The organism is Enterobacter sp. LM3, assembly GCF_046622475.1.
GTDB classification, from domain to species: domain Bacteria; phylum Pseudomonadota; class Gammaproteobacteria; order Enterobacterales; family Enterobacteriaceae; genus Enterobacter; species Enterobacter cloacae_P.
In genome coordinates this window covers 1-57671 of the sequence record NZ_JBJURN010000017.1, presented here as the reverse complement: position 1 = coordinate 57671, position 57671 = coordinate 1, and the positions used below count along the sequence as shown (strand labels likewise).

The following is a 57671-nucleotide window of genomic DNA, read 5'->3' as shown; positions in this document are numbered from 1 at the left end:
ATCAAACCGTCATGGTCGCCGGCGGAGCGGAAGAACTTTGCCCTTCTGAAGCGGCGGTTTTCGATACCCTGTTTGCCACCAGCCAGCGCAACGATACGCCTAAAACCACGCCGTCACCATTTGATACTCAGCGCGATGGCCTGGTGATTGGCGAAGGCGCAAGTACCCTCGTTCTGGAAGAGCTGGAGCACGCCAAAGCGCGCGGTGCCACTATTTATGGCGAGATTGTGGGCTTCGCCACTAACTGCGATGCGGCCCATATCACCCAGCCACAGCGCGAAACAATGCAGATTTGCATGGAGCAATCACTGGCGATGGCCGGTTTAAGCGCGCTGGACATGGGGTACATTTCTGCCCACGGTACCGCGACCGATCGCGGTGACATCGCCGAGAGTCTGGCCACCGCCGCGATTTACGGCGACAACGTACCTATCTCATCGCTGAAGAGCTATTTTGGCCACACGCTGGGGGCCTGTGGGGCAATGGAAGCCTGGCTAAGCCTGCAGATGATGCGTGAAGGCTGGTTTATCCCGACACTCAATTTAAGACAACCAGATGAGCAATGTGGCGCTTTAGATTATATTATGGGGGAAGCCCGTCAGATTGATTGCGAGTATCTGCAAAGCAATAACTTCGCATTCGGCGGAATCAATACCTCGATAATCATCAAACGCTGGGCGTAACTATGTACCAGTTTGTACTGGGAAAAATCTCCACCCTTTGCGCGGACCCGCTGGCGTCAACGCTCGCAGACATGGCACCTCAGGGTGCGCGAAATGCCTCCTGGCTGGCGGGCAGGACGCTGCTCGCCAGAACATTATCCCCTTCCCCACTACCCGAAATCGTCTACGGTGAGCAGGGGAAACCGGCCTTCGTGGACGCACACCCGCTCTGGTTTAATTTGAGCCATAGTGGTGACGATATTGCGTTGCTGCTGAGCGATGAAGGTGAAGTGGGCTGCGATATTGAAGTGATACGCCCGCGTGAAAACTGGCAGGCGCTGGCGAATGCCGTCTTCAGTGTGGCGGAACATGCAGAACTGGAGCGCGAGGATCCGGAGGCTAAGCTCTCTGCTTTCTGGGGGATCTGGACGCGTAAAGAGGCGATTGTGAAACAGCGAGGTGGCAGTGCCTGGCAGATTGTCAGTATCGACAGCACCTCTCAGGCACATTCGGTCAGTCAGTTACAGTTTGGTTCGTTGAGCCTTGCCGTCTGCACGGCGACCCCTTATACCCTTACTGCCGGGTCTATTTTTCACCACGGCATGTCTGAGGCATAAAAATCACCAGCACACCCAGAATAATAAATCCGACGCCCATCAGACCTTGCCAGGAGAATTGTTCCTCCCTGCCGGGCAGTAAGATTGCCGCTCCCCACACCAGAATATAGCTGAGGCTCAGCAGGGCATACGCTTTGCTGAGCGCCATGCGATGCAGGGCCAGATACCAGCAGCCCATCGACGCCACATAACCCATCAGCCCCAGCATCAGCGCGCCCGTACCAGATGAGAAATGCCAGAGGGCAGAGATAAACGCGAAAATATCACTGACAGGCGGCAGCGCCAGCATGGCATGACGCAGTAAAAGCTGCGCCGCACTGACTAACACCACGCTGCATAAGGCCCAGAACGCACCTTTCACAGGCTTCCTCCCAGTAAAACAATCCCGACAATAATGAACCCGACGCCCAGCCAGTGATTCATAGCCACCTTTTCATGCCAGAATACCTTCGCCGCCAGCGTTACCCAGACAAAATTAAGGCTCAGCATGGGGTAGGCAATCCCGACAGGAAGACGCTGCAACACCACCAACCAGACCAGCATACCCGTGCCCAGCGCCAGCAGAGCCAGCCCAATCCACAGCATGATATGCAGGCCACGCCGTCCGGCTTTCGCCGGACGGGTTGCTTGTTTCTGGCAAAGTTGTCCTGCGCAGCTTAACAGGCTTGCCAGTATCAGCCAGAACCAGGTCATCACTGTGGCAGATACTGCAGGTAGGCCAGACGGCCCTGAATGTACAGACTGTCCGGTTTTGGCAGGTTAACCCGCTTGAGGTCGTCATTTTTCGACATCAGGATCACCAGCGAGATTTTCCCCTTCTGGCGATGCTCCGCCAGCCATTGTGCGAAATCCTCACGACCCACAAAACGATCTTTCACATCCGGGAAGTCCAGGCCGTATCGCAGTTCGCCACTCTGACCAAACAGAATGATGTCATTACGCTTCAGCTCCCACGCCAGTCCGGAAGCCACCCCGACGTTGTTGGCCAGGACGAAGGTGCTGTCCTGAAGCGGGTCACGCACGGTATCCACCAGCGACTGCGGCTGCTTTGAATCGACCACCAGGTTAGGGATGGCAAAGCCAATCAGCAATGCAATACCGGCAGGACACAGCGCCGCCAGCCACCAGCGCTGTTGGCTCTGTCTGAGGGTAAACCAGCCCACGACAGCCCAGATGAGGAAAGCCACCACCGCACAGAAGACCTTATACAGCTCGACAGACGTCCAGACCGGGTGCTTCGACAATCCCCACGGAGAAACCACCAGCGCCGCCAGCACGCCGATGACGCCAAACGCGAGGTTGATGCCACCGTTAATGCGTAACGCTTTGGCCCCTTTTTCCGCCGCGATGCAGGCATAGCGCGCCATCAGGATCGCCAGCGGGGCAAAGCACGGCAGGATATAGGTTGGCAGTTTGCCTTTGGCAATGCTGAAGAACAGCAGCGGCATCACCACCCATCCGAGCAGATAAAGCCCACCGCCTGCATTCAGCTGTCTTTCACTCCAGCCCAGACGCAGTGCGCCAGGCAGCAGTGCCAGCCACGGCAGGCTTCCTGCAATCAGGAATGGCAGGTAATACCAGAATGGCGCTTTGTGCTGCGCATCACTCTGGGCAAAACGCTGAATATGCTCAACCCAGAAGAAGTAACGCCAGAAATCAGGCTCACGATGGGCAATCGCCAGCCCCCAGGGGAGGACGATTAGCACGCAGCTCAGGATCGCCAGCCCACCAAAAATCAGCACCTCTTTCCAGCGCTTCTGGGCAATCACCCACGGCAACACGCCAATCACCGGTACCGCCAGCGCCAGGAAGCCTTTGGTCATGACCCCCATGCCGCAGGCAAGTCCCAGCAGCACGTAGCCGCCCGCTTTTCCGGTAACCGTTTTTGCCTGCGAAGCCAGCCAGAAGCTGCACATCGCCGCCACCAGCCACAAGGTAATGATGGGATCCAGCACCGCATACGTGCCGATGCCATACACCAGGAACAGGGTTAAGAAGATAAGACCGGAGAAAAGCGCAACGCGCTTATCCCGCCAGAGATACCAGGCCATCCAGATCACCAGCAATACCGTTAACCCGGTCGAGAATATGACGCCCGCGCGCACGGCAAAGTTAGTGTGACCAAACAGCAGTTGCCCGATACTGTTAATCCAGTAGCCGGCAATAGGCTTTTCAAAATAACGCAGACCCAGAAAATGCGGTACAACCCAGTCTCCTGATGCCAACATTTCGCGGCTGATTTCCGCATAACGTGTTTCATCAGGTTGCCATAACAGGCGGATATCGACCGGAATGAGGTAGTAAACGATAAACAGTGCGAGAAGCGCTAAGCCATAACGGGCTGCTTTCATGGTACCGGACTCACGGTTTGTTGATAGCCAAGCCAGCCTTCCCGGCCAGCCATTTCATTACGCACAATTTTGCCACCAGGCAACGTGCTGAGATCGTCTGGCAGCATTTCGCTCAACGGGCAGAACTGAATGCCCTCCTGAGCGGCCATCGTCAACAGTGCATCGAAATCATGCTGATACGCGATCCCTTCCACTTCAGCGTGGATCGTATAGACCGGCGTACCGTTGTCGCGATGAATGCAGTCCAGAATATAGCGGTTAAACCCCTCGGCGCTCACCTCGCGCCCAACCACTTCATCCCAGGTGGGAAGCGTGACCGGGATTTGCACAGTACCCACCTTGTTTTCCCCTAACTGCGGTAAAAACGGGCCAGTACCGCGACAATCGCTATTGTAGCGAAACGCGAAGGGTTCTTTGGCTTTCACCACGCGCTGATCCGCACGCCATCCCGCGACGGCGGAACAACGCACAGGCTGGCAGATAATGGCTTCCAGCTCCATCACGCCGCGCTCGACTTCACGCGTCAGGCGCGAAATGTCCCAGACACCAGCCCAGGCTTGCCAGGCATGGTGATCCCAGGCATGTAAACCCACCTCATGACGCTGCGCTGCTTCGCGAATAATGTCTTCATTACCCGCGCCAATACGCCTGCCAGGCCATGCGGTTCCGGCCAGTAAAATATCCCAGCCGTACAGGGATGCTGCGCGCGAGCGCAGCATTTTGAACAGGAATGCCGGTTTAATCAGACGCCATAAATGGCGTCCCATGTTGTCAGGCCCTACGCTGAAGAAAATACTGGCCCGCACATCGTGTTTGCTCAGCAACTCCAGAAGTTTGGGTACGCCGTCACGCGTACCCCTGAAGGTGTCGACATCAATGCGTAAACCGACCTTCTTCATGATGTCTGTTCCGACAGCTCCACAGTGCGCAGGAAGAAGTCGAGCGTTTCATCAATGGTTTGTTCCATCTTAACGCCCGGTGCCCAGTTCAGGCAGCGCTTCGCATTGCGAATGCTTGGCTTACGGTGCTCAACATCCTGATAGCCTTTACCGTAGTAGCTGCTGCTTTCCACTTCACGGAAGCCCGCAAACGGTGGGAATTTATCGCGCAGTGGGTGGCGTTCAAAGCTTGCCAGCAGCATCTCAGCCAGTTCACGAATGCTCGCTTCGTTATCCGGGTTACCGATGTTGATGATTTCACCGTTGCAACGACCATCTTTGTTTTCGATGATGCGGAACAGCGCTTCAATACCGTCGCTGATATCGGTAAAGCAGCGTTTTTGTTTGCCGCCTTCGATAAGCTTGATCGGGGAACCTTCCACCAGGTTCAGGATCAGCTGGGTGATCGCACGGGAGCTGCCGATACGCGCTGCGTTCAGGTTATCCAGACGTGGACCCATCCAGTTAAACGGACGGAACAGAGTAAAGCGCAGGCCTTCTTTCTCGCCATATGCCCAAATCACGCGATCCAGCAGCTGTTTGGAGACGGAGTAAATCCAGCGCTGTTTGTTGATCGGCCCGACCACCAGGTTAGAGGTGTCTTCGTCGAAGTTTTTGTCGGTACACATGCCGTACACTTCAGAGGTGGACGGGAAGATGATGCGCTTATCGTATTTCACGCAGTCGCGGATAATCTTCAGGTTCTCTTCGAAGTCCAGCTCGAACACGCGCAGCGGGTTACGGGTATATTCAATTGGTGTGGCAATGGCAACCAGCGGCAGCACCACGTCACATTTTTTAATGTGATATTCAATCCATTCGGAATGGATGCTGATATCCCCTTCAACGAAGTGGAAGCGCGGGTTGTCCAGGAAGCGGCTGATGGCATCAGAGCCGATATCCAGGCCATAGATTTCGTAGTTATCGTCCTTCAGCAGACGCTCAGTCAGGTGGTTACCGATAAAGCCGTTCACACCGAGGATCAGCACGCGTGTGCGGCGTTTGATGGCAACAACCGGTGCGCTGGTGATCAGTGCCCCGGTGACCAGACCCAGAGACTGTGCCAGCTGTGTGCCCTGAACGTACAGACCGTTGTCGGTTTGTCCGGTAACGATCTCCAGCGCCTGTTCGCCACAGCTCACAACCAGTGGAGAAACAGAGACAACCGTACCCGGTTTTGCCGCTGGAATGTCGTCACGCACGCGGGATTTCCAGACGATAAACTTGCTAACCCCGGCAAAGCTGTATGCGCCTGGCCACGGATCGGTAACGGCACGCACCAGGTTGTGCAGCTGGCGAGCAGGTTTGTTCCAGTCCAGACGACCATCTTCTGGCTTACGGCGGCCAAAGCAGCTTGCTTTGCTCTCATCCTGGGCGGTTTCGCTGAAAGAGCCATTCTGAATGGCTGGCAGCGCATCGCGTAGCAAGGTTTGCGCCGTCGCGCAGAGTTTGTGATGAAGTTGCAGCGCCGTTTCATCGGCATCGATAGCCACTTTATGCTGCGCCACGATAGCGCCCGCATCGGCACGATGCACCATGCGGTGCAGGGTTACACCGGTTTCGGTTTCACCGTTAACCAGCACCCAGTTCAGTGGTGCGCGGCCACGGTAAGCTGGCAGCAGAGAGCCGTGGAGGTTAAACGCACCTTTGGCAGCCACGTTTAAGATGTCGTCGCAGATCAGATTGCGGTAGTAGAAAGAGAAGATCACATCAGGAGAAAGCTTCTGAATGCGGTCAACCCACAGCGGGTGGTTCACATCGTCCGGGGCGTAAACCGGAATGCCGCGCTCTGCAGCAATGCGTGCCACGGAACCGAAGAAATTGTTTTCTCCCGCAACGTCCGGATGGGTAAAGATTGCAGCAATATCATAGCCCGCTTCCAGCAGGGCCAGTGTGCCCGTGCACCCCATATCGTGATAGGCAAATACAACAGCTTTCATGGGTGAATTTCCTCTTGAGACGCTTTGTGTTCCTGACGGACAACACGTTGAATAAAGTAGCGCGGACGTGCGCGAACATCGTTATAGATACGGCCGATGTATTCACCGAGTAAGCCCATACCAACAAACTGGGCACCGATGAACATGAACAGAACGGCAAACAGCATAAAGACCCCTTCCGCCGCCCACTGTGGGCCAAAGATCAGTCGCAAGGCGACCAACAGAACGGAAATCGCAAACCCGGCCACTGCGATGATGCTGCCGAAAACGCTCAGCAGACGCAGCGGCGTCGTGGTCAGGCAGGTGATCAGGTCATACATCAGGTTGATGAGGCGCATAAAGCTGTACTTTGACTCCCCATGCTCACGCTCGGCATGCAGCACCGGGATTTCCGTCGCTTTACGGGCAAAGGTATTCGCCAGAATAGGGATAAACGTACTGCGTTCGTGGCAGTGCAGCATGGCATCCACAATGTGGCGACGATAGGCACGCAGCATGCAGCCGTAATCCCCCATCGCTTTACCGGTGGTGCGCTGGATCAGACGGTTGATAGTGCGTGAAGCCAGCTTGCGGAACAGGCTGTCCTGACGGTTTTGCCGCACCGTGCCCACCACGTCATAGCCTTCGTCGGCTTTGGCGACCAGGCGCGGGATCTCTTCCGGTGGGTTTTGCAGATCGGCATCCAGGGTGATGATCAGATCGCCCGTCACGTGGCTGAACCCGGCCATAATCGCCGAGTGCTGGCCGTAGTTACGGTTAAGCAGTACGGCCACAATGTGGCTACCTTCAACCTGTGCGGCTTCGGTCAGCATCAGCGCGGAATTGTCGCTACTGCCGTCATCCACCAGCAGAATTTCGTAAGCTTTGCCCATCGTGTCACAGGCGGCCGTCGTGCGGCGGATCAGTTCGGGCAGGCTCTCCTGCTCGTTATAAACCGGGATCACCACGGAAACTTTTTGTACCGGCGGTGTACTGAACATATCAATTTCCTGCGAGCTGATGGAGTGCGGTAATGACACGGGTGGTGTCGTCATGAGTCATATCCGGGAAAAGAGGGAGAGAACAAATACGCGCGCTATTCCATTCAGAGTTCGGGAGCGATACATCCGGAAAACGCTCGCGGTAGTATTTTTGCGTGTGGGCGGCGCGGAAATGCAGGCCAGTACCAATGCCTTTCTCTTTCAGCGCAGCCATCAGGTTATCGCGTGAGATCCCACACCGGGCTTCATCAACACGAATGATAAAAAGATGCCAGGCGTGTACATGTGGCCAGGCCGGGATACTCAGTGGCTGGAACGGCGTATCTGCAAGTTCCAGCAGGTAGCGTTCGGCAATTTCCTGACGACGTTTGTTGGCATTCTTCAGTTTGCCTAACTGCACCAGTGCCAGAGCAGCGTTAATGTCCGCCAGGTTGTATTTGAAGCCAGGGGAGATAACCTCTGCCTGCGGCGCACGACCGTGCGTCTGGCGGTCATAGGCATCCACACCCAGTCCGTGGAATTTCAGGCTGCGGATCCGCTGCGCCAGTTGCGCATCATCCGTCACCACTAACCCGCCTTCGGCGCAGGTCATATTTTTAATGGCGTGGAAAGAGAAAATCGCGGTGCCTTGCCAGCCCACATGGTGGTCTTTGTAGTACGTTCCCGCTGCATGCGCTGCATCTTCAATGACGGGAATACCATGACGTTCACCGATAGCACGGATGGCGTCGATATCACACGGAGCCCCTGCATAATGAACAGGTATAATCGCTTTGGTACGCGGTGTGATGGCAGCTTCGACGGCTTCCGGAGTGACCATCAGCGTATCTCTGTCTACATCGATCATCACTGGCGTTGCGCCCAGCAGAACGATCATATTCAGCGTCGACACCCAGGTCAGGGATGGCGTGATCACTTCATCGCCAGGGCCAATGCCCATCGCCATCAGCGTGACATGCATCCCCGCGGTTGCAGAGCTGACGGCAATCGCATGATGATTTCCCGTAAGTTGACAGAATGCCTCTTCAAGCTCCTGATTTTTCGGCCCAGTGGTGATCCAGCCTGACATCAAAACGTCCTGAAGCGCCGCAATTTCCTCAGCGCCCATCGACGGTCGCGAAAAAGGCAGAAAATCACTCATTATTCATTTCCTTGCTGTATTAAAAGCATCATCTTTTACTGCGCTGTCGTCATGGGCAGCTCAATGGGATCTTGCAAGATGGTTATTAAATAAATACCAAATAGAATTTAGTCGCCGCTTCATTTATGTCAACAAACCATCAACTAAGGCAAAGTAGCGTCCTTTTCTTAGGAAAGAATTAAGACATGCTTGAAGTGTAATGAGGTTAACATGAGAGGAAGGATAAAAAATCATTTAGCAACATCAGGATAGGTCAAATCGCTATGTTTTGATTTTTTTGTGAATATGCTCACGGCAAATACGCTTACATTTCAATCCGTTTACGTGAAAAACCAGAAAAGTAAATGAATGCTCAACCAATATAAAAATCCCGAAGGTTTTTGACTAAAAGAAGTCACTCCGGGAATTTTTATTAATGTGAATTATCGCGTTTCGTTAAGATTAGCAGAAAAATTATCAGGCCGTTCACCGGCTGAGCAGACGATAATGCTGTCATTGTTCGCACCGCAGTCGCGTACAAAAGTGATTGTCGTATATTCATCAATGAGTTCCGTCAGGCTGCACTGCCTGCCACCCGGCGAGCAGTAATATAACGCTCTTGCCAGTAGTTATCGGTCAGGGTTGAAACCGTTACCCCCTGGCTGCTCGACGCGTGAATAAACTGGCTGTCGCCAATATAGACGCCCACATGTTTACGGTTCGGGCCAGTCTGGAAGAACACCAGATCCCCGGCCTTCAGGCGGTATTGCGCCACCTGTACACCGCGGTGGATCTGTTCGCTCGTCGTGCGCGGCAAATCAAGATGTGCCGCATCGCTGAACAAATGCTGCATCAGCGCGGAGCAGTCCACACCGTGACGTGTAGTGCCCCCCCACTGGTAGTGAGTGCCTTTCCATTTCTGGTATTGATCAAGCAAACGCGAGCGAAGCGGGCCAGATCCCTGATGAACCAGCGCGGCCTTCGCTGGAGAGATCGCCAGGTCGCTGTTCATTGATAACATCGACACAGGCAGTTGAAAACTCAATGCAGAAAACGATGCAAAACTTAACGAAAGTACTGAAATAAGAAGTCTGAAAGTCATAACAAAAGAAACAGTGAGTGAATTTTTCCTTACCTGTGGAGGCCAATGTTCCCCCGAAATATCTTTCGATGTGGTTATAATATGGGCAGCTCATTTTTCACCCAATCTTTATCGAGACCAAAACTGGACTCATTCCGGGGTCGCAAGATTGATAAAAAAATGCACGTGATCGAAGGACTGTCGGGGTAAAACAGGTAAACTATTAAGCAGAATGTGTATTTCAGCTAAGACGTATTTATGACCAATATGATTGCCGACGAGGCAGTAGCGAAGTCCAACGTGCTCTCTGTCTTCGACTTTGATGGCACATTGACGCACCACGACAGCTTTATCCCTTTCCTGCGCTTTGCCTTTGGTAAACGTTACTTCGCGGGCCGACTGGTGCGCATGGCGTTACCGACGCTCCATTGTGTACGCCGCAAACTGACGCGCGATGAGCTGAAAGAAGTGCTGATTAAAACGTTCCTGACGGGCGTGGATGAACACTGGTTACGTCAGCAGGCTGAAGCGTTTTGCGAAAAATACTGGGATAAGCTGATGCGCCCTGCGGGCGTGCTGGCCGTTGCAGCGGAGGTTAATTCCGGTGCGGAAGTGACTATCTGTTCCGCTTCCCCGGCGCTGGTGCTCCAGCCGTGGGCCGATAAGCTTGGTATTAAGTTGATTGGGACACAGCTGGAAGTCAAAAACGGTAAGCTGACCGGGCGTATCACGGGTAACAACTGCCGCTGTGCTCAGAAGGTGGCCAGGCTGGAAAAGGTGTACGGCAATCTGAACGATTACCACCTGCGCGCCTGGGGGGATACCCGTGGCGACCACGAACTGCTGGCGGCCGCACAGGATCCACACTGGCGGCATTTCCACCCTCCGCGCAAGCGCAAGAATTCGCCGCTCAAGGGTTAATCCGGTGCGGTCTGCTGCCCTCTCCCACGGGGAGAGGGCAACTTACCTTAGGCCTCTTCCCTTCCCGGGAACATGACACTCGCAATAATTCCCAGTGCCAGCACGCCAAGTACCACAAACAGGCTTGCCGTGGCATCAATGCTGTAACCGTGATGCCAGAAGTGATCGGTCGCATTGAGTCCCAGCTTGAAGGCCACGAAGAACAACAGCGCCACCACCGCTTTCTCCAGATGCACCAGATACTGCTTCAGCGCTTCCAGCACGAAGTAGAGGGTTCGCAGGCCAAGAATGGCGAACATCATTGCACTATAGATAATGAGCGGTTCACGGCTGACGGCAATAATGGCCGGTACTGAGTCAAACGCAAACATCACGTCAGACAGTTCCACTACTGCCACACAGAGCAACAGCGGCGTTGCGTAGCGCTTCGCCTTCTTCATGCGCCCGACCATCACATCCTGGTTCTCTGGCTTTTCAAGCTCCGCATCAACCTCTTTCTGGGTCAGAATAAAGGCATGACTGCTGATTTTCGGCCAGACAGGATAGAAGCGCTTCACCAGCCGATAGGCCAGATGACCGGAGTAATCTTCAACTTCATCACTCTCTTCATTGCGTTTGAGCATCATCACGGCCGTCCAGCCAACGATCAGCGCGAAAACCACCTCAACGTAAGGGCCCAGGCTCAACAGACTGGTGCCAATGGCAACAAAGATACCGCGGAAGACAATCGCCCCCAGAACGCCCCAGTAGAGGACGCGGTGACGGTATTTATCCGGCACACCAAACCAGGCAAAAATCGCCATCATCACAAACAGGTTATCGACGGAGAGCACTTCCTCCAGCGCGTAACCGGTGAGGAACAGGCTTGCCATCTCTGCACCGTGGTGAACATACAGGAACCCGGCAAACGCCATTGCCATCGTGAACCAAAAAATGGACCACATCGCGGCGCTTTTCAGTGAGACAGGTTTGTCATGACGATGCATGAAGAGGTCGATAAACATCGCCCCAACGGCCATCACAACAAAGACAACAACGGTTTCAGTCGGGAAACCGAGATGAGCAGCTGACATACACAACCCTTTTGGAAGACAAAACACAACACCATGCAGACTGGCATACGCCAGTAATTGAAAAGGGCGGGCTGTTTATCAGCCTCTTCACCCTCAAATCCGCAGCCATATCGGCTGCGCAAGGAGATGTACTTTACCTTACTACCCGGGGGTAGCGCATCTGTCGTTTAGGTACTCATCCCACGTAAACGCTGAAGGACCCCGACCAGCACCGCCACAGACCATCCCACCATCAACGCTCCCACCAGCCCTTCCAGGCCACCAATAACCCGCCAGTGCAGGGGTAAGGTGACATCGCCATATCCTACCGTCGCATAGCTCACCAGAGAAAAATAGAAGCTGGTGTTCCAGTCGTTAAATGCCTCAACCACAAAGTAAAACGCGGCGAAAAGCCCGGCTTCAAGAAGATGGGCGAAGATCATTGAAATGACAATGCCGACATTGCGTAATACAACGCGTATGGCAGAACCCACCTCCAGGTTGATGAATTTTAAAACACAAAACATCCACAGCGAATGGATAACCACGGTAAGGGTAAGCAAAATAGTGATGCTGAGTAATATCATGGGGAGTGCTCTGACCGGAAAAGAGGATTGCCCCGCGAACGCATCGGGGCATCTGAAATTGTTTCGCTGAGTCGAAGCTTAGTGGAACCGGGGGATAAAGTTGGTGCAATAATTGCTCAAGGTTATTATTTTTCTGCCAGCGCCTGCGCACACGCCCAGGCACTTGCCCATGCCCACTGGAAGTTATACCCACCGAGCCAGCCGGTGACGTCCATCACTTCACCAATGAAATAGAGACCTGGCACGTTGCGGGCCTCCATCGTGCGCGAAGAAAGCTCATGCGTGTCGACCCCGCCGAGCGTCACTTCTGCTGTGCGATAGCCTTCAGTACCGTTTGGCTGGACGCGCCAGTGGATCAGCGTTTCGACCAGGCTCTGCTGTTCACGGCTATTGAGTTGTTTGAGCGAGACATCCGGGATCTGCCCCAAAACCTGCAAACACTCCACCAACCGTTTCGGTAACTGCATCGCCAGGGTGTTTTTCAGGCTTTGATTCGGGTGTACGGTACGTTGCTCGTTGAGGAATGCATCCAGATCGCAATCGGGTAACAGGTTAACCGCAACAAACTCACCCGGCTGCCAGTAGCTTGAGATTTGCAGCACCGCAGGGCCAGAGAGGCCACGATGAGTGAAGAGAAGATTTTCACGGAACACCGTACCGTCTTCCGCGGTAATCACCGACGGAACCGAGACGCCAGAAAGCGTCTGGAGCTGTTCCAGAAGCGGTTTATGCAGCGTGAACGGCACCAGACCCGCGCGTGTTGGCAGTACCTTCAGACCAAACTGCTCAGCAATTTTGTAACCAAATGGCGAGGCACCCAGCCCAGGCATGGAAAGACCGCCACTGGCAATCACCAGGTTATCGGCGCTGACGCTTTCACCGTTCAGGTGCAGCGTGTAACCCTGATCGTCGCGGGTCACGTCCAGCACTTCCGTACGCAGACGCATTACCACACCGCCCTTTTCACACTCGGCCACCAGCATGTCGACAATCTGCTGCGCGGAGTCGTCACAAAACAGCTGACCCAGCGTCTTTTCATGCCATGCGATGCCGTGCTTACCCACCAGGTCGATAAAATCCCACTGGGTATAACGCGCCAGCGCAGATTTGCAAAAATGACGGTTTTGGCTCAAATAGGCCGCGGGTTCGACATAAAGGTTAGTGAAGTTGCAACGCCCGCCGCCCGACATCAGGATCTTGCGGCCCGGTTTTTTACCATTATCCAGCAACAGCACACGACGGCCCGCTTGCCCGGCCATCGCCGCACAAAACATACCCGCCGCACCGGCACCTATTACAACGGCATCAAACCTTTCCACGTCAAAACCCTCTTTGTTAGTTGCCGCGGATTGTAAAGTTTCCTCTGTGGTCGCACCAGCGTAAATAACCCGGATTTCAGTCATTTTATTGAAAAATAAAATATATTTCTTTACCTTCGCCTGACAAAGCCGAAGGAATATCAAAAAAAAGCTAGATTTCACTTTGCCCGTTACCCGTTTGTCCTGGATAATGCGCCGCGTTCATGTCCTCAAAATGGCGTAACGTCCTATGCTACATTTGTTTGCTGGCCTGGATTTACATACCGGGCTTTTACTCTTGCTTGCTCTGATTTTTGTATTGTTTTACGAAGCGATCAACGGCTTCCACGACACTGCAAACGCAGTTGCAACAGTTATTTACACTCGCGCAATGCGATCGCAAGTCGCGGTCGTTATGGCGGCGGTATTTAACTTTTTTGGTGTCCTCCTGGGCGGACTGAGCGTTGCTTATGCCATCGTGCATATGCTGCCAACGGATCTGCTACTTAACGTTAGTTCTGGCCATGGCCTTGCTATGGTGTTCTCAATGCTGCTTGCTGCAATTATCTGGAACCTCGGTACCTGGTATTTCGGCCTGCCTGCATCCAGTTCTCACACCCTCATCGGCGCGATTATCGGTATCGGGTTAACCAATGCCCTGATGACCGGTACATCGGTTGTTGATGCGTTAAACATCCCGAAAGTGTTGGGGATCTTTGCCTCACTCATCGTTTCCCCTATCGTGGGTCTGGTGGTTGCAGGTGGATTGATTTTCATTCTGCGTCGTTACTGGAGCAATACTAAAAAACGCTCCCGTATTCACCTGACGCCGGCTGAGCGTGAAAAGAAAGATGGCAAGAAAAAGCCACCTTTCTGGACACGGATTGCTCTGATCCTTTCCGCTATCGGCGTGTCGTTCTCACACGGCGCGAACGACGGTCAGAAAGGCATTGGTCTGGTCATGCTGGTACTGATTGGTGTCGCTCCGGCGGGGTTCGTGGTCAACATGAATGCCTCCGGTTACGAAATCACCCGTACGCGTGATGCGGTGAACAACGTCGAAATTTACTTCCAGCAGCACCCTGAACTGCTGAAGAAAGCGACCGGCGTTGACCAGTTGATCCCGTCTCCTGACGCGGGCACAACGACCACACCGACGGAGTTCCACTGCCACCCGGCGAATGCAATTAACGCGCTGGAACGTGCGAAAGGCATACTGGGTGATATCGAAAGTTATGACAAACTTTCCGTTGAACAGCGCGGTCAACTGCGTCGTATTATGCTTTGCATCTCTGATGTAACGGATAAAGTCGCGAAGCTGCCGGAAGTCAATGCAGACGACCAGCGACTGCTGAAGAAACTGAAAAGCGATATGCTCAATACCATTGAGTACGCGCCAATCTGGATCATCATGGCTGTCGCACTGGCACTGGGTATCGGTACGATGATTGGCTGGCGTCGTGTGGCGACCACCATCGGCGAGAAGATTGGTAAGAAAGGCATGACCTATGCGCAGGGTATGTCCGCGCAGATGACGGCGGCGGTCTCTATCGGTCTGGCGAGCTACACCGGTATGCCTGTTTCCACGACCCACGTACTCTCCTCTTCGGTAGCGGGTACGATGATTGTCGACGGCGGCGGTCTGCAGCGCAAAACCGTGACCAATATCCTGATGGCCTGGGTGTTTACCCTTCCGGCCTCCATCCTGCTGTCTGGCGGGTTGTACTGGATTGCACTGAAGCTGATTTAATCGGCTGAAGGCGACAAAAAAGCGGGTCAGGAAACTGACCCGCTTTTTTTTTGTGCTCAGTGCCAAATCATCAATGCAATCATACTGACCACGACCAGGCCACACAGCGCACTGGTCAGAATGAACTGACGACGCAAGCGCTCACAACGACGGATAAACTCTTCATCGTGATGGTCGCGGTAGCGCTGGTAATAGATATACCCCACCAGACGCATCTGTTTGCTGGGCTGTCCATGCGAGGTGAAGAAACCTCCACCGTCCACATACTGATAAAGCAACGGATCGCAACCACGAAGTACCACTAACAGCGCACGTAACGATGAGAAGTAGCGCGCCATATTCACTATGCAAACCACGCACAGTGCCCAAAACAATGCGACGGTGCTAATCATACATCCTCCCCGGCGTCCGCCCACGAAGCAAGGCTTCTGAGCTACCGCACCCAATGCCCTGACAGACAGTTCAGTGAAAGAATGACTCAAAAGTCGATCCGGTTCGCGTTTTAATATCCGAACGGCTCATTAAATAGTGTAGGAGATCCGTTAATTTTTTTGCCACAAGGTTAATCGTTATCAACACCAAAGCTTGAAAATTTTGTTTAACTGAGCCGTAATTAAGCATCAGACGACGGCTTTCCCTTTTAGTCATCGATAACTTAAGGAAGGAGTAACACTATGGCTTACAAACACATTCTCATCGCGGTAGACCTCTCCCCGGAGAGCAAAGTGCTGGTTGATAAAGCAGTATCCATGGCACGCCCATACAACGCGAAAGTTTCTCTTATTCACGTTGATGTGAATTACTCCGACCTCTATACCGGTCTGATCGATGTCAATCTTGGCGATATGCAAAAACGCATCTCCGAAGAGACACACCACGCACTGAGCGAGTTGTCCACCAACGCAGGCTACCCCATCACCGAAACCTTAAGCGGCAGCGGTGACCTGGGCCAGGTACTGGTTGATGCGATTAAGAAGTACGATATGGATCTGGTGGTTTGCGGTCATCATCAGGACTTCTGGAGCAAACTGATGTCCTCAGCGCGTCAGCTGATCAACACCGTTCACGTAGATATGCTGATTGTTCCACTGCGTGACGAAGAAGACGAGTAAGTCAAACGTGCCCTCTCCCCAGGGAGAGGGCACGTTTGAAGACGTAGGCCGGGTAAGGCGAAGCCGCCACCCGGCTTTTTTTATTCCGGCGTACCGGAATAAATATCAAACCGGTGTCCTTTGGTCACCACCGCATTCGTCGTGGCGACGTCAGCCAGCGGTGGCGCATAGTCAGGGCGTTTCACGACGACCCGTTTTGTTGCTAACCGGCAGGCAGGCTCCAGCAAACCATCCGCGTCCAAATCCGGCCCCACCAGCGACTGAAACACACGCATCTCTTTCTTCACCAGCGCGCTTTTCTGCTTATGCGGGAACATCGGGTCAAGGTAGACCACCTGCGGGCGCGGGGTGATATCCGTCAGCGCCGTCAGGCTGGAGGCGTGGATCAACTGTAAACGCTCCTGTAGCCAGGAGCCGATTTCCGGGTCAGCGTAGCCACGCGTCAGCCCATCGTCGAGCAGCGCCGCGACCACCGGATTGCGCTCCAGCATCCGCACGCGGCAGCCCACCGACGCCAGCACAAACGCATCACGCCCCAGTCCCGCCGTCGCATCGACCACGTCCGGCAGATAGCTCCCCTTGATACCAACCGCTTTAGCGACCGCTTCGCCGCGGCCACCGCCGAACTTGCGGCGGTGCGCCATTGCCCCGCCAACAAAATCGACAAAAATCCCGCCAAGCTTCGGTTCATCGCGTTTACGTAATTCCAGATGCTCCGGTGTCATCACCAGCGCCATCAGGTTTTCTTCATCATGTTCCAGTCCCCAGCGGGTGGCCAGAACAGATAAGGCACCGTCTCCGGTGCCTGTTTCATCGACTAAGCAGATCTTCACGTAGCAATTAGCCTTTAATTCCGTAATGCTCCAGCATCGCGTCCAGTTGTGGCTCACGGCCGCGGAAGCGTTTGAACAGCACCATAGGCTCTTCGGAACCACCGCGAGTCAGGATGTTGTCGAGGAACGACTGACCGGTTTCGCGGTTGAAAATCCCCTCTTCTTCGAAGCGAGAGAAGGCATCCGCCGCCAGTACGTCGGCCCACAGGTAGCTGTAATAACCTGCCGCGTAGCCACCTGCGAAGATATGGCTGAACGCGTGCGGGAAACGGCCCCAGGTTGGTCCTGGAATAACGGCAACCTGCTTTTTAATCTCAGCCAGGGTTTCGAGGATTTTCGCCCCCTGCTCCGGGCTAAACTCGGCATGCAGACGGAAGTCGAACAGGCCGAACTCCAGTTGACGCAGGATGAACATCGCCGCCTGGTAGTTTTTCGCCTCCAGCATTTTCTCCAGCAGTTCTTTCGGCAGCGGTTCGCCCGTTTCAAAGTGACCGGAGATAAACGCCAGCGCGTCCGGCTCCCAGCACCAGTTTTCCATAAACTGGCTTGGCAGCTCGACCGCATCCCACGGCACACCGCTGATACCGGCTACGCCTGCGGTTTCGATACGGGTCAGCATATGGTGCAGACCGTGACCGAACTCGTGGAACAGGGTGATCACTTCATCGTGGGTGAACAGTGCCGGTTTGCCATTCACCGGGCGGTTGAAGTTACAGGTCAGGTAAGCAACCGGCTTTTGCAATGAACCGTCGGCTTTACGCATCTGGCCGACACAGTCATCCATCCACGCTCCGCCGCGCTTGTTCTCACGCGCATAAAGATCCAGATAGAAGCTGCCACGCAGCTCGTTTTTCTCGTCATATAACTCGAAGAAACGCACATCCGGATGCCAGACGTCGATATCAGTACGCTCTTTAGCCGTGATGCCGTAGATACGTTTCACGACTTCAAACAGGCCGTTAACGGCTTTGTTTTCCGGGAAGTACGGGCGCAGCTGCTCGTCGCTGATGCTGTAAAGGTGTTGTTTCTGTTTTTCGCTGTAGTACGCGATATCCCACGGCTGCAGCTCATCCACACCGCACTCCGCTTTCGCGAAGGCACGCAGCTGGGCCAGCTCTTTTTCACCCTGCGGACGGGCACGTTTGGCAAGGTCGGTTAAGAAATCGAGCACCTGTTGTGGGTTCTCGGCCATTTTGGTGGCGAGGGATTTGAAGGCATAGCTTTCAAAGCCCAGCAGTTGTGCCAGCTCGTGACGCAGCGCGAGGATTTCTGCCATCACCGGGCTGTTGTCCCATTTGCCCGCATTCGGCCCCTGATCTGACGCACGCGTGCTGTAGGCGCGGTACATCTCTTCGCGAAGCGCCTGGTTGTCGCAGTAGGTCATCACCGGCAGATAGCTTGGGATATCCAGGGTCAGCAGGAAACCTTCCTGCTCTTTGGCCTCGGCCTGGGCTTTCGCCGCCGCCAGCGCACTTTCCGGCATACCGGCCAGCTCAGCTTCGTCGGTAATCAGTTTCGTCCAGCCCATCGTGGCATCCAGCACGTTGTTGCTGTACTGGTTGCCCAGCTCAGACAGGCGCGCCGCGATTTCACCGTAGCGGACCTGCTTCTCTTTTGGCAGGCCAATCCCGGACAGCTCAAAATCACGCAGGGCATTATCAACTGATTTTTTCTGCGCAGTATTCAGCGATGCATAGTGATCGCCATCGCGCAGGTCGCGGTAAGCTTTGTATAACCCTTCGTGTTGACCGACCCAGGTGCTGTACTCAGAGAGCAGCGGCAGAGTTTGTTCGTAGGCTTCGCGCAGTTCCGGGCTATTTTTCACCGAATTCAGGTGGCTCACCGGGGAGAAAATACGCCCCAGCACATCATCCACTTCTGCCAGCGGCTGACACAGATTTTCCCAGGTGTACGGAGCCCCCTGCTCCACCACGCTTTCTACCGCCGCACGACAGCTGGCCAGCGATTGCGTCACGGCCGGGACAACATGTTCAGGAAGGATTTTAGAAAACGGCGGCAACGAAAAAGGCGTCAGTAATGGATTGGTCATAAACGCAGTCCTGTTGAATAAGATGAATGAAGCGCGCATCCGGCGCTGGGCATATTGATTCTAGAATGGGGTTAAGTGTAGTGAATTTCAATGCTAAGCGTGGCGGAAATGCGCCCGGTGGCGCTGCGCTTACCGGGCCTACGGGTAATCTGTGCCGTTCTGCTGTAAACTGTGGCAAATCGTCATTTCAGCGGAATATCATTACCCATGCTCAGTTATCGCCACAGCTTTCACGCAGGCAACCACGCCGACGTCCTCAAACACACCGTTCAGAGCCTGATCATTGAAGCGCTCAAAGAGAAAGATAAACCGTTTCTCTATCTGGACACCCACGCGGGCGCGGGTCGTTATCAGCTGAGCGGCGAGCATGCCGAGCGTACCGGTGAGTATCTCGAAGGGATCGCCCGTATCTGGCAACAGGATGACCTGCCAGCCGAGCTGGAACCGTATATCGGCGTAGTGGAACACTTCAACCGCAGCGGCCAGTTGCGCTACTACCCAGGTTCCCCACTGATTGCGCGCCAGCTGCTGCGCGAGCAGGACAGCCTGCAACTGACCGAACTGCACCCGAGTGATTTCCCACTGTTGCGTTCTGAGTTCCAGAAAGACAGCCGTGCCCGGGTGGACAAAGCCGACGGTTACCAGCAGCTGAAAGCCAAGCTGCCGCCGGTTTCCCGTCGCGGTCTGGTGCTGATCGACCCGCCGTACGAAATCAAAACTGACTATCAGGCCGTCGTGACTGGCATCAACGAAGGCTATAAACGCTTTGCCACCGGGACCTATGCTCTGTGGTATCCGGTCGTGCTGCGCGCGCAAATCAAACGCATGATCAAAGACCTGGAAGCAACCGGCATCCGCAAAATTCTGCAGATTGAGCTGGCCGTGCGCCCGGACAGCGACCAGCGCGGCATGACCGCCTCCGGCATGATTGTCATCAACCCACCGTGGAAGCTTGAAGCGCAGATGAACAGCGTACTGCCGTGGCTGCACAAAAAACTGGTACCAACGGGTATCGGTCATGCCACCGTCAGTTGGATCGTGCCAGAGTAATCACAGCCATCGGTGGAAACTATTGATTTCAGGTATACAATCGCGGCAATTCACGATTAAGGATAAAAGCTATGACTAAGCATTATGACTACATCGCAATCGGCGGCGGCAGCGGCGGCATCGCCTCCATCAACCGTGCGGCCATGTATGGCCAGAAATGTGCGCTGATTGAAGCCAAAGAGCTGGGCGGCACCTGCGTGAACGTGGGTTGTGTACCGAAAAAAGTGATGTGGCATGCCGCGCAAATCCGTGAAGCTATTCATATGTATGGCCCGGATTATGGCTTTGACACCACCATCAATAACTTCGACTGGGACAAGCTGATCGCCAGCCGTACCGCCTATATCGACCGTATTCACACCTCGTACGACAACGTGCTGGGCAAAAATAACGTGGATGTGATCCGTGGCTTTGCCCGTTTCGTTGACGCGAAGACTGTCGAAGTGAACGGTGAGACGATCACCGCCGATCACATCCTGATCGCTACCGGTGGCCGTCCGAGCCACCCGAATATTCCGGGCGTGGAATACGGTATCGACTCCGATGGTTTCTTCGAGCTGCCTGCCCTACCAAAACGCGTTGCCGTGGTTGGCGCGGGTTACATTGCCGTGGAGCTGGCCGGTGTGATTAACGGTCTGGGTGCAGAAGCGCACCTGTTCGTACGTAAACACGCCCCACTACGCAGTTTCGACCCGCTGATCGTCGACACGCTGGTCGAAGTGATGAATGCCGAAGGCCCAACCCTGCACACTCACGCCGTGCCAAAAGCGGTCTTGAAAAATGCAGACGGTAGCCTGACCCTGGAGCTGGAAGATGGCCGTAGCCAGACCGTCGATTGCCTGATCTGGGCGATTGGTCGCGAGCCTGCCAACGACAACTTCAACCTGGCCGTCACGGGCGTGAAAACCAATGACAAAGGCTATATCGTTGTCGATAAGTTCCAGAACACCAGCGTACCGGGCATTTACGCGGTAGGTGATAACACCGGTGCCGTTGAACTGACCCCGGTTGCCGTGGCAGCGGGCCGTCGTCTTTCTGAACGCCTGTTTAACAACAAGCCAAACGAGCATCTGGACTACAGCAATATCCCGACCGTGGTCTTCAGTCATCCGCCCATCGGCACTGTCGGCTTAACCGAACCGCAGGCGCGCGAACAGTATGGCGACGACCAGGTGAAAGTGTACAAATCAGCGTTCACCGCGATGTATACCGCCGTCACCTCTCACCGTCAGCCATGCCGCATGAAGCTGGTGTGCGTTGGGCCAGAAGAGAAGATTGTCGGCATCCACGGTATTGGCTTCGGCATGGACGAGATCCTGCAGGGCTTTGCCGTAGCACTGAAGATGGGCGCAACCAAGAAAGATTTCGACAACACCGTGGCGATCCACCCGACTGCGGCGGAAGAGTTTGTGACCATGCGTTAACCGCTTTTCGTTGTCTGGCGCTTCACTCAAAAAAAACTGGCCGTAACAGGCCAGTTTTTTTATAGGACTCGATAATTTAAATACAACACTTCATCATTCTGATGAATATAAAATTATCGCCACGCTTAAAAGGGATTGAGATGAAAGCGCTTATCGGTATCACCCTGCTTCTTTTCACTTTTTCAGCCTCATCATCCAATGACATCACCTTCTGGGATACCCCCCAGCACGGTGGAAACAGTTTTAACCGCCTGCCACCGACACAGGCGTATTATGAGGCGCTGCGCGGCTACGGCGCGACATGGGTTCGTCTGTCCTACGACAAATGGAAGCCAGCCGATCGTGATTTTCTCATGGGCAATGCAGACGGCTACCGCACGCTGCAAGCCGCCGATCTCGCCACCCTGAAAGCGTCCATCAGGCGGGCGCATGCCGCCGGGCTCAAGGTCGTCATTGCCCCGCTTTCCTTACCCGGTATGCGCTGGTCGCAAAATAATCATAACCAGTTCGATGACCGCATCTGGCAGGACAAAAAATACTGGCAGGAGGCGGCACTGTTCTGGCGCGATTTAGCGCTGGCGCTGAAGGACGAACCCGGCATTGTCGCCTGGAACCTGATCAATGAACCCGCACCGGAAAAGCAAGGCAAAATTAGCGAGCAAGCCTCCGCGGAGGCGCTGAAAACCTGGTATCAACAGCAGGCAAACACGGCACGCAACCTTCCTGAACTCTACAATCAGATTATTGCCGCCATCCGTCAGGTCGACGCGACCACGCCGATCATGGTCGACGGAGGCTGGTACGGCTCCGCGCGCGGCTTTTCTGGCTGGCCTGCAGCGCTTAATGACAAACGGGTTCTGTACAGCTTCCACATGTATGAGCCGTATGAATTTACCAGCGCCCCGAATGCGCGCCGCAAAGTGCCGTATGAGTACCCCGGCATGGTCACATTTGGTGGCAAACAGGTGAAATGGGATGCGGCAGCAATAGATCGCTGGATGAGCGCCCCCTTCGTCTGGGCTAAACAACACGGCGTTCCGGCAAACCGGGTTGTCGCCGGTGAGTTTGGCTGCATACGCACGTTGCAGGGCTGTAAGCAGTGGCTGAGCGATGTCCTGACCGTTCTCGACAAGCATAATGCGCACTGGGCTTTTTATTCCTTCAGGGAAGATGCCTGGGATGCGATGGACTATGAGCTAGGCAAAAAACCGGTTCCGTGGTCCTACTGGAAAGCCATCGACGATAACACCCCTGATACGCTTGAACGCCACTCCACTGAGGAGTTTGAACCTATCAGCAGGCGTCTAAAACAAAGCCTTTAGACGCGATGTTCACGATGCCGCTGTACCGGAAAGCATCGTGAACATACATCACTCGTTGCAAAACGAATGGTCTGAATTTTTTCTCCCGGATAGTGAGCCTCAATTCCCGTTTGTTTTTGCATATCAATGAACTATAAAAAATAACGTTCACCACGCCGCCACAGCGAAATGTGATCAAGCGCACGTTTCACTCCCCAGACACCGAAGCGAATGTCTACGCTTAACAGACACCCGGAACAACCTGTCTATACGAACACACAACCGGAGGTCTTTATCACTATGTTCAGCCAGAAACTCCACGCTGCCGAAAACATCGAATTCGGGGTTGCAGAAGAGCTGCGTTACGAAACCGATCCCTGCGAGTTGAAACTGGATGAAATGATTGAGGCGGAGCCGGAACCCGAAATGATTGAGGGGTTGCCCGCCTCGGATGCCCTGACCCCTGCCGATCGCTATCTTGAGCTGTTCGAACATGTGCAGTCCTCGCGGCTTTTTACGGATAGCAAAACCTTCCCCGACTGTGCACCGAAGAAGGATCCTCTGGATATCCTGATCCGCTACCGCAAGGTGAAACGCCACCGGGATTTTGACCTGCGCCAGTTCGTGGAGAACCACTTCTGGATGCCGGAATCACTCTCGACCGAATATGTCTCTGACCCAGGGCTGTCGCTCAGGGAGCATATTGATAGCCTGTGGCCGGTACTGACGCGTGAGCCGCAGGATCATATTCCCTGGTCATCCCTGCTACCGCTGCCACAGTCCTATATCGTCCCCGGCGGGCGCTTCAGCGAAACCTACTACTGGGACTCCTACTTCACCATGCTGGGGCTGGCGGAAAGTGGTCGGGACGATCTGCTGAAGTGTATGGCGGATAACTTCGCGTGGATGATTGAGCGCTACGGACACATCCCCAACGGTAACCGAACCTATTATCTCAGCCGTTCTCAGCCCCCGGTCTTTGCCCTGATGGTCGAGCTGTTCGAGGAGGACGGCGTGCGTGGCGCGAAACGCTATCTGGAACACCTGAAAATGGAGTACGCCTTCTGGATGGATGGCGCGGAGTCGCTGCTGCTGAACCAGGCCTATCGCCATGTGGTACGTATGCCAGACGGCTCAATGCTCAACCGCTACTGGGATGATCGTGACACACCGCGCGATGAATCCTGGATTGAGGACGTAGAGACGGCCCGCCATTCCGGTCGTCCACCGAATGAGGTCTACCGCGATCTGCGAGCTGGCGCGGCTTCCGGCTGGGATTACTCTTCCCGCTGGCTGCGCGATCCCGGTCGGCTTGCCAGCATCCGCACGACGCAGTTTATCCCCATTGATTTGAATGCATTCCTGTTCAAGCTGGAAAGCGCGATCGCCAATATTTCGGCGTCAAAAGGGGATAAAGAGACCGCTGAACAGTTCCGCCAGAAAGCAGCCGATCGACGTGCGGCGGTGAACCGCTATCTGTGGGATGAGGAGCATGGCTGCTACCGTGATTACGACTGGCGACGCGAAGAGATGGCGTTATTCTCTGCGGCCAGCATTGTGACACTGTATGTCGGTATGGCCACGCATGAGCAGGCAGAACGGCTATCTGATGCCGTTAAAGCGCGTCTGCTGACACCAGGCGGTATTATGGCAACCGAGTACGAAACCGGCGAACAGTGGGATAAACCCAATGGCTGGGCACCGCTGCAGTGGATGGCGATTCAGGGGTTCAAACAGTATGGCAACGACGCACTGGGTGATGAGATCGCCTGGAGCTGGCTCCAGACGGTGAACCTCTTCTATAAAACGCACCACAAGCTGATTGAGAAGTACCACATCGCCAGCAGTACACCACGTGAAGGCGGTGGGGGTGAGTATCCGCTACAGGATGGTTTCGGCTGGACCAATGGTGTGGTTCGACGGTTGATTGGGTTGTACGGGGAGCCTCGACCCTGACCCTCTCCCAGAGGGTCAGAACCGGGGAGAGGGGTATATTAGCGAATCACCTCATAAATGGCAGTCTGAATGGACTGCCATTTTTTCGTGGTGGCATCCGGTTGTGACTGCGCACGGCGCGTTGCCATATCGGCATCATGCTGCTGGCGCTTCACCACGGCAGGCACGGTACAAAACGCTTTCAGATACTCTTTACGTATTGCAGTCAGAGATTCACCATCAGACATGGCGTGGCCAAGCGTATTGATAAAGCGACGGCACGGCTTTTCCTCCACCATGTTTTGCCGATAGTGCAGCATCAGTTCAAGCACGTCGTCATGCTCTGCCGACATCGCCTCTTCTGTCCAGGACAGCTTCCAGTCCATCCCGCCCTGTAAAAATAGCTGCGTTATGCGGGTGTCGTTGCGGTTGATGGCTGAACGGAAATTATTCTCGTCCCAGGTCACCCCCATGCGCGTCAGCGTCTCACGCGAGGAAGGTGTTTCGCGCATCTCCTGAGGCTGAGAGGTTTCTGCCGCATTCACGAGCGCTGGCTGAGGTTTACTGCTGCTGGTCACCAGCCAGAATCCCCCCACGGCAATCGCGATGATCATCACCCCAACTGCTCCCCATAACATGCCGGAAATAAGCTGCTCACGTTGTTCAGGCGTTCGGGGCGCGCGCTGGGTTGGCTTTTCAATCGTGTCGCGGACTTCAAACAGATCGCCGCCGGTAACCCGGTCCATCTTCTGCGCCTTTTCCCAGAAAGCATGCAGCTCGCTGGCATCCACCGCCATTAATCCCGCCGGGTTAATGCGCGTCCTCCCCTCTTCAAAAGCACGCTGCACGGGGCGGGTGATCTGTGCATAGTAGTTATCCAGCAGCAGGATCTGCGCCGAACTTAACGCCTGCTGTACGGTAATACTGTTGCGGATTTGCCGGATATCATCAAGGAACGTTTGCAATGTCTTACGCGGTTCAACCAGTAATGTCAGCATTGACGGGTCGCTAAACAGTGAGGCGTAATACCGGCTAAACTCCTTTTTATCCACCAGCATCTGCGCCAGCTCACTGAACATCATGCCGCTCAGGACATCGTTGATTTCGCCAAGCTTAAGCCAGCGACGTACGCGGTCAGCGTTAAACAAAGTCTTGAGATGGTTATTCAGCCGCACCTGATCGGGCCATGCCTGCTGGATAAGCCCTTTGATCATCAGTTCAATCGCACGCACCTGCTTATGTGCCTGCTGTTGTTGGATCTCATTACCGGGAGCCAGTTCGGTGCTGTAGGTCAGGAGGGGTTGCTGCAAACGCAGGTGTTCCAGTGCGTTCACAAAGCGCATCGCCGCAATGAGCTGATTTTCACTGACATCCTGCCCGCTTTCATACTGAGGAACCCGCTGCTGCAACAGGCGTAACTGCAGGGTAAACTCCGACATCTCAGCATCATTCAGGTTAAGTTGCTTCGCAACGGCAGTCCATCCGCCCAGCCCCAGACGGGCACTGTCCAGCTGTTCCAGAAACCAGCGTGGATCTTTTCCTTCAGAAGCATGTACATTCAGAAGAAGCAGTATCTCTACAGACGCCTGGCGAATGACGGCCAGACAGTGTTCGAACTGTTCGCGAATATGATGTGATGCGCTGAGAGTCATTATTTTCCTTCAGAGACAACGAAGACATCCGGGCCCGGCACGCAGCAGCCGTTTTTCTTTTATTTATACGCAGTTAAACATACCTGACTTTCTGTTGAAATAAAGTGACAGCTCTATAATCATTGAAAATGTCTCAGGAGAATCTGAATGCCTGCCTTCACGACCACACGCCTCACCTGCTCACCGCTGCAGGAACAAGACTGGCCCTTTTTTCTGGCCTTACAGCAAGACCCGGACGTTATGCGCTTTGTCGCACAAGACCGCCCCCTGGCCGAAATCCGTGAAGCGTTCGATTCTCGTCTGATGCCGTGGACACCAGGCTGCGCGCACTGGCTCTGCCTGGTGGTACGTGATACGGCGAGCCAGACGCCGCTAGGTGTAACCGGCTATATTCACCGGGAACAGGACTGCGCTGAAGTCGGTTTCCTCTTCGCCCCGGTAGCACAGGGGAAAGGTTATGGTTTTGAATCGCTCCAGGCACTATGTGATTTCGCATTCACTCAAGGCAACATCCGACGGCTGACCGCCACCGTAACGGCAGGCAATATCGCCTCCAGACGGTTGCTGGAAAAAGCGGGTTTTCAACCTGAAGGCGAGCTGCGGGAAAACTATTACCTTGCCGGGCGCTGGCATAATGACTGGCTGTTTGGTTTGTTGAAGCACGAATACCGGATAAATATTCGCTGATCAACGGCCATTTGGCGGATATTTCTCAGACTTCGTTTCCTCTACAGTAACGTTATTAAGAGGAAATGAATATGACTGGTCATATGCTGAAGATATCTTCTGCTGCCATTGCATTAATTAAAAAACAACAAGGACTCTCCCAGGAAAAATATCGTGATGAACGGGGGGTATGGGTAATCGGATACGGCCATGTCATCCGCGAGGGGGAAATTTTTCGTGGGCTTATCACACCTGCCCAGGCTGAACACTTGTTGCACGACGATATTCAATTATGTGAGGCGCTGATCGGTGAAAATTTTCCGCACCCCCTCACCCAACAGCAATATGACTCACTGGTATCGACGATATTCAGCTTTGGCGGCATCTCCCGTCTGCCACCAGAGCTTCTTCAGGCCATCGCCCGGGTATAGTACATCGCGGCCTGCGTTCTGTTCTTAACATCCAGGCGGCGGAAAAGGGCTTCCAGGTGCGCTTTTACCGTTGCGGCACTGATGTTCAGAATGCGCCCGATCTCTTTATTCGACTCCCCAGCCGCCAGTAACTTCAGTACCTCACGCTGGCGATCGCTCAACAAGGAGAGTTCATGCTGATATGGCTGAGACACACTTAACCATTCGCAGGGGAAACAGACCATCCCCTTTGATACAGAGCCCAACACGGCGGAGAACATCTCCGGAACCGCGTTGCGGTGGACGATTGCCCTCACGTTACGCTGCATGAGCTGCTCTACCCATCTGACCTCTTTTTTCACCAGCATCATCACCACGCGCGTGGCCGGAAAGCGATACAGGAGCGCTTCCAGCAGAGCCATGCCGTCATCCTGAATAAAGCGTCCGTCAATCATGACGATAGCGGAAGGCGATGCGGATAGCTGCTCCCACAATTCTTCAGTCTGACTTGTGCCCGTAATATTTATTTCCGGAATACATTTTTGAAGGCTACCGATCGTTCCATGAATAAATATTGACTGCCTGTCAAACATGATTACTCGCATGGTTCTTTCCTCTGAGAATAGCGAGAAAATTCTACAGAGGTACTATTTAAGAAAAAACTCAAAGAATGGGTACGTTACAATTAACCGGGTGTTATTTAAATCTGGAAGGATTTCGACATACCTGATTTGAGTATATTCTGAAGAGGCTCCCTCCCCTTCAGACCCGATATCACAGGAACATGCCGCCTGACACTTCAATACGTTGTGCATTCATCCAGCCCAGTTTATCGCTGAGCAGCGCGGCAATGGCATCACCAATGTCGTCCGGCAACCCCACACGGCCCAGAGCCGTTTGTGAGGCCAGAAGCTGGTTGAGATCCGCATTGTCACGCACGCGTCCACCGCCAAAATCGGTTTCAATCGCCCCAGGGGCAATAATATTGACGGCGATCCCGCGCGCACCCAGCTCTTTTGCCTGATAGCGGGTCAGCACTTCCATCGCCCCTTTCATCGCCGCATAGGTACCAGAGCCTGGCTGAGTAAAGCGGGTCAGACCGCTGGAAACGTTCAGGATCCGTCCACCGTCGCGCAACAGCGGCAACAGACACTGCGTCAGGAAAAATGGTCCTTTGAAATGGATGTTCAGCGCGTCATCAAACTGGGCTTCCGTTGTTCCGGTATATGGCGCGTATAAACCCGTTCCTGCATTGTTCAATAAATAATCAAACGTATCACGCTGCCACAGGGCCTTCAGGGTGTCCTGTACCTGTTGGGCGAAAACATCGAAACATGAAATATCACCGACGTTAAGTTGCAATGCCGCAGCTTTAACACCTTTTCCCTGAATTTCATGCACAACATCCAGCGCTTCCTGCTGACTATTGTTATACGTCAGGATAATTCCCGTGCCGTCCGCCGCCAGCTTTAAGGCCGCATTTTTACCCAGACCACGGCTACCACCTGTCACTAATGCAATACGTTCAGTCATAAGAAACCTCAATTTGGCTGTTATGGAGATTGAGAAAGAGCTTATTAGGTGATAGAAAATCAATAAAGATAGCCATAAACGCTTCACTGTTTCATCTTGAACAACAATGAGCTTTTCCTATGGATAAAATTCACGCAATGCAGTTGTTTGTTCGGGTCGCGGAACTGGAGAGTTTTTCCCGTGCGGCGGAGACGCTGAGCCTGCCAAAAGGGAGTGTGTCACGTCAGGTTCAGGCGCTGGAAAACCGGCTGGGCACCCAGCTATTGCACCGCACCACGCGCCGTGTCAGCCTGACGCAGGATGGTATGGTCTATTACGAACGGGCAAAAGATCTTCTGGCAAACCTCGACGAACTGGACGGTATGTTCCAGCATGATCCCTCCAGCATCAGCGGACGGTTACGCGTTGATATGCCCGTCGGCGTTGCGCGAAATTTAGTCATCCCAAAACTGCCTGCGTTTTTACAGCAGTATCCCGGGATTGAGCTGGAACTCAGCAGCAGCGATCGTCTGGTGGATGTCATTCGCGAAGGTTTTGACTGCGTGGTGCGCGTGGGTACGCTGAAGGATTCGGGGCTTATCGCCCGCCCGCTGGGTAAACTGTCGGTGATTAACTGCGCCAGCCCGGATTATCTGACGCGTTTTGGTTATCCTGAAACGCTGGGCGATCTCGGTTCACACGCTGTCATCCATTACGCCGCCACGCTGGGTACCCGTCCGCAAGGCTTTGAATATTATAATGGCAGCTCAACGCAGTGGATTAAAACCGGCGGGGTATTGACGGTCAACAGCACGGAAACGTACCACGCAGCCTGCATCGCCGGGCTGGGCATTATCCAGGTACCGCGCGTTGGCGTGCGTGATTCCCTGCGGGCAAAAAAACTACAGGAGATCTTGCCGCAATATCGCGCAGAGCCGATGCCCGTCTCGCTAATTTATCCCCATCGTCGTAACCTCTCCCGCCGCGTGCATCTGTTTATGGAGTGGCTAACGGTGTTAATGAAAGCCTATGTTGGTTAGGTGCAGGTTATAATTTCAAAAAGTCCTCACCAGATGAATAAGGAAACGCGTGTGACGTCGGAAAACAACCAGCAACGTCCCCCTCAGGAAATGGCCCCAGGTAAAGCCGGAAAAGCGCTTAAAACGGTCACCCGTACGGCGCAGAAAATTCAGCGTCGTCCCATGATTGCGCATCTGATACGCGCGACGGAACGTTTTAACGACCGCATGGGTAATCAGTTTGGAGCCGCTATCACCTACTTCTCATTTCTCTCCATGATCCCCATCCTGATGGTGTCATTTGCAGCCGCCGGTTTTATTCTCGCCTGGCACCCGACGCTGCTTCAGGACATCTTCGATAAAATCCTGATGAGCGTCAGCGATCCAACGCTCGCCGGCACGCTCAAAAGCACCATCAATACCGCCATTCAACAACGCACCACCGTTGGCCTGGTGGGGCTGCTGATTGCGCTCTATTCCGGTATTAACTGGATGGGCAACCTGCGCGAGGCCATTCGCGCCCAGTCGCGCGATGTGTGGGAGCGTACGCCGCAGGATCAGGAGAAAATTTGGGTTAAATATTTTCGCGACTTTGTTTCGCTGATTGGTCTGCTCATCGCGTTGATCGTGACGCTTTCGATTACCTCTGTCGCCGGCGCTGCACAACAGTTGATTATCTCCGCGCTCTGGCTCGATGACATCAAATGGCTGAAGCCTGCCTGGCACGGTATTGGACTGGCGATTTCCATCTTCGCTAACTACCTTCTGTTCTTCTGGATCTTCTGGCGTTTGCCCCACCATCGCCCGCACAGGAAGGCCCTGATCCGCGGAACGTTAATTGCAGCAATCGGTTTTGAAGTCATTAAAATCGTGATGACCTATACCCTGCCATTGCTGATTAAATCCCCTTCCGGTGCAGCCTTTGGCTCGGTGCTGGGGCTAATGGCATTCTTCTACTTCTTCGCCCGCCTGACGCTGTTCTGTGCAGCATGGATTGCGACAGCACAGTACAAAAATGACCCTCGTATGCCGGGAAAAACGCACCGGTAATGGGGCCACTGGGCTGAAAACTTCAGCCCAATTCGCTATTTCAGCATATAAATCCAGCTCGTAACTTTTATTTAACCAAAAACCAGTTTTATTATCTAATATTTAAAAATCGTGAAGCATTTCATGGAAGTGTTTTTGCTGACCTGAACATTATCCGCTTTTTGTTGCTTTTATCGTCAATTCACGACTTTGTTACAGATTGAAATGTCGCTTTTGCTGTGCGTAATATGGCTTTCGTTCGTCAAAAAATAAGAAAATATTATGCAAGCAACAGCCACTACACTCGACGCCGGAGCGGAACACGTTCCGGTAAACTCGCGCAATAAAGTCGTCGTCGCATCGCTGATTGGCACCGCCATTGAGTTCTTCGACTTTTACATTTATGCCACCGCAGCGGTTATCGTCTTCCCGCATATCTTCTTCCCGCAGGGCGATCCGACGGCGGCCACGCTACAGTCTCTGGCAACCTTTGCTATCGCTTTTGTTGCACGTCCCATTGGCTCTGCGCTGTTTGGTCACTTTGGCGATCGCATTGGGCGTAAAGTCACTCTGGTGGCGTCGCTGCTGACGATGGGGATCTCCACCGTAGCGATCGGCCTGCTGCCAACCTACGAAGCCATCGGCATTCTGGCTCCCGTACTGCTGGCGCTGGCGCGTTTTGGTCAGGGGCTGGGACTGGGCGGTGAATGGGGTGGTGCAGCGCTGCTGGCAACCGAGAACGCCCCAGCGCGCAAACGTGCGCTTTACGGTTCATTCCCGCAGTTGGGTGCGCCGATTGGCTTCTTCTTTGCGAACGGGACTTTCCTGCTGCTCTCCTGGCTGCTGACGGATGAACAGTTCATGAACTGGGGCTGGCGTATTCCGTTTATTTTCTCTGCCGTTCTGGTACTGATTGGTCTGTATGTGCGTGTTTCTCTACACGAAACGCCGGTTTTCGCCAAAGTGGCTGCGGCGAAGAAACAGGTAAAAGTGCCTCTGGGTACTCTGCTGACCCAACACGTCCGCGTGACCGTGCTGGGCACGTTTATCATGCTGGCAACCTATACGCTGTTCTACATCATGACCGTCTACTCAATGACGTTCAGTACCGCCGCTGCGCCAGTCGGGCTGGGTCTGCCGCGTAACGAAGTACTGTGGATGCTGATGATGGCGGTTGTCGGTTTTGGTGTGATGGTGCCGATTGCCGGCCTGCTGGCGGATAAATTTGGCCGTCGCTCAAGCATGATTGTGATCACCACGCTCATCATTCTGTTCGCCCTGTTCGTCTTCCCGCCGCTGCTGGGCTCAGGTAGCCCTGCGCTGGTGATGGCATATCTGCTGATTGGTCTGAGCCTGATGGGCCTGACTTTTGGCCCAATGGGCGCGCTGCTGCCGGAGCTGTTCCCGACTGAAGTACGTTATACCGGTGCCTCTTTCTCGTATAACGTCTCTTCTATTCTGGGTGCATCCGTTGCGCCCTACATCGCGACCTGGTTACAGGCGAACTACGGTCTGTTCTACGTGGGTGTGTATCTGGCAGCAATGGCCGCGCTGACGTTGATTGCTCTGCTTCTGACACATGAAACACGGCATCAGTCGTTATAAACGCAAAACGGCAACTTCTGAGTTGCCGTTTTTTTCTTCCCGGATTACCCGTGATTCAGGTAAACGAGGCGCTGTGTCCGGTAATAGCGCGTAGAAACCACGAACTATTATGGGAAACAGCTTGTTTTACAACATGACGGTCACGCTATCCAGGGTATCCATTGGAACCGGACGCGAGAGGAAATAGCCTTGCGCAGCGGCTGCGGGCGAGTTTTGCACATCACGCCACTCTTCCAGCGTTTCAACACCTTCTACAATGACGCCCTGACAATAGCGGTTCATCAACTGTAATAACAGCATGAACAGATTTCGTCCTTCCGGGGTCTGGCGCAGCATGATAAACAGATCGCGGGCCACCTTGATGTAGTCGTAACGCACTTCGCTGAGGGCAGAGAAGTTCGCCATGCCGGTGCCAAAATCATCCAGCCACAGCGGGCCAAATTCACACATCGAGGCAAACGACGAATCCTGCGGCAGGCGGACATGCTCCACCAGCTCAAAACGCATCCACGGCAGGGTGGCGATCAGTTCCTGTAATTTCGCATTCTGGCGTAATGCCATCAGGGTCGGGCCATCCACGTTCACCGAGGCAAGGATATCGTGTCGCTCGAAAAAGGCTTGTTTCGTCAGCAGCATGCGTAACTGCTCTTCCAGCACATCCAGACGCTGGCGAACGGCAACTTCGGCAAAATAGCGATCTGGCGCGATACGCTGCGAAGGGTTCGAAGGGTGCGTAACGACCGTCAGAATTTCAATCGCCATCAGTCGACCGTCTGTGCGGTAGATCGGCTGATAGGTGTACGTTCGCTCACATTGCAGCCAGTAGCGATGCTCCTGCAAGTTCTCAATACTTGCCTCAGGCGTAGTGCTCAGCCGCTGGATAACCTGCTCTGACTTCATTTCAGATGTCCTGTTGTTGGGATAGCCTTTCTGGACTCGTCACTGGGTTATCGGCGCGATAATTGAGAACTTTATGTTCAATTCACCGGGAAAACGAAATTAAGATGACAGAAATGACCTGGAACACGCGTTGGCTCAAAAAAAATAATGGAACATTGTTTTAATATAGTTGACCACATAATTCACTCAGCGCAGACTACTGCGAATTACTCTGTTCAGGTTCACGATTATGTCTAAAAAAATTGCCGTGATTGGCGAATGTATGATTGAGCTGTCCCAAAAGGGCACGGAAGTCAGCCGCGGTTTTGGTGGCGATACCTTAAACACCTCCGTTTATATTGCCCGTCAGGTTAACCCCGATGCACTGAGCGTGAGCTACGTTACCGCGCTGGGAACGGACAGTTTCAGCCAGCAGATGCTGGGGTCATGGCAGAGTGAAAATGTTCAGACCTCGCTGATTCAGCGCATGGAAAACCGTCTGCCGGGTCTGTACTACATTGAAACCGACAGCACCGGTGAGCGCACGTTCTACTACTGGCGTAACGAAGCAGCGGCCAAATACTGGCTGGAGAGCGACGCCGCAGCCGCCATCTGCGAAGAGCTGGCGACCTTTGACTATCTCTATCTGAGCGGGATTAGCCTGGCCATCCTCAGCCCGGCCAGCCGCGAAAAGCTGTTGTCGTTACTGCGTCAATGCCGCGCCAATGGTGGCAAGGTGATTTTCGATAATAACTACCGTCCGCGCCTGTGGGCGAGTCGCGAAGAGACACAGCAGGTTTATCAGCAGATGCTGCAGTGCACTGATATCGCGTTCTTAACGCTCGATGATGAAGATGCCCTGTGGGGCGAGAAACCGGTTGATGAGGTTATCGCACGGACTCAGGCAGCGGGCGTCAGTGAAGTGGTGATTAAGCGCGGCGCGAATTCGTGCCTGGTCGCCATTGCGGGTGATGCTGTGATTGAGGTTCCGGCGGTGAAACTGGCCAAAGAAAAAGTGGTTGATACCACCGCAGCGGGGGATTCATTCAGCGCGGGTTACCTGGCGGTACGCCTGACGGGTGGCACGCCCGAGGCGGCGGCACAGCGTGGACACCTGACGGCCAGTACGGTGATTCAGTATCGCGGGGCGATTATTCCGCGTGAGGCGATGCCTGCTTAACGAAGGTGCGGGCTGATGCCCGCACTCTTTCCCTCTCCCACAGGGAGAGGGTTAGAAGGACGTTACTGCCCCTGCGGAATATCCGTCGCATCCGGGTGTAAATCATCCACCGCGGCAGGCTGTGTTGCCTTCGATAGCGGCGTCATAATCCCATCCCAGGTTGACTGCAATTCCTTCATGTCATATTCCGGCTCGCCTTTCGGCTGCAGCAGAATCAACGCCATATCCTGCGACAACTGCTGGCGTAAATCCTGATTCAACATATCGACGGTCAAACCGTTCAGGAAGTCCTGACGCAGCTTCTGATACTGCTCTGGCGCAATGTCCACAACCTGATTTTGCAATGAGCGAATGCGCTGGCTGATCAGAATGTCGGTATCGGCACGGGCATAGGTTGCAAACAGCTTCTGCAGCTCCAGTTTTTTCTGCGCCACCAGCGCGTTGAACTCGTCTTCAGACAGACCCTCTTTATGCACTTTTGCCAGCTCTTTGGCCACCACGCCCAGATTTGCATTCAGCTTATCGCCTGGCGATTCGACGTTAATGGCGCACTGTGCACGCTGGAACAGCACGCGGCAGTCAAAGCCCAGACCGATGTTCTTCACGTTGTTCTTACTGAGTGTCTGTTGAACATGCCAGAACAACGCTTCACGTGCCAGGTCGGCACGCCAGTAGCGCAACAGTGCGGCTGACTCGCGGATAGGTTGCCAGGCCGAGTCCCACATCACGGAGAGACGATCCTGGCGCACGGTATCTGTCATGATACTGACAGGCTCTGCACGCAGCGGAGAGAGCGTCGGCACAGGGGCAGGCGTTTCACGTTTCCCTTTCAGATCGCCAAACGCTTTGTTGATCTGCTCAACCACCGCACGACTATCAACATTTCCGACCACAATCAGGGTCATCGCGTCCGGGGTGTACCATTTCTGGTGGAAGGCTTTTACCTGTTCACTATCGACCGGCTGTTTCAGCGGTTCTGCCGGGTCATGACCGAGCAGCGTTGAGCCTTTCAGGCGGTAGCGCCACCAGCCTTCTTTTGTGTCCACAGGCCAGGTTGCAACCATGTCGCTGTTGCTCAGCGCATAGCTGATACTTTCCGGCGTAATCGCCAGATTGCCAGTCGCATCAGAGAGATACGTCAGTGCTTCTTTTAGCAGATCGTTACGGTTATTCGGCAGGCTCAGGTTAAACATGGTGTAGTCATACGAGACCACCGCCGGTGGCAGCGGGCGCTTTGGGTCTATGGCCTGTTGCCATAATGAACGCACCTGAACTGCCTGCAAACTGCCGCTTTGGGTGAGCGCCAGCCGAGGAATAAAATGGCTAAAACCGGTCTGCAGAGAGCTTTCGGTGAGGGAGCCCGTATTCACAGACAGACGGATTTCAATACGGTCACTGGGACGCTGGGGAGTGGCTAACACCTGCCACTGAAAACCATTTGCCAGAGTTCCTTGTTGCCAGGCCGGGTCTGGCTGGAGCGCATCTGCCTGCACATAACTGGCTGCTACCATCATCAGCAAACCGCCGGTTAAGAGTCGAATTTTTGTGCCCTGCATGTGAACCCCTGATCAACATTCCTGGTTAAAAAGAGTGTCTCGCGACGCGCTTCACTCTAAAAGATGACGATGAAAACACGTCGATTAGACCGCGTGTTCGACAAAACGTCACGGTCAGAAGTGAAATATACCCAAAAAAAATCTTGTCGAATTATGACAGGTATGAGCAGTTATTATGCGCAGGAGCCCGCATCCCGACAAGGGAATACGGGCATTTATCAGGAGATTAAGAGGATAAACCTGTGGTTTTGCCGTCAGCCGGACGATTATTTAACGTGTCATTGAGCTTTTTGTGATCCAGCTCTTTCACCCATTTCGCCACCACCACCGTTGCCACACCGTTACCGACCAGGTTGGTTAACGCACGGGCTTCAGACATAAAGCGGTCAATACCGAGAATTAACGCCAGGCCGGCCACCGGCAGGTGCCCCACCGCCGAAATGGTCGCCGCCAGCACGATAAAGCCACTGCCTGTTACACCTGCCGCCCCCTTAGATGAGAGCAGGAGCACCACCAGCAGGGTAACCTGATGGAAAATATCCATATGGCTGTTTGTTGCCTGAGCGATAAACACCGCGGCCATCGTCAGGTAGATCGACGTGCCATCCAGGTTAAATGAGTAGCCCGTTGGAATAACCAGCCCCACCACCGACTTACGACAACCCAGTTTTTCCATCTTATCGAGCATACGCGGCAGTGCAGATTCAGAGGACGACGTGCCCAGAACAATCAGCAACTCTTCGCGGATGTAGCGGATAAATTTGAAAATGCTGAAACCCGCCGCGCGGGCAATTGACCCCAGCACCACCACCACGAACAGAATACAGGTGATATAGAAGCAGATAATCAGCTGACCCAGCTGCACCAGCGTACCCACACCGTATTTACCGATGGTGAACGCCATTGCACCGAAGGCACCAATCGGAGCCAGACGCATGATCATATTGATGATGCCGAAGATGACCTGCGAGAAGCTTTCAATCACGTTAAAGATGAGCTGGCCTTTGCTGCCCAGACGGTGCAGAGCAAAGCCAAACAGCACGGCAAACATCAGCACCTGCAGGATGTTTCCGCTGGCGAATGCGCCGATGACGCTACCCGGAATAATGTCCAGCAGGAAGGCCACAACGCCCTGATCCTTCGCCTGGTCGGCATAAACCGCGACCGCTTTGGCGTCCAGCGTCGACGGGTCAACGTTCATGCCCGCACCTGGCTGCACCACGTTAACGATAATCAGACCAATAATCAGGGCAATGGTACTGACCACTTCGAAATAAAGAAGCGCAACTGCACCGGTACGACCCACCGCTTTCATGCTTTCCATGCCAGCGATGCCGGTCACCACCGTACAGAAGATCACCGGAGCGATAACCATTTTGATGAGCTTAACGAACGCGTCGCCAAGCGGTTTCATTTGTGCGCCCAGTTCAGGGTAGTAGTGGCCAAGCAGAATACCGATTGCGATGGCTGTCAGGACCTGAAAGTAAAGGCTTTTGAAGAGAGAGTTTTTCATAGGGTGTCCTTGGGAAGAAAAACCACAGGCTTTATAAAGTTATGGTTAGCCTGCGGCTTTAAAATAACACCCGTAAAACATGACAGAAATAAACCGACATCAACTTTGAAACACAAATGTTAAAAACTTTGAGCTGACTCGCACAAGCCAGCAACAAAATTACACTTTTGCGTTATTGCCAGCGCTGGAAATATACCGTTGCTCAAAGACATCCGACGGGACGGCGCGAGCAAACAAAAAGCCTTGTCCACTTTCCACACCCGCTTCAGCCAGCCAGTCGCGCTGAGCTTCCGTCTCGATGCCCTCTGCAATCACATGCAGGTTGAGACTGCGTGCCATATGGATAATGGCCTGCACCAGGCTGCTGTCATCCGGCAGCCCGTCAACAAAGGCTTTGTCAATTTTCAGGACATCCACCGGCAGTGTTTTCATGTGCTGGAGCTGACGCAACCCGGCGTAGCCCATGCCAAAATCGTCCAGCGCAATACGAATACCGGCATTTCGCAGCGGTTTCAGGATCGCGACCGCCTCATTCGGATCGTCAATGCGACGGCTTTCCGTCACTTCCAGAATCAGCGTATCGGGCTGGATCCGGTAACGATGAATCAACTCCAGCATCTCAGAAACCATCGTCGGGTGCATAAGCTGCAGGGCTGACAGATTCACCGACAGCGGCAGGGTCACGCCACGCGCCTGCCAGGCGGCAAGCTGGCGGCACGACTCCTCAAGCACCCAGTAGCCTACGGTAACCATCAGGCCGCAGGACTCGATACGCTCGATAAACCCTTCAGGTAGCTCCCACGAGCCATCCGGCTGCTGCATACGCAGCAACGCTTCGGCACTTTTGACCTCGCCCGTCAGCAAATTCACCTGCGGCTGCATCCAGATGGCAAACTGGTGGTTATCCAGCGCGGTGAGAATATCGCTCTCTTCGGTCAGGCGCTGCTGCGCATTTTCCATTTGCTCCGGGTCGAAGAACTGGATCTGGTTTTTCCCTTTGCGGCGGGCAGTCTGGGCCGCCGAGAACGCGCGACGGTAAAGCTGTTCTGCCGTCAGGTCGCCGTAAAACATCGCAATCCCGATGCTGGCGCTCGGACGAAGCTGGATACCCTGAACCGGCAGCCGCTCATTAATGACAGTGAGCACTTGCTGACCTAATGTGACGGCATGCCACGGCTCTTTCACACCATGAGCAATAATCACCAGGTCATAACCACTCACCTGGGTCAGTACCATGCGCGGTGCCAGGACGGATTTCACTTTTTCCACCAGCGTCAGCAACAACACTTCGCGCTGGCTCTCTTTAAGCACACCCGCCGTATCCTGCAGAGTTTCACAGGCAACCACCATCAGCGCCGTTGTCTGCTGGCGGGCAACAGTCTGCTCCAGCAGCGCCATCAGAAACGCTTTGTTGGGTAACTCCGACACCGGAAATCGCGTGGCGCTGCTGTTTAACTCGTCCTGCTGACGCAGGATGCGCTGTTGGTTGATATTGTAGCTGCGCACCAGCATGCCTATCTCATCGTCATGATGAAGGCGTGGCAGCTCAAGCTGGTGTCCCACCTGGTTCTGTGGTGAAAGGTTATTCAGCTCCCTGGCGATGTGACGCAAGGGGTGAACAATCAACCGGTTAATACACCAGGTGAGCGCCACGCTCAGAATGAGCGTCAAAAGTAAGTAAGTAGTTACTAACGTAGCCACCCAGTTCATCACGAACTTATACATGCGGTATGAGTCCGCCTGCAGCACCAGATAAGCTAACGGCTGGGGGTTGGCTGGTCGTTCGAGCGAATAAACGGGTAGCGAGATTTGTACCGGCAGCTCAAACAGGCGCATAACCATCATTGGGACGGGCCGTTCAGGGATAAAACTCATCCGCAGTGCCTGGAACTGGTTAGGTAACACCACATCCGCCCGGCTGACAATACCGGCAGGCTGAATGCGTTTTAAAATACTTTCCGCTTCGGGGATATCCCCTTTCAGGATAGAAGCTGAGAGTGGGCCGCGCACCGAGCGCGCAATACTTTCTAATTGCGAAGCCGTGTTATAGCGATTCTGCTGTACGGAATGAAACAGCAAAATAACGCAGAAGAGGAATACAAACAGCATCGTGACGGCAGAAACCATCGCCATCTGTTTGATCGTTAAAGAACGGCTGACACGCAAAATGACTCTCCACAAAACTCGAAGCGCAAGGCGCACCAGGGGGTAAACCTGGTGCGCCTGAGTATACCCGATTGCTACACTTTTTAGAGAGCCTTACACATGGATTAAGCTAAATCTGATTACCAGTCTGCGTACGGTATGAGCGGTTGCGGCGGTAAGTCCATATCGCCCTGCCAGCCCGCTGCGGAATAACGCACATAGAGCAGCGCATGGCTCGGGGTGTAATCTTTCGCTTCCTGAATATCAACACCGAGACCGACAAACCAGTTGGAGGTCACACGGCGTTCAATGATGGCTCTTGCGGTATAACCGGTTCCTGAAGAACTGCTGCCCGTTTCCATCACACCCCTGTCGGTGTAACGACCAGGCTCATCGGTTGGGATCAGCCCCTGAAGCGGATAACGCAGCACATCGTCAGTTTTTGAATGCGACCACGACACGGAGCCACCCAGTTCCCACGACCAGTTCTCAGTGCGTTTCCGCCAGGTCACCGGTAATGCAAAGGAGACATACTCCTGCGGGCTATAATAGCCGCCCTGTCCCAGGGTATAGCCGCTCAGATCTTTGTCATAATGCCAGAGCATGTTAGTCAGGCCGGCTGTCAGGCGCTCATTATTTTGATTAATGATCTTGTAGTAGTAACCGGTCATCCAGCGGACGCGCCAGTTATCTTCCACATTTTTACCCGTCAGGCTGTCCGCGCTCAGGCTTGACCAGATACCATTCGCCTCACCTTTGTCATAGCTTATGCTCACGCCACCACCGGTTGCACGTACGCCGCCCCATGTGGTGTCCGTATTGGAGTCATGCTGACCGGCAAAAGCCAGCACGGAGCTGGAAATTGGGCGACGATGGGCATTAACGGTATAGCCAATTGGGCCCAGGTCATTGCTATAGCTCAGGCTGCCAACAACATCCACCACATCAAAGCCCATCGGCGTCGTACCGATGTCCATCGCCCAGGTTTTGTTCTTCCAGCCTACGGCGATGCTCGCGCCATTTGCCGACTGATTAGTATTGCCATGACAAGGCGTTTCCGCACAGGTACCCCATTTAGGATCGTATTCCCCGTTTTTGGTGGCAAACGAACCGGCATCCATATTGACCAGGTCACTGCGGAAGAACATACGCCCATCCGCCAGCGGTGCATCTGCCTGCAGCATAGTGGTATGCGCTTTGAGGTCGGAATATCCGCCCGTGCCGCTTGAACCCCAGTAATCGTGTTGCAGCGTGACGTTAACATCCTGCTGACGGTACAGATCACCGGCATCGCTGCGTACGCCGCGCTTCAGCCAGTCATCTTTCTCATCATTTCGTGTCAGGCGGGTAAAGCTGTCATTGTCAACCGGACGCGTGGTTGTGATACCGGACGACACCATCGCATCTTTATACGTTTCCAGCGCCTGTTGAGGCTGGCCGTTTTGCGCCTGGAAACGCGCCGCATCACGTAACACCAGCGCATTTTCCATAGAAGCGGGCTGCGATTTGGCCTGAGGGATGATTTTGCTGAACGTTTGTTCTGCGGCGGCAGAATCGCCAAGACCCGCCTGCGCCATCGCCACCCGGCGCTGCATGTTGAGTGACAACGGCTGGCCATGCTGTGCGGCAGGCAGTTTCGCCAGCTCTGCACGCGCAGCGTCTTTATTGCCTTCAGCAATATACACTTCGGTCAGACCGAGGATCGCATCTTCGTTTTGCGGCTCACGCTGTAAAACGGTGCCGTAGGCGGTTTTCGCGGCCTCGCGATCGCCACGCTGCTGTGCCCAGTCCGCAAGCGTTAAATCAATACGGGTGGAAGCCGGTTGCTGACGGAGCATATTCTCCGCCTCCTGCTCCTTACCGCTATCCCGCAGACGGTTCGCCGTTTCCAGCACCTGATTACTTTGCAGGCGATCGGCCAACTCCTGAATATTGCTGTTCCACTGGCTACGCGGCAGCTTGTCCAGATGTGCGAGCGCGGCTCTGTCCTGATCGTTACCCGACAGGTAAAGCCCGTTTGCATAGACCTGATCCGGGTCGGACGGTTTTTGGCTGGCAAGCTGACGCATCAGGTTATCCGCCTGGCTGCGCTGGCCTGCGCTATAGAGATCGCGCGACAGACGGTAGGTTATCCACACATCTCCGGGAGAGAGCGCCAGACGACGGCGCTGAATTTCTGCGGCCTGAGCGTATTTTCCCTGGTTTTCCAGCTGTTCTGCCTGGGAAGAGAGCTGCTCGTTGGTCAGACTACGTTCAATATCATCAATACTGCGACGCTGGCTGGCAGACAGCGACTGAATAAACTGTGAGGCTTTCTCCGGGGACTGCGCGCGATAGATATTGGCAAGGCCGCGTACCGCATTGCTGTTACCGCTGTCCATACGCAACGCCTGACGATAATAGCGCTCGGCAGCCGCATTATCTTTGCGCGCCACCGCGACATCGCCCAGCCCCAGCACCGCGTAGCTGTCGGTATTGTCGATGTTACGCGCCTGCTGATAGTCACGCTCCGCCTGTGCAGGGTTATTCGCCTTGAGCGCGGCGTCACCCTGCTGGATAAGCAGCCAGTAGCGGTTAACCTTCAGCAGACTATCCCATTTACCCCGGTTATCACTCTGCGGATCGAGGGCGATCGCCTTTTCAAACTGAGCGACCGCGCGGGCACGATCGCCTTTCTGCGAATACGCCTGGCCCAGCGCGCCAACGGCTTCACTGTCGGCATGATTCGCGCTGACCGCTTTCTGCAGCTCTGCCACCGCCTTACCGCCCTGCCCGGCATCGACGGCTGCTAATCCTTCCGCTTTTGCACGGAACGCTGGATCGGCGAGCTGTTTTTGCTGCGCTTCAAGCTGTGAACGCGCCGCCGCCACGCTATCACCGTCACTAAACACGCTCAGGTATTTTTGCAACGCGCTAACGCTGGCGCTGCTGGCTGGCTGGTCTTTGATCTGCTGATACCACATATCAGACGCCTGGCTACGGCCACCGTTGGATTTAGCCATCTCCCGCAGCACAGCAAAGCCTTCATCACTGCGTCCGCTCTGGAACAGTAGTTGCGCCAGCGTCGCCTGCAGCTGCGTATTGCCGGGGCTACTGGCATTGATTTTCTTCAGCTGGTTAATGGCCGAACTGCGGCGAGCCGGGTCTTTCGCCACCACGTTCCAGTATTCTGTCGCCAGATCGCCGCCAGGCGGGTTTCCGGCAAAGAGCTTGTCATACGCGGCAATCGCTTCCTGGGTGTGACCTGTCGTGGCCAGTAAACGCGCCTGCTGTAGCGCCTGACGACCATCAGGGGTGGAAAGCAGCATCGTATTGCGCGACGACTGGTAGGCACCGGAGCTCGGCGCAATCCCTTTCAGACGATCCAGCTCTTTTTGCGCACCGGCAGTATCCCCCTGACGCAGCAGGTAACGGAAGCGTGCGGCAATGACGTCAGGGTTGTTCGGGTCAATCAGTTCAAGACGATAGAGCGACTGACGAACCAAATCCTCGCGCTGCGTCGATTCTCCCAGACGTACCTGTTCCAGCAGCTGTTGCTGTTGCGGGGAATTCGCGGCCTGAGCCAACGGCATCAAAGCCAGGCCAAGCGATAAACTGAGTAGATTTAATGTGAACTTGCGCATTCCTGGCCCCAATCCGGTATTAATTCACCTTTTGCGGTGAAGCGAAAACGATGCTGATCCCATCCTTGTCCAAAGAGGGTCAGCACGTAGCTGTAATAGGCATTTTTATCGGGAAAATGGTCTGCAACACGCTGGCGTTGTGCCGCCTGCGCGTCACGCTTTTGTAAAAAAGGTAGCAGTGAGGCGGAAAAACCAACCGGGCCTTTGCCCGTATGTTTCCCGCTTGCCACATCCACTTTCTCCGGCGGCACACCTTGTTTCGTTGTCATTGCGGCCATCGGCTGTAAACGCGCCAGCAACCTGGCCTTCTGTGGGTCCTGATCGCTCATCATGCCCACCCAGAGGTAGACACGGATGGCGTCGTAGCTGCCCACCAGCGATTTATTCTGCTTTAACTGCCAGCCTCTGTTTTTCTGATATTGCACCCAGTCCGGGGAAAAACCTTTCGGCGCAGTCTCCAGCAGTAAGCGCAGGTTCGTTTCACGAAGCGTGGTCCACGGGGCACCAAAACGCGTGAAATAGCTCGCCAGCTGAGGGGGAAGATAGCTGGGGTTAAAGCGCCAGACATGTGCCTCGGCAAAGCCGACTTTACCCGGCAGCAGCATCGAGCCAAGCCCTGGCACTTTCACCACTTCCTCGCTGACAATGCGCTTAAGTAATGCCTTGCCTGTGCGGGTGTAGTCCGGATGTTTCCATAACCGACCCGCTTCGAGCAGTGACCAGGCAATCCAGATATCAGCATCCGACGCGGAGTTTGTATCAATAATCGCCCAGTTTTCTTTGTCTTTCTGCCCCCATAACCAGGCCGGCAGATGGTCGTGTAAATTCCCCTGGGCAAGATTGTCGCGCGTCCATGTCAACAGCAGGTCAAACGTCTTACGGTCATTCGCTGCCAGCGCAAAGAACAGCGCATAGCTTTGCCCTTCAGATGTACTAATTTTGCGCGTGTCACTGGGATCAATGACACGCCCGCTTTCACTGATGTAGTCCTGTTTAAACTGCTCCCAGGCAGGCCAGGTGCAGGCGGCGCGAAGACTCGTCGTCGCCAGCATCAACGCGGCTAACACACACCAGTGAAAGGCTTTCATCACATCTTACTCACGATCCGGGTTCAGGCGACGACGACTGATGATTCGCAGCAGACGCCACAGCACCCATGCCAGCAACACCACGCTCACTGCAGCCAGAATAGCCAGCAGCACCGGATGGTTAGCCAGGGCATACCACAGACGCTCGAACCACGGCAGATGACCCACATAGTAGACATCGCCTACGCGCAGGCTGTTGACCCCCGATTCACGAATGATCGCGACCGAACCAAACATAGACGCACGCTTACCACTGTCATTCATTGCATTGTTAAGCAACGTATAACCGCGTGGGCTATCCGCCAGCAGTGCTACCACGCTACGCTGGTCGTTGTAAGGTGACTGGAAGCCAACAACCGCAGCCATCGCCCCCTGAGAGGTTACCGTCGTTTGTACGCTGGCCTGACGATCGTTGGAATCCGGCATGATGCTCGGGAATTCAGTCTGACGCAGCGGTGTGTTAACCCAGGACTGGGTCGCCTTCACCAGCAAGTCGACGCGTTTTTCATCCTTCAGCTTATCCGGGATGCTCCCGATCAGCATGATGTCGGCATCTTTGTTCTGGATCTGGCTACCATCGTCGGTCAACGTGACGTTAATCGCCGGTAAGCCCGTTTGCGCCCCCATCGACGCCATTGTGTCCAGCAGGGTGGTAACCTGAGCTTCGTTTGGCGCTTTTGGCATCACAACAATGGATTCAGACAGGTCAGCCATGCGGCTGAACGGGAAGCTGGCATTAGCAAACGCACGCAGATCCGGCATCGCAAGGAAGTGATAGAACTTCGAGAAGTCGATGGTCGACTCGTCACCAATCACGACGTGGTTCTGCACCGGCTGGAAGGTGATGCAGTTGTCCGCCGAACCGCCAGGCATCGGGTTCATGTACTGGAAGTCAAAGCGCAGCTGGTTCACCGCACCCAGTTTCAGCGCCGGAATAGAGACATCGGTTTTACCATCCAGCAGCCCCTGCAGCACCGGCAGACGCAACATCAGCTGGTTATTATCCTGAGTGCTGATCAGACCGAAGGATTGCAGGAACTGGTTGTTCAGGCTGATATCCATACGCGAGCTATCTTTGGTGGCTGGCGCGGTATAGCGGTACTTCAGATTGATATCGATCCCGTTCGTGTGCAGCAGATACAGATCGGGCGGTAGATTCAGTGACAGGTTGACAGGTGCAGGCTCAAGCCCCGTCGACTGAAGTTGTTCTTCATAGGTTTTCAGCTCACCAAAGGTAATGGCACGATCGGTACGCACCCAATTTGGCGCATCGTAAGGTTTACGCGCCAGCAGTGGCTTCACATCATCGACAACCACGCTGGTACCACGGAACAGGACATTACCCTGCGCAATCCCTTTTGCTGCCTGCACCAGATCTTTATCATCACGACCAAACACCACCAGCAGTTTTACGTACGGGTTGTCAGGGTGGCTCATGATTTCAACCGTAGGGGCTTTCACGTCCGGATGATCACGCAGGAAAGAGGGACGTTTGTCATTGGTCGCAAAGACCACGGCATTACGATCCGGCAGTTGATCGAACATCACCGGGAAGTTCTGTCCGCGCCAGGCGGAACGGGAGCCAAACCAGGATGCCACAATGGTGGCCGCCAGCTGTTGGGTCACGTCCGGGGATGCCGCGAACACCACCGGCAGCGTTAACTGACGGTTATCGCGAGGATCAAAGAACGGGATCGGGAACGACGAGAGATCGTTTTTCAGCGACAGCGACTGGTAGGTCATCTGCAACGATGAGTTACGACCCACGTCCACCCACAGCGTGCTGCTGGCCGGGTTTTCACACACGTCACGGTAGTGACCCACGAACTCCAGCCGGACACGGTTAAAGTCGGTGATAAACAACGGGTTGATTGGCACCTGTGCCAGCGTTTTTTTACCCAGCTGTTCTTTCGTGACAGGCAGTACGTCCATCAGCTCGTCATTCAGGTAAACCTTGAGCTGCGATTGTACTGGCAGAAGCGCCGGAGATGGCGTGTACTCGAGATTCAGCATCGCCTTCGATACGACTTCATCGCTGCGCATGCCAAACTCAATGCCACCATCAGGGTTGATGCCACGCAGCACCATGCTGCCCGGAGGTGGGGCAATCTGGGCAAAGGTCAGCTTCACGTCCCGCGACGGGGCATTTTCCGCGACAACGGGCGCGTTAGCACCACGGACTCCCGGCATAACCTGCCCGACGACGCTCTGGTCTGCCGACAGCGTGTTCCCCTCCGCAGACAAGTTCGCAGCAACGTTCTCCGTTTGACCGGATGCTGCTGTGACCGCAACCACAGGAACCGTTGAGGCAGCCGTGGCTGCTGCGTTTTCAGGCGCTGCGTTAGCCATTGTTGCGGGGAGCGCACTCATCCCCATTGCCACTGCACATAACCAGGAAAGTTTTGTTTTCATCGCGTTATCATCATTGTTGAGCCATAACCGGGTCCGCCTGCTTCGCCTCATCCCGCTCAGGACGACGAGGAATGAACGACACGACCCAGGAAACCAGCGAAGTAAGTGTCCGGAAAATTAATTTCACCGATGACGGGGCAAATTCTGCAAGGTGACGATAGCCACGGAACCCCAGCTTCAGAATATCCAACAGGCTTTCCAGAGGTTTATCTTCCGGGAAGCTGTCCTGCCAGAGAGCCCACGTGTCCGCGCGGGCAAACGTACACTGCACAAAATCAATATGTTGCTTCTTGGTCAGCGGCATCAGCTGCAGACCGACTTCATTGCCTAACACACGCACAACCTGCGTCGGGAAGACATACTCTTGCTGACCACGCTTGAGCAGCAGGTTAACTTTCTGCCCCTCCAGCACCTTCGCCTGACCGTTGATTTTGATACCCAGACCACCGTCCGAGAAGTCATGCACGGTACAGGAGAAGAGATGGCCATCTTCACGGGCTATCGCCGCAGGCATGCTGATTTCAACACGATGCGCGCGACGTACCTGTTTGCTTTCCACCGACACCGCCACCGCGCCGCCGAGGATAATCAGGTTGTAGAACACCCATGCCATACTCACGAATACCGTCAGGATCTCGTTTTCAGGGCCGTAGAAGTAACGCCAGACGCCGGCAATGACGCCAACGATATTGAGCAGTACGAGGAAGATGTACGGACGGGAGATCACCCAGTCGACATACTCTTCTTTCACCAGGCCACCTTTCGCGGTGACGTTGAATTTGCCTTTATGTGGATTAATCAGCGCCACCATCGTTGGCGGTGCGATATACCAGGCCAGCACTGTTTCGTAGATTTCACTCCAGAACGAGTGGCGATATTTGCCCTGAATCTTCGAGTTCGTCAGGCTCGCGTGGATCATGTGCGGCAAGACAAACAGCGCAATCATCAGCGCAGGCGCGTAGATGATGTAAGCATGAAGAAGCAGGAACGCCAGCGGCGCGGTCAGGAAGATCAGCCGCGGAATACCGGATAAGAAGTGGAACATGGCGTTGACGTAGCACAGCCGCTGCGCCAGCTTTAACCCTTTCCCAAGCAGCGGGTTATCGAGACGGAAAATCTGTACCATCCCGCGAGCCCAGCGAATACGCTGGCCGATATGCGCCGAAAGTGACTCCGTTGCCAGACCTGCTGCCTGCGGGATCCGCATGTAGGCAGAGGTATAACCGCGACGGTGCAGACGCAGTGAAGTGTGGGCATCTTCGGTGACGGTTTCGACGGCAATGCCACCAATTTCATCCAGCGGTTTGCGGCGAATGACGGCACACGAACCACAGAAGAAGGTCGCATCCCACATGTCGTTCCCGTCCTGTACCAGACCGTAGAACAGCGTGCCTTCGTTTGGTGTTTTACGGAAACGGCCAAGGTTACGTTCAAACGGATCCGGCGAGAAGAAATGGTGTGGTGTCTGCATCATCGCCAGCGGTTTCTCTTTGAGGAACCAGCCCATCGTCATTTGCAGGAACGAGCGCGTCGGCACGTGGTCGCAGTCAAAGATGGCGACAAACTCCCCTGTGGCATATTTCAGCGCGTTGTTGATGTTCCCGGCTTTCGCGTGTTCGTGGGTGGTTCGGGCGACATACTCCACGCCCACCTCTTCCGCAAACTGGCGGAACTCTTCGCGGCCACCGTCATCAAGCACCCAGATTTTGAGTTTATCCTTCGGCCAGTCGATGCCCAACGCCGCGTAAATCGTGTTCTTCACGACGGTCAAGTCTTCGTTGTAGGTCGGCACAAAGAGATCGACAGTCGGCCACAGCGACGTATCTTTTGGCAACGGCACAGGCTGGCGATTGAGCGGCCAGACCACCTGGAAATAGCCCAGCACCAGTACAATCCAGGCGTAGGTTTCTGCAAACAACAGCACCAAACCACACACCAGGCTTACCGGATCATCCCAGTTCAGCGTCGAGGTATAACGCCACCAGATGTAGCGACAGGAGACGGTCAGCGACAGCACGATCAGCATCAGAGCGGAGAAGCGCCCCGGGATACGTCGCACCAGCAGCGCCACACCCCACAGCAGGATCAGGAAGGTGAACTGCGCCAGAGGGTTAAAGGGCTGAGTAATACAGACCAGAGCCAGAATGAGCGAGAACACCACGATCACGCCGAGGATAAAACGCCGCAATCCCGGATGCAGGTGCCCGAGTTCTTTGTGGTTATCCAGGTGACTGGTGCGATCGCCGACACGGTCGGGCAATTTATCCAGCCACTGGTGGTAGCGTTCACGTAATTGATGGGCACGTTCGAAGCTGCGCCAGCGTGTGGACTTGTTGTCCGACTGGGGCGTGGTCGCCACCAGCCAGATAGCCTGAATAAGATAACGCGCCGGATCTAATGGCCGCGGTCTGTCAGGGTTAATATGCGGATAAAGCTCACTGTGTCGCGCACGAATACGCTGCCAGCGAGGGTGTTCGAGCGGAATGAACATCCAGGCCAGGATCATCCAGAAACAGCCGAGCGTGGCGCTAAACCATGAAGCACCATGCCGACGGTAATGCCGGTAGCGTTCGCTTAAACGCGAACTGACCGGCGGGATGAGTAACCAGGTGGACAGACGGCTCATACGGAACTCCCGGCTGGCTCCGCCCCGGTGGCGAAGTGCAGCAGACACCAGTTCGCCAGCGTCAGAACTTCTTCTGCCGCCAGTGAATCGCTACGGTATTCGCCGAGTGGCTGTTTGGAAGCGAGGCATTCGGCCATCCCCTCATCACGGTGAATCACCATCGGCAGCAGGTGGCGCTGGCTTTGCAGCCAAACCTGGTACAGGTCGTCCTGCACCTGGCTGCCAACGCGTAAATCGTTAATCAGCAGATGGGGGTTTTTGGGCAACACTTGCTGGTGCAAACGGATATGGCAATTTGCATCAACGTTCACAATGGACAGGATATGGTCACATTGCGCGATAAGCTGACGCGTGAGCGGAGCGTAGCCATGCGGCAGATCCAGTAAAATCCACTGGTAATGGCCTTTTTCTTTAAGGCGCTGCAGGGCGTGGATAAATGCCTCCAGTGTGGGCTGGTTTGCGTAGTAATTCTCACGCTCATCGATGGTCAGTTGCCCGAAAGGCAGCAAGTCGAGCTGAGAGGTATAGCGCAACCCGGCATCTCGCCAGTCTTTACCATCCAGCAACGCACGTGCCCAGCCTCCCTGATGAGCGAAGTCAACGTTGAAAGACATACGCAGCAAATTATTCGGGCAGGCATCAATAACCAGCACCGACTCGCCTAACAGCTGTAATGACCACGCCAGCGCCGCGGTAATGGATGTTGTACCCACTCCCCCACGGACGCCCTGTAATCCGAGTATGGCCATCAATGGCTCCCTTATTGTTGTTGGGCTAATTCAGCTAATAACGGCCAGCGTTTAATAGCCGCGGCCAACTGTTCCCGCTGGGAAATATCGGTGTAATCTATTTCAGGCAATGAAAAAGCCTGCGTCAGCGCCAGAAAATCATTTTGGAATGTGTAACCCAGACTTGAGTCAACGGGTGTTCCAGGTTCGTTATTATGCATTTTTTTTCATCCCTTTGAGTAAAGCCGCAAGATCAGATGTCGCGAGGCTTCCTGCCCTATGAATTTTCGTTTACATGCTAAATCTGATGTTCTTTAATTTCAATGTTAGGTTTATTTCTACGCTTTCGCTAGTAAACTGAGATACAGATAAATTAAACGAAAAGAGGGACACCGTGAACTCCATATTTTCTATTGGCATCCAGTCATTATGGGACGAATTGCGCCACATGCCAGTCGGAGGAGTCTGGTGGGTGAATACGGATCGCAATGAAGATGCTATCCGTCTGGTAAACCAGACAATTGCTGCACAGGACAAGGATGCTCGCGTTGCAGTCATTAGCATGGGCGAAGAGCCTAAAAACATCATCGAGCTTGAAAGCGATCGTGGACCGCAGACCGTAAAATTATTTACCATGCCCGCGAAAACCGATGGTCTATACTTTATGACTCGCGACGTCCAGTGCTCTATTGACCCTGATCACTATCTACTTATCCTCAAATGTTCTAATAACGCTCTGCAAAATATCCCTGTTGAAAAACTGCTGCACTGGCTGGAAAAAATCAATAAATGGGCAAAATTTCAAAATTGCACACTATTGGTCATCAACCCTGGCAGTAATAACGACAAGCTCGTCTCGCTTTTAATGAGTCAATATCGCTCCCTGTCCGGGCTGGCAAGTATCCATGACCAGGCGGACAGTTATCTCTACGACGTTGCATTCTGGTGTAATGAAAAAGGGGTGAGTGCCAGACAGCAACTGACGCTCAAACTTATTGAGGGCGAGTGGCATCTCGCACGCCTTGAAGAAACCGTGGTTCAACCGCGCAGCGATGAAAAACGCATTCTGAGCCATCTTGCGGTATTAGAAGGCGCACCCGCGCTTTCTGAAAACTGGTCACTGTTTGAAACCAACGAAGCCCTGTTTCATGAAGCCCGTACCACCCAGGCAGCAACCATTGTTTTCTCATTAACGCAGAATAACCAGATAGAAACACTGGCAAGACAAATTCACACCTTACGCCGCCAGCGCGGCAGTGCGCTAAAAATTGTGGTGCGCGAAAATAATACCAGCCTGCGTGCCACAGACGAGCGCCTGCTGCTGGGCTGCGGTGCGAATATGGTCATACCGTGGAATGCCCCGCTGTCACGCTGCCTGACGCTTCTCGAAAGTATTCAGGGTCAGCAGTTTAACCGCCATGTGCCGGAAGACATCTCCACGTTGCTCTCTATGACCCAACCGATGAAACTGCGCGGATACCAGAAGTGGGATACCTTCTGCGATGCCGTCGGCAACATGATGAACAACACGTTGCTTCCGGCAGACGGGAAAGGGGTAATGGTGGCTCTTCGTCCGGTACCGGGTATCCGCGTTGAGCAGGCACTGACCTTGTGCCGCCCGAACCGCACCGGGGATATCATGACGATTGGCGGCAACCGTCTGGTTCTGTTTTTGTCATTCTGTCGAATCAACGATCTCGACACCGCGCTGAATCATATCTTCCCTCTGCCAACCGGAGATATATTCTCGAACCGTATGACCTGGTTCGAAGATAACCTGATCGCTGCAGAGCTTGTTCAGATGCGCACCCTCGAACCTGAGCACTGGGTTAAACCGCTCCCTATGACCAGCAATTTCAAACCGGTTCTCAATGCTAAGCATGACGGACATGTCTGGCGTCGGGTGCCAGAACCACTTCGCTTATTACCAGAGAACGGGGAGAACGCATCATCATGAATATCAGCGATATCATTCAACTGGTCGTATTTTGTGCGCTGATCTTTTTCCCGCTTGGTTACTATGCGCGCCATTCACTGCACCGTATTTGTAATACGGCCAGAGTGCTGTTTGTAAGACCACGCTACGTTAAACCAGCCGGTACACTGACACGGAATTCACACTCCAGGGCAAATCGAAAACATGACTAATTCTACCTATACCGCTTCGGCACCTTCGCCGCTCTGGCAATACTGGCGCGGCCTTTCCGGCTGGAACTTCTACTTTCTGGTGAAGTTTGGCCTGCTGTGGGCAGGGTACCTGAACTTCCATCCGCTGCTCAACCTGGTGTTTATGGCCTTCCTGCTGATGCCTCTGCCAAATATCAGGCTGCATCGCCTGCGCCACTGGGTTGCCATCCCGGTGGGCTTTGCGTTGTTCTGGCATGACACCTGGCTACCGGGGCCGGACAGCATCATGAGCCAGGGCTCACAGGTTGCGAGCTTTAGTTCCGGCTATATCGTCGACCTGACCGAGCGTTTCATTAACTGGCAGATGATTGGCGCGGTGTTTGTGCTGCTGGTTGCCTGGCTGTTCCTGGCGCAGTGGCTTCGCGTCACAGTGTTTGTCGTCGCCATTATGGTCTGGCTTAACGTGCTGACGCTGGCAGGGTCGAGCTTCTCCCTGTGGCCCGTTGGCCAGCCGACCACGACGGTCGCCGCCACGGGTGGCGCTGCGGCAGCAACCATTGCGACAGCAGGTGATACACCTGTGGTGGGAGATATCCCAACGCAGACCGCCCCACCCACCTCTGCCAACCTGAACGCCTGGCTCTCCAGCTTCTATACCGCAGAAGATAAGCGCCAGACCAAGTTCCCGGATGCGCTGCCTGCAGATGCCCAGCCGTTTGAACTGCTGGTGATCAACATCTGTTCTCTCTCATGGGCAGACGTGGATGCCGCCGGTTTAATGTCGCACCCACTGTGGTCACGCTTCGATATTCAGTTTAAAGATTTCAACTCCGCCACGTCGTACAGCGGCCCGGCGGCGATCCGTCTGATGCGCGCCAGCTGCGGCCAGCCATCGCATAAGAACCTGTATCAGCCAGCCGGCAACCAGTGTTATCTCTTTGATAACCTGTCCAGACTGGGCTTCACGCAGCACCTGATGCTGGGTCATAACGGCCAGTTCGGTGACTTCCTGAAAGAAGTACGTGCAGAAGGTGGAATGCAAGCACCGCTGATGGATCAAACCGGTCTGCCGGTGGCGCTGCTGGGCTTCGACGGTTCGCCAGTTTATGACGATACCGCCGTGCTGCAACGCTGGTTGCAGACCATTGAAAAAGACAGCAATCCGCGCAGCGCGACGTTCTATAACACTCTGCTACTTCACGACGGTAACCATTATCCTGGCGTGAGCAAAACGGCCGATTACAAGATTCGTGCGCAGAAGTTCTTTGATGAGCTGGATGCATTCTTCACTGAGCTGGAAAAATCAGGCCGTAAAGTGATGGTGATTGTGGTGCCGGAACACGGTGGCGCGCTGAAAGGTGACAGAATGCAGGTTTCTGGCCTGCGTGACATCCCAAGCCCGTCCATCACCAACGTACCTGCCGGGGTTAAATTCTTTGGCATGAAGGCTCCGCATCAGGGCGCGCCAATTGAGATCACTAAACCAGGTAGCTACCTGGCGATTTCAGAGCTGGTTGCCCGAGCAGTAGACGGTAAGTTGTTTGTGGAAGATAACGTGAACTGGAATCAGCTCACCAGTGGCCTGCCGGAAACCGCAGAGGTTTCAGAGAACGCCAACGCGGTGGTGATTCAGTACCAGAACAAACCGTATGTTCGTCTGAATGGTGGAGACTGGGTACCGTATCCGCAGTAACTCACTTACCCTCTCCCATAGGGGAGAGGGTATAACGGGTGCCAGTATTATTGCTCTGCGAGCCAGACAAGCATCTTAAGACTCGCGGAGTAATAGTCATCTTTGGCGGTGATTTCGGGTTCTCTGGATGACTGCCCCATCGTTAAATCACGTACTGCCAGCAGCCCCCCTTCCATCATGTAAGGGGCATACTCATTCGTTGTGACATTGACCCATGCCGGGGTTTGCTCCCGGGAAAATTGATTAAACCAGGTACGCCATGGGGTTAACAGCTGACTGTGTTTATCCGACCAGGCGACATACAGCGGGATTCTAATGGCATCGTAGCTCATGCGCGGTGGCCAGGTTTTGGCGGGTTCCAGCTTGCCACCCGCTTCCAGAGAGACCCAGTCAGTCGGCAGGTTAGCTTTACCCGAACCCATTTTCCCCAGCAGCCGTTGCCCATCCCGAATCAATTCGCGCCAGACCTTCTGATGGCTACGGTCTGCAAATGCCTGCCAGGCCGGGAACACGAAATAGGAAGGGTTAAGCACCACTTCGCTGTCCAGGTTAAATCCCTGCACACCGGGTAGCATCACACGGTAACCCGCATAGCGGATCATATTGTGAGCAATCAACGATTTCGTGATGGCATCCGATGCAGTACTGTAGCGCTTGTCATGCCAGCGTGTATCCGCTTTTAACAGCGCCCATGCAATCAACACATCGCCGTCAGAAGCGTTGTTTTTGTCGGCAACCGGGTTCGACTCTCCGGGGTTATAACGCCAGTAAAACAGACCGTTCTCTTTGTTCTTCAGCGTGCTATCAGTCCACTGCCAGAGCTTATCGAACGTGGCTTTATCGTTGTTTGCCACCGCCATCAGCATGGCGAACCCCTGACCTTCCGTATGCGAAACGTCACCATTGCCGGTATCGACAATCCGGCCTTCCGGTTTGAAAAAGCGTGTTTTATAACTTTCCCAGGCCTGACCCGCCTGAGAGAGAGGAGAGAACAGCAAACTCATCATCACAGCCAGCGTGGCACATATGGGTTTTCGCATAATTAACTCAATCCGGTTATTCAGCACTTCGCAGTGAAATTTCACCACCTACCCACGGCTTGATCACGCCATCCTGCTCCAGGAGCAATGCGCCCTGTGCATCAATGCCACGGGAGGTACCGTAGATTTCTTTATCACCAATCAGTAATTTCACCGGCCGGTTGATAAAGTTGTCCAGCCTTTCCCAACGCGACAGGAACGGTGCCAGCCCTTCCTGTTCAAAGAGAGACAGAGAGCTGCGTAGTTCTTTAATCATACGCACGGCAAGGGTATTACGATCGATGGTGATCCCCGCTTCCTGCAGGTTAGTCCAGGCCTGATTCACGACGTCGTTCTGTACATTACGCATAACCATATTAAGGCCAGCACCAATTACGATCTGCGCAGCATCGCCTGTTTTTCCTGTCAGTTCGACGAGAATACCGGCAAGCTTACGGTCGTTCAGATACAGATCGTTTGGCCATTTCACGCGTACGTTATCAGCCCCCAGGTCATGCAGGACTTCCGCCATCACAATGCCGATCACCAGGCTCAGGCCAATGGCGGCAGCTGGCCCCTGCTCAAGACGCCAGAACATGGAAAGATAGAGGTTGGCACCAAACGGCGAGAACCACTTGCGGCCACGACGACCACGCCCGGCCTGTTGATACTCGGCAACGCAGGCATCGCCCGACACCAGATCACTCAGTCGATCCAGAAGATACTGGTTCGTCGAGTCAATCACTGGCAGTACGGCAACGTTTCCTCCTACCTGACGGCGGATCACCTCTTCGTTCAGTAACTGAATCGGCTCCGGCAGGCTGTAGCCTTTTCCGGGAACCGTGAATACATCAACCCCCCAGTCGCGGAGAGTATGAATATGCTTATTGATGGCGGCACGGCTCATGCCCAGTTGCTCACCCAGCTGTTCACCAGAGTGAAACTCACCATCAGCCAGGATACCGATCAGGGTTAAGGGGATGGTATTGTCCTTCACGCGATGGTCTCCACGGCATTAACTTCACCCGTACGGCCAATAAAGCGGACTTCTGGCTCCAGCCATACGTTAAATTTTTCGCCCACGCGCTGACGCACGTGATGTGCCAGCTGTACCACATCATCGCTGGTTGCATTGCTTTGGTTAATCAGCACCAGTGCCTGCTGACGATGAACGGCAGCACCACCTACTGAGGTACCTTTTAACTGGCATTGATCGATAAGCCAGCCTGCGGCCAGCTTCACGCTGCCATCGGCCTGAGGGTAATGAGGTGCTGTTGGCCAACCTGCGAGAAGTTTTTCCGCATTTTCGCTGCTGATCACCGGGTTTTTGAAGAAACTTCCTGCATTTCCGTTCACTTTCGGATCAGGAAGTTTAGTCATTCGCATATGGCAAACCGAGTCAAAAACCTCACGGGCAGTAACTGTTGTCGGATCAAAGCGCGTTAAATCGCCGTAGGTCAGAACAGGTTTCCAGCTTTTTGACAGACATAAACCCACGGCCACAATCACGTAGCGATCCTGATACTCATGTTTGAAAATACTGTCACGGTAGCCGAAACGACACTGTTCTGCCGTTAAGCGCAGAGCTGTTCCGGTCGCCAGCTCAATACAGTCGACATATTCACAGACGTGTTTTAGTTCGATGCCATAAGCACCGATATTTTGAATAGGTGATGATCCAGCGCAGCCCGGAATGAGGGCAAGGTTTTCCAGGCCCGGCATTCCTTTTTCGAGGGTATATTGCACCAGATTGTGCCAGTTTTCTCCGGCACCCACGCGCAGATGCCAGCTATCGGCACTCTCTTCAACATCAATTCCCATGATGCGGTTAACGATCACCGTCCCCGCAAAATCATCAAGAAACAGGACATTACTTCCTTCACCCAGAATCAGTACGGGTTCGTCGTTTTCTGTTGCGCTTTGCCATGCATTCAGCAGTTGCTGAGCAGTATCGGCACGTACAATTTGATTAGCATTCCGTTGAATACCAAAGGTATTCCAGGGCTTAAGGGAGTGGTTCATAGACGCTATCCTGATGCAAAAACGCAGTTAGTTTACCGTATAAGCAGGAAGTTGGGGTGATTAGTTTGTGGGGGTATTCTGTAGCCTGGGTCAGGTGCAACCGCCGCCGGGCATTTTAAAACACGCAAAGCAAAAAACCCCGCACCTTCCGGTACGGGGTTCTTC

Annotated in this window: 48 protein-coding genes and 1 pseudogene (1 of these 49 running past the window's edge); 18 read left to right on the top strand and 31 right to left on the bottom strand. The window is 54.2% G+C overall.

All coding sequences use genetic code 11. The features are described from left to right. Nucleotides 1–683, top strand: the 3' portion of a protein-coding gene (locus ACJ9N4_RS16770) for a beta-ketoacyl-ACP synthase (RefSeq protein WP_182272967.1). Its footprint begins 547 nt before the window's first position; only the last 683 of its 1230 coding nucleotides appear in the window; its start codon lies beyond the left edge, outside the window; its stop codon occupies nucleotides 681–683. 2 nt (nucleotides 684–685) lie between these two features. Further along, nucleotides 686–1279, top strand: a complete 594-nt coding sequence (gene acpT / locus ACJ9N4_RS16765; RefSeq protein WP_182272968.1) for a 4'-phosphopantetheinyl transferase AcpT — start codon at nucleotides 686–688, stop codon at nucleotides 1277–1279. On the opposite strand, the gene arnF is transcribed toward acpT, so the two are convergent. The 9 genes and pseudogenes from arnF to ACJ9N4_RS16720 form a co-directional block, all read right to left on the bottom strand. After that, a complete protein-coding gene (gene arnF, locus ACJ9N4_RS16760) occupies nucleotides 1248–1640 on the bottom strand; it encodes a 4-amino-4-deoxy-L-arabinose-phosphoundecaprenol flippase subunit ArnF (protein ID WP_182272969.1) in 393 nt (130 codons plus the stop codon). The genes acpT and arnF overlap by 32 nt on opposite strands. After that, entirely contained in the window at nucleotides 1637–1972 is a 336-nt protein-coding gene (arnE, locus tag ACJ9N4_RS16755) for a 4-amino-4-deoxy-L-arabinose-phosphoundecaprenol flippase subunit ArnE (RefSeq protein ID WP_182272970.1), read from the bottom strand. Before arnE ends, arnF begins: the two co-directional genes overlap by 4 nt. Continuing rightward, nucleotides 1972–3630 carry a lipid IV(A) 4-amino-4-deoxy-L-arabinosyltransferase gene (gene arnT, locus ACJ9N4_RS16750; RefSeq protein ID WP_182272971.1) on the bottom strand — a complete coding sequence of 553 codons (1659 nt, stop codon included), beginning with the start codon at nucleotides 3628–3630 and terminating at the stop codon, nucleotides 1972–1974. Before arnT ends, arnE begins: the two co-directional genes overlap by 1 nt. Continuing rightward, the gene (arnD, locus tag ACJ9N4_RS16745; protein WP_182272972.1) at nucleotides 3627–4529 is read right to left on the bottom strand and encodes a 4-deoxy-4-formamido-L-arabinose-phosphoundecaprenol deformylase; all 903 of its coding nucleotides are present in this window, start codon (nucleotides 4527–4529) and stop codon (nucleotides 3627–3629) included. Before arnD ends, arnT begins: the two co-directional genes overlap by 4 nt. Next, nucleotides 4526–6508, bottom strand: coding sequence for a bifunctional UDP-4-amino-4-deoxy-L-arabinose formyltransferase/UDP-glucuronic acid oxidase ArnA (arnA, locus tag ACJ9N4_RS16740; protein ID WP_182272973.1), 1983 nt, complete (start codon nucleotides 6506–6508; stop codon nucleotides 4526–4528). The genes arnD and arnA overlap by 4 nt, the downstream gene beginning before the upstream one ends. Beyond that, complete coding sequence (arnC, locus tag ACJ9N4_RS16735; RefSeq protein WP_182274588.1) at nucleotides 6505–7488, bottom strand: undecaprenyl-phosphate 4-deoxy-4-formamido-L-arabinose transferase; 984 nt, start codon at nucleotides 7486–7488, stop codon at nucleotides 6505–6507. Before arnC ends, arnA begins: the two co-directional genes overlap by 4 nt. Before the next feature lies 1 nt (nucleotide 7489). Next, on the bottom strand, nucleotides 7490–8629 hold the full coding sequence (arnB, locus tag ACJ9N4_RS16730) for a UDP-4-amino-4-deoxy-L-arabinose aminotransferase (protein WP_182272974.1): 1140 nt from the start codon (nucleotides 8627–8629) through the stop codon (nucleotides 7490–7492). 422 nt (nucleotides 8630–9051) lie between these two features. Further along, nucleotides 9052–9183 (bottom strand): annotated as a pseudogene (locus ACJ9N4_RS16725) (phenolic acid decarboxylase); the annotation flags it as partial. Further along, complete coding sequence (locus ACJ9N4_RS16720; protein ID WP_182919079.1) at nucleotides 9183–9710, bottom strand: NlpC/P60 family protein; 528 nt, start codon at nucleotides 9708–9710, stop codon at nucleotides 9183–9185. The gene ACJ9N4_RS16720 and the pseudogene ACJ9N4_RS16725, both read right to left, overlap by 1 nt. Nucleotides 9711–9947: 237 nt before the next feature. Here ACJ9N4_RS16720 and ACJ9N4_RS16715 point away from each other — a divergent pair, with 237 nt between their 5' ends. Beyond that, nucleotides 9948–10610, top strand: a complete 663-nt coding sequence (locus ACJ9N4_RS16715) for an HAD family hydrolase (protein ID WP_182272976.1) — start codon at nucleotides 9948–9950, stop codon at nucleotides 10608–10610. A gap of 47 nt (nucleotides 10611–10657) precedes the next feature. On the opposite strand, the gene ACJ9N4_RS16710 is transcribed toward ACJ9N4_RS16715, so the two are convergent. The 3 genes from ACJ9N4_RS16710 to ACJ9N4_RS16700 form a co-directional block, all read right to left on the bottom strand. Beyond that, a complete protein-coding gene (locus tag ACJ9N4_RS16710) occupies nucleotides 10658–11683 on the bottom strand; it encodes a TerC/Alx family metal homeostasis membrane protein (RefSeq protein ID WP_182272977.1) in 1026 nt (341 codons plus the stop codon). Nucleotides 11684–11850: 167 nt separating this feature from the next. Beyond that, nucleotides 11851–12249, bottom strand: a complete 399-nt coding sequence (locus tag ACJ9N4_RS16705; protein WP_182272978.1) for a potassium channel family protein — start codon at nucleotides 12247–12249, stop codon at nucleotides 11851–11853. Nucleotides 12250–12374: 125 nt separating this feature from the next. Next, on the bottom strand, nucleotides 12375–13568 hold the full coding sequence (locus tag ACJ9N4_RS16700; RefSeq protein ID WP_182919080.1) for an NAD(P)/FAD-dependent oxidoreductase: 1194 nt from the start codon (nucleotides 13566–13568) through the stop codon (nucleotides 12375–12377). Nucleotides 13569–13797: 229 nt separating this feature from the next. Between ACJ9N4_RS16700 and pitA the strand changes: the two genes are divergently transcribed. Next, on the top strand, nucleotides 13798–15297 hold the full coding sequence (gene pitA / locus ACJ9N4_RS16695; protein WP_182919081.1) for an inorganic phosphate transporter PitA: 1500 nt from the start codon (nucleotides 13798–13800) through the stop codon (nucleotides 15295–15297). Between the two features lie 56 nt (nucleotides 15298–15353). On the opposite strand, the gene uspB is transcribed toward pitA, so the two are convergent. Continuing rightward, on the bottom strand, nucleotides 15354–15689 hold the full coding sequence (gene uspB / locus ACJ9N4_RS16690) for a universal stress protein UspB (RefSeq protein ID WP_003861224.1): 336 nt from the start codon (nucleotides 15687–15689) through the stop codon (nucleotides 15354–15356). A gap of 282 nt (nucleotides 15690–15971) precedes the next feature. Between uspB and uspA the strand changes: the two genes are divergently transcribed. Further along, nucleotides 15972–16409: a universal stress protein UspA gene (gene uspA, locus ACJ9N4_RS16685; protein ID WP_003861223.1), complete on the top strand. Its 438-nt coding sequence runs from the start codon at nucleotides 15972–15974 to the stop codon at nucleotides 16407–16409. An 80-nt stretch (nucleotides 16410–16489) separates the two neighbouring features. Here the strand turns inward: uspA and rsmJ are convergent, their stop codons facing one another. Next, nucleotides 16490–17242 (bottom strand): 16S rRNA (guanine(1516)-N(2))-methyltransferase RsmJ, encoded by a 753-nt coding sequence (gene rsmJ / locus ACJ9N4_RS16680; RefSeq protein ID WP_182272981.1) that lies wholly within the window; start codon nucleotides 17240–17242, stop codon nucleotides 16490–16492. Between the two features lie 7 nt (nucleotides 17243–17249). Further along, the gene (gene prlC, locus ACJ9N4_RS16675) at nucleotides 17250–19292 is read right to left on the bottom strand and encodes an oligopeptidase A (RefSeq protein ID WP_182919082.1); all 2043 of its coding nucleotides are present in this window, start codon (nucleotides 19290–19292) and stop codon (nucleotides 17250–17252) included. Nucleotides 19293–19499: 207 nt separating this feature from the next. Here prlC and ACJ9N4_RS16670 point away from each other — a divergent pair, with 207 nt between their 5' ends. The 4 genes from ACJ9N4_RS16670 (at nucleotide 19500) to ACJ9N4_RS16655 (ending at nucleotide 25023) form a co-directional block, all read left to right on the top strand. After that, nucleotides 19500–20342 (top strand): 23S rRNA (adenine(2030)-N(6))-methyltransferase RlmJ, encoded by an 843-nt coding sequence (locus ACJ9N4_RS16670; RefSeq protein WP_182272983.1) that lies wholly within the window; start codon nucleotides 19500–19502, stop codon nucleotides 20340–20342. A gap of 71 nt (nucleotides 20343–20413) precedes the next feature. Further along, nucleotides 20414–21766 carry a glutathione-disulfide reductase gene (gene gorA, locus ACJ9N4_RS16665; protein ID WP_182919083.1) on the top strand — a complete coding sequence of 451 codons (1353 nt, stop codon included), beginning with the start codon at nucleotides 20414–20416 and terminating at the stop codon, nucleotides 21764–21766. Between the two features lie 140 nt (nucleotides 21767–21906). After that, nucleotides 21907–23088 (top strand): glycoside hydrolase family 5 protein, encoded by a 1182-nt coding sequence (locus ACJ9N4_RS16660; protein ID WP_182919084.1) that lies wholly within the window; start codon nucleotides 21907–21909, stop codon nucleotides 23086–23088. A gap of 279 nt (nucleotides 23089–23367) precedes the next feature. Further along, entirely contained in the window at nucleotides 23368–25023 is a 1656-nt protein-coding gene (locus ACJ9N4_RS16655) for an alpha,alpha-trehalase (protein WP_182920078.1), read from the top strand. Nucleotides 25024–25061: 38 nt separating this feature from the next. Here the strand turns inward: ACJ9N4_RS16655 and ACJ9N4_RS16650 are convergent, their stop codons facing one another. Further along, nucleotides 25062–26654 carry an STY4199 family HEPN domain-containing protein gene (locus ACJ9N4_RS16650; protein ID WP_182919085.1) on the bottom strand — a complete coding sequence of 531 codons (1593 nt, stop codon included), beginning with the start codon at nucleotides 26652–26654 and terminating at the stop codon, nucleotides 25062–25064. Nucleotides 26655–26801: 147 nt separating this feature from the next. Between ACJ9N4_RS16650 and ACJ9N4_RS16645 the strand changes: the two genes are divergently transcribed. Together ACJ9N4_RS16645 and ACJ9N4_RS16640 are read left to right on the top strand one after the other, a co-directional pair. Then, a complete protein-coding gene (locus ACJ9N4_RS16645; RefSeq protein ID WP_182272987.1) occupies nucleotides 26802–27341 on the top strand; it encodes a GNAT family N-acetyltransferase in 540 nt (179 codons plus the stop codon). Between the two features lie 71 nt (nucleotides 27342–27412). Beyond that, nucleotides 27413–27751 (top strand): lysozyme, encoded by a 339-nt coding sequence (locus tag ACJ9N4_RS16640; protein WP_411500655.1) that lies wholly within the window; start codon nucleotides 27413–27415, stop codon nucleotides 27749–27751. Here the strand turns inward: ACJ9N4_RS16640 and ACJ9N4_RS16635 are convergent. Together ACJ9N4_RS16635 and ACJ9N4_RS16630 are read right to left on the bottom strand one after the other, a co-directional pair. Further along, complete coding sequence (locus ACJ9N4_RS16635; protein ID WP_182272989.1) at nucleotides 27730–28335, bottom strand: response regulator transcription factor; 606 nt, start codon at nucleotides 28333–28335, stop codon at nucleotides 27730–27732. The two genes, ACJ9N4_RS16640 and ACJ9N4_RS16635, sit on opposite strands and share 22 nt — an antisense overlap. 169 nt (nucleotides 28336–28504) lie before the next feature. Beyond that, complete coding sequence (locus ACJ9N4_RS16630) at nucleotides 28505–29263, bottom strand: SDR family NAD(P)-dependent oxidoreductase (protein ID WP_182919088.1); 759 nt, start codon at nucleotides 29261–29263, stop codon at nucleotides 28505–28507. Nucleotides 29264–29382: 119 nt separating this feature from the next. Here ACJ9N4_RS16630 and ACJ9N4_RS16625 point away from each other — a divergent pair, with 119 nt between their 5' ends. The 3 genes from ACJ9N4_RS16625 (at nucleotide 29383) to ACJ9N4_RS16615 (ending at nucleotide 32895) form a co-directional block, all read left to right on the top strand. Further along, nucleotides 29383–30282: a LysR family transcriptional regulator gene (locus ACJ9N4_RS16625; RefSeq protein WP_182919089.1), complete on the top strand. Its 900-nt coding sequence runs from the start codon at nucleotides 29383–29385 to the stop codon at nucleotides 30280–30282. Between the two features lie 51 nt (nucleotides 30283–30333). Further along, nucleotides 30334–31311 carry an inner membrane protein YhjD gene (gene yhjD, locus ACJ9N4_RS16620; RefSeq protein ID WP_269475511.1) on the top strand — a complete coding sequence of 326 codons (978 nt, stop codon included), beginning with the start codon at nucleotides 30334–30336 and terminating at the stop codon, nucleotides 31309–31311. A gap of 261 nt (nucleotides 31312–31572) precedes the next feature. Next, complete coding sequence (locus tag ACJ9N4_RS16615) at nucleotides 31573–32895, top strand: MFS transporter (protein WP_182272993.1); 1323 nt, start codon at nucleotides 31573–31575, stop codon at nucleotides 32893–32895. 126 nt (nucleotides 32896–33021) lie between these two features. On the opposite strand, the gene pdeH is transcribed toward ACJ9N4_RS16615, so the two are convergent. Then, nucleotides 33022–33795: a cyclic-guanylate-specific phosphodiesterase gene (pdeH, locus tag ACJ9N4_RS16610; RefSeq protein ID WP_182919090.1), complete on the bottom strand. Its 774-nt coding sequence runs from the start codon at nucleotides 33793–33795 to the stop codon at nucleotides 33022–33024. Nucleotides 33796–34024: 229 nt separating this feature from the next. Here pdeH and ACJ9N4_RS16605 point away from each other — a divergent pair, with 229 nt between their 5' ends. Then, nucleotides 34025–34954: a sugar kinase gene (locus ACJ9N4_RS16605; RefSeq protein WP_182919091.1), complete on the top strand. Its 930-nt coding sequence runs from the start codon at nucleotides 34025–34027 to the stop codon at nucleotides 34952–34954. Nucleotides 34955–35016: 62 nt separating this feature from the next. Here ACJ9N4_RS16605 and ACJ9N4_RS16600 read toward each other — a convergent pair whose 3' ends face one another. The 9 genes from ACJ9N4_RS16600 to bcsR form a co-directional block, all read right to left on the bottom strand. Continuing rightward, complete coding sequence (locus ACJ9N4_RS16600; protein ID WP_182919092.1) at nucleotides 35017–36510, bottom strand: M16 family metallopeptidase; 1494 nt, start codon at nucleotides 36508–36510, stop codon at nucleotides 35017–35019. A 226-nt stretch (nucleotides 36511–36736) separates the two neighbouring features. Beyond that, nucleotides 36737–38023, bottom strand: coding sequence for a dicarboxylate/amino acid:cation symporter (locus tag ACJ9N4_RS16595; RefSeq protein ID WP_182919093.1), 1287 nt, complete (start codon nucleotides 38021–38023; stop codon nucleotides 36737–36739). Between the two features lie 159 nt (nucleotides 38024–38182). Continuing rightward, complete coding sequence (gene hmsP / locus ACJ9N4_RS16590; RefSeq protein WP_230857833.1) at nucleotides 38183–40189, bottom strand: biofilm formation regulator HmsP; 2007 nt, start codon at nucleotides 40187–40189, stop codon at nucleotides 38183–38185. Between the two features lie 119 nt (nucleotides 40190–40308). Further along, on the bottom strand, nucleotides 40309–43791 hold the full coding sequence (bcsC, locus tag ACJ9N4_RS16585; protein WP_395122167.1) for a cellulose synthase complex outer membrane protein BcsC: 3483 nt from the start codon (nucleotides 43789–43791) through the stop codon (nucleotides 40309–40311). After that, nucleotides 43773–44879, bottom strand: coding sequence for a cellulose synthase complex periplasmic endoglucanase BcsZ (gene bcsZ / locus ACJ9N4_RS16580; RefSeq protein WP_182920082.1), 1107 nt, complete (start codon nucleotides 44877–44879; stop codon nucleotides 43773–43775). The genes bcsC and bcsZ overlap by 19 nt, the downstream gene beginning before the upstream one ends. A gap of 6 nt (nucleotides 44880–44885) precedes the next feature. Then, nucleotides 44886–47291 (bottom strand): cellulose biosynthesis cyclic di-GMP-binding regulatory protein BcsB, encoded by a 2406-nt coding sequence (gene bcsB / locus ACJ9N4_RS16575; protein ID WP_182919095.1) that lies wholly within the window; start codon nucleotides 47289–47291, stop codon nucleotides 44886–44888. A gap of 10 nt (nucleotides 47292–47301) precedes the next feature. Beyond that, nucleotides 47302–49917, bottom strand: coding sequence for a UDP-forming cellulose synthase catalytic subunit (gene bcsA, locus ACJ9N4_RS16570; RefSeq protein ID WP_182273000.1), 2616 nt, complete (start codon nucleotides 49915–49917; stop codon nucleotides 47302–47304). Continuing rightward, nucleotides 49914–50666 carry a cellulose biosynthesis protein BcsQ gene (gene bcsQ / locus ACJ9N4_RS16565; RefSeq protein ID WP_182919096.1) on the bottom strand — a complete coding sequence of 251 codons (753 nt, stop codon included), beginning with the start codon at nucleotides 50664–50666 and terminating at the stop codon, nucleotides 49914–49916. Before bcsQ ends, bcsA begins: the two co-directional genes overlap by 4 nt. Before the next feature lie 11 nt (nucleotides 50667–50677). Continuing rightward, nucleotides 50678–50866: a cellulose biosynthesis protein BcsR gene (bcsR, locus tag ACJ9N4_RS16560; RefSeq protein ID WP_182273002.1), complete on the bottom strand. Its 189-nt coding sequence runs from the start codon at nucleotides 50864–50866 to the stop codon at nucleotides 50678–50680. Nucleotides 50867–51039: 173 nt separating this feature from the next. On the opposite strand from bcsR, the gene bcsE reads away from it, so the two are divergent. Genes bcsE through bcsG form a run of 3 tightly spaced genes read left to right on the top strand, consistent with a single transcriptional unit; the run spans nucleotide 51040 to nucleotide 54465 of the window. Continuing rightward, on the top strand, nucleotides 51040–52602 hold the full coding sequence (gene bcsE / locus ACJ9N4_RS16555) for a cellulose biosynthesis c-di-GMP-binding protein BcsE (protein ID WP_182919097.1): 1563 nt from the start codon (nucleotides 51040–51042) through the stop codon (nucleotides 52600–52602). Further along, a complete protein-coding gene (gene bcsF, locus ACJ9N4_RS16550) occupies nucleotides 52599–52793 on the top strand; it encodes a cellulose biosynthesis protein BcsF (RefSeq protein ID WP_182273004.1) in 195 nt (64 codons plus the stop codon). The genes bcsE and bcsF overlap by 4 nt, the downstream gene beginning before the upstream one ends. Further along, nucleotides 52786–54465 carry a cellulose biosynthesis protein BcsG gene (bcsG, locus tag ACJ9N4_RS16545; protein ID WP_182273005.1) on the top strand — a complete coding sequence of 560 codons (1680 nt, stop codon included), beginning with the start codon at nucleotides 52786–52788 and terminating at the stop codon, nucleotides 54463–54465. Before bcsF ends, bcsG begins: the two co-directional genes overlap by 8 nt. A 47-nt stretch (nucleotides 54466–54512) precedes the next feature. Here the strand turns inward: bcsG and ACJ9N4_RS16540 are convergent, their stop codons facing one another. From ACJ9N4_RS16540 to murB, 3 genes are read right to left on the bottom strand one after another with little or no spacing between them, the layout of a single operon-like run. After that, nucleotides 54513–55505, bottom strand: coding sequence for a glycosyl hydrolase family 8 (locus ACJ9N4_RS16540; RefSeq protein WP_182919098.1), 993 nt, complete (start codon nucleotides 55503–55505; stop codon nucleotides 54513–54515). A 16-nt stretch (nucleotides 55506–55521) separates the two neighbouring features. Next, the gene (gene birA, locus ACJ9N4_RS16535) at nucleotides 55522–56481 is read right to left on the bottom strand and encodes a bifunctional biotin--[acetyl-CoA-carboxylase] ligase/biotin operon repressor BirA (RefSeq protein ID WP_182919099.1); all 960 of its coding nucleotides are present in this window, start codon (nucleotides 56479–56481) and stop codon (nucleotides 55522–55524) included. Further along, the gene (gene murB, locus ACJ9N4_RS16530; RefSeq protein WP_182273008.1) at nucleotides 56478–57506 is read right to left on the bottom strand and encodes a UDP-N-acetylmuramate dehydrogenase; all 1029 of its coding nucleotides are present in this window, start codon (nucleotides 57504–57506) and stop codon (nucleotides 56478–56480) included. Before murB ends, birA begins: the two co-directional genes overlap by 4 nt. Between the last annotated feature and the right edge of the window lie 165 nt (nucleotides 57507–57671).

Coding starts and splice junctions, on each gene's coding strand:
- ACJ9N4_RS16540 (WP_182919098.1), bottom strand. CDS start 55,505: ATGCGAAAACCCATATGTGCCACGCTGGCTGTGATGATGAGTTTGCTG.
- ACJ9N4_RS16715 (WP_182272976.1), top strand. CDS start 9,948: ATGACCAATATGATTGCCGACGAGGCAGTAGCGAAGTCCAACGTGCTC.
- ACJ9N4_RS16615 (WP_182272993.1), top strand. CDS start 31,573: ATGCAAGCAACAGCCACTACACTCGACGCCGGAGCGGAACACGTTCCG.
- prlC (WP_182919082.1), bottom strand. CDS start 19,292: ATGACCAATCCATTACTGACGCCTTTTTCGTTGCCGCCGTTTTCTAAA.
- ACJ9N4_RS16705 (WP_182272978.1), bottom strand. CDS start 12,249: ATGATATTACTCAGCATCACTATTTTGCTTACCCTTACCGTGGTTATC.
- bcsF (WP_182273004.1), top strand. CDS start 52,599: ATGAATATCAGCGATATCATTCAACTGGTCGTATTTTGTGCGCTGATC.
- ACJ9N4_RS16670 (WP_182272983.1), top strand. CDS start 19,500: ATGCTCAGTTATCGCCACAGCTTTCACGCAGGCAACCACGCCGACGTC.
- ACJ9N4_RS16650 (WP_182919085.1), bottom strand. CDS start 26,654: ATGACTCTCAGCGCATCACATCATATTCGCGAACAGTTCGAACACTGT.
- bcsB (WP_182919095.1), bottom strand. CDS start 47,291: ATGAAAACAAAACTTTCCTGGTTATGTGCAGTGGCAATGGGGATGAGT.
- ACJ9N4_RS16720 (WP_182919079.1), bottom strand. CDS start 9,710: ATGACTTTCAGACTTCTTATTTCAGTACTTTCGTTAAGTTTTGCATCG.
- uspB (WP_003861224.1), bottom strand. CDS start 15,689: ATGATTAGCACCGTCGCATTGTTTTGGGCACTGTGCGTGGTTTGCATA.
- bcsZ (WP_182920082.1), bottom strand. CDS start 44,879: ATGAAAGCCTTTCACTGGTGTGTGTTAGCCGCGTTGATGCTGGCGACG.
- arnC (WP_182274588.1), bottom strand. CDS start 7,488: ATGTTCAGTACACCGCCGGTACAAAAAGTTTCCGTGGTGATCCCGGTT.
- arnT (WP_182272971.1), bottom strand. CDS start 3,630: ATGAAAGCAGCCCGTTATGGCTTAGCGCTTCTCGCACTGTTTATCGTT.
- ACJ9N4_RS16655 (WP_182920078.1), top strand. CDS start 23,368: ATGTTCAGCCAGAAACTCCACGCTGCCGAAAACATCGAATTCGGGGTT.
- arnD (WP_182272972.1), bottom strand. CDS start 4,529: ATGAAGAAGGTCGGTTTACGCATTGATGTCGACACCTTCAGGGGTACG.
- acpT (WP_182272968.1), top strand. CDS start 686: ATGTACCAGTTTGTACTGGGAAAAATCTCCACCCTTTGCGCGGACCCG.
- ACJ9N4_RS16625 (WP_182919089.1), top strand. CDS start 29,383: ATGGATAAAATTCACGCAATGCAGTTGTTTGTTCGGGTCGCGGAACTG.
- pitA (WP_182919081.1), top strand. CDS start 13,798: ATGCTACATTTGTTTGCTGGCCTGGATTTACATACCGGGCTTTTACTC.
- ACJ9N4_RS16645 (WP_182272987.1), top strand. CDS start 26,802: ATGCCTGCCTTCACGACCACACGCCTCACCTGCTCACCGCTGCAGGAA.
- pdeH (WP_182919090.1), bottom strand. CDS start 33,795: ATGAAGTCAGAGCAGGTTATCCAGCGGCTGAGCACTACGCCTGAGGCA.
- ACJ9N4_RS16710 (WP_182272977.1), bottom strand. CDS start 11,683: ATGTCAGCTGCTCATCTCGGTTTCCCGACTGAAACCGTTGTTGTCTTT.
- arnE (WP_182272970.1), bottom strand. CDS start 1,972: ATGACCTGGTTCTGGCTGATACTGGCAAGCCTGTTAAGCTGCGCAGGA.
- ACJ9N4_RS16605 (WP_182919091.1), top strand. CDS start 34,025: ATGTCTAAAAAAATTGCCGTGATTGGCGAATGTATGATTGAGCTGTCC.
- ACJ9N4_RS16635 (WP_182272989.1), bottom strand. CDS start 28,335: ATGCGAGTAATCATGTTTGACAGGCAGTCAATATTTATTCATGGAACG.
- bcsR (WP_182273002.1), bottom strand. CDS start 50,866: ATGCATAATAACGAACCTGGAACACCCGTTGACTCAAGTCTGGGTTAC.
- bcsC (WP_395122167.1), bottom strand. CDS start 43,791: ATGCGCAAGTTCACATTAAATCTACTCAGTTTATCGCTTGGCCTGGCT.
- bcsG (WP_182273005.1), top strand. CDS start 52,786: ATGACTAATTCTACCTATACCGCTTCGGCACCTTCGCCGCTCTGGCAA.
- ACJ9N4_RS16595 (WP_182919093.1), bottom strand. CDS start 38,023: ATGAAAAACTCTCTCTTCAAAAGCCTTTACTTTCAGGTCCTGACAGCC.
- bcsQ (WP_182919096.1), bottom strand. CDS start 50,666: ATGGCCATACTCGGATTACAGGGCGTCCGTGGGGGAGTGGGTACAACA.
- uspA (WP_003861223.1), top strand. CDS start 15,972: ATGGCTTACAAACACATTCTCATCGCGGTAGACCTCTCCCCGGAGAGC.
- ACJ9N4_RS16600 (WP_182919092.1), bottom strand. CDS start 36,510: ATGCAGGGCACAAAAATTCGACTCTTAACCGGCGGTTTGCTGATGATG.
- ACJ9N4_RS16630 (WP_182919088.1), bottom strand. CDS start 29,263: ATGACTGAACGTATTGCATTAGTGACAGGTGGTAGCCGTGGTCTGGGT.
- arnB (WP_182272974.1), bottom strand. CDS start 8,629: ATGAGTGATTTTCTGCCTTTTTCGCGACCGTCGATGGGCGCTGAGGAA.
- ACJ9N4_RS16640 (WP_411500655.1), top strand. CDS start 27,413: ATGACTGGTCATATGCTGAAGATATCTTCTGCTGCCATTGCATTAATT.
- gorA (WP_182919083.1), top strand. CDS start 20,414: ATGACTAAGCATTATGACTACATCGCAATCGGCGGCGGCAGCGGCGGC.
- ACJ9N4_RS16660 (WP_182919084.1), top strand. CDS start 21,907: ATGAAAGCGCTTATCGGTATCACCCTGCTTCTTTTCACTTTTTCAGCC.
- murB (WP_182273008.1), bottom strand. CDS start 57,506: ATGAACCACTCCCTTAAGCCCTGGAATACCTTTGGTATTCAACGGAAT.
- arnA (WP_182272973.1), bottom strand. CDS start 6,508: ATGAAAGCTGTTGTATTTGCCTATCACGATATGGGGTGCACGGGCACA.
- bcsA (WP_182273000.1), bottom strand. CDS start 49,917: ATGAGCCGTCTGTCCACCTGGTTACTCATCCCGCCGGTCAGTTCGCGT.